This is a genomic window from Pseudomonas sp. MOIL14HWK12:I1 (assembly GCF_000510705.1).
In the GTDB taxonomy this organism is placed as follows: domain Bacteria; phylum Pseudomonadota; class Gammaproteobacteria; order Pseudomonadales; family Pseudomonadaceae; genus Chryseomonas; species Chryseomonas oryzihabitans.
Genome location: NZ_AZNY01000009.1, coordinates 153165 through 208449 on the forward strand (window position 1 = coordinate 153165; position 55285 = coordinate 208449).

Sequence of the window (55285 nt, forward strand, 5' to 3'; positions counted from 1 at the left end):
TTTGGAGCGGGAAACGAGACTCGAACTCGCGACCCCGACCTTGGCAAGGTCGTGCTCTACCAACTGAGCTATTCCCGCAATATGGCGTCCCCTAGGGGACTCGAACCCCTGTTACCGCCGTGAAAGGGCGGTGTCCTAGGCCACTAGACGAAGGGGACGAAACCTCTTTCCGCAAGGCCTTTCACCTTGCATCCGCCTGCCCTGAGGCAACCGGACTGTATTTGGAGCGGGAAACGAGACTCGAACTCGCGACCCCGACCTTGGCAAGGTCGTGCTCTACCAACTGAGCTATTCCCGCAATTTTTGGCGTCCCCTAGGGGACTCGAACCCCTGTTACCGCCGTGAAAGGGCGGTGTCCTAGGCCACTAGACGAAGGGGACCAGGTAGAATCCCTGAGGACTCCGGCCTACCACTCGGCTGACGCTTGCCGCCGTTGGGAGTGCGCGCATTCTAGGGAGCCTTACCCTGGGCGTCAATAGCTGATTAAATACTTTTCAAATCAACGACTTCGCTCGTACGACAAACGGCGGGCAAGCACCATGGAGAAGGTCATGTCCTCAACGATGATTGCAGCGGTAGTGGGGCTTGGCATCCTCCTGTTGATCATGATCGCCTTCGTCAACCAGAAGCTCGAAGCGGGACGCCTGGAAAAGCAGCGCCTGGTCGCCGACCTCACCGACCGCATCAAGCGCTGCGCCCAGCTGGGCGGCAGCCTGCCCGGGCAGCTGATGACCCCGGCGCTAAAGCAGCTGTTCCATCGCATCGAACTGGGGCTGATCGCGCGCCTCGCCGCCCTGCAGGCCCCTTCCGCCAGTCTCACCGCGCGCAAGACCGAACTGGAAGAAGTCCTGGCCAAGGGCGATGACATCGAAGTCGCCAACGCGGCCCGGCCGGTGCATACCGAGGCGCGGGTCAAGGAAGTCCGCGGCTACATGGAGATGCTCCATGCACTCGTCGCCCATGCCAACCAGATCGGCATTCTCGACGGCCAGGAGGCGCAGCGCTGGGTCGGCGAGATGCGCTATCTGCTCACGGCGACCTATGTGGAGTTCTTCCGCTACCAGGCCGAACAGCAGATCAAGAGCGAGCACTACATCCAGGCGCGTCAGTCCTACGAGCGGGCGATCATGCAAATTCGCAAGCAGCAGCAACCCGAGCGCTATACCGAGTTGCTAGCCCATCTGGAGGAGCAGATCGCCCAGGTGAAACGCCAGCAGAGCGAACTGGCCGAGCAGGCCAGCAGCAGCGCCAACGAGCTGTCGGACAGCGTGGATACGCTCAAGGACGACAGCTGGCGCAAGAAGAACGACTACGAGTGAGGGCTTCCCTGCCCTCCCCGTCGATCAGCAATCGGTCGCGGCCAGAAACGCCTCTACCAGGGCTTCGATACCGGCCTGATCCGCGGCGCTGAAGCGCGCCGGATGCGGACTGTCCAGATCCAGCACGCCGATCAGGCGACCGCCCTGGACCAGCGGCACCACCAGTTCGCTGCGCGACGCGGCGTCACAGGCGATATGCCCGGGAAAGGCATGGACGTCCTCGACGCGCTGGGTACGCCGCTCGCGGGCCGCCGCGCCGCACACGCCCTTGCTGAAGGGAATGCGCATGCAGGCCACCTTGCCCTGGAAGGGGCCGAGCAGCAGCTGGTCGTCACCCTCGACGAAATAGAAACCGGCCCAGTTCAGGTCCGGTACTTCCTGATAGATGAAGGCCGACAGCTGGGCGGCATTGGCCACCAGATTGCGCTCGCCGGCCAGCAGGGCTTCGACCTGGGCGGCCAGCATGGCATAGCCCTCGAGTCCGGCCCCTACGCCCGTCAGTTCTACGGTCATGCTTTCTCCAAGAGTTTAAGCCCGACCCACTGCCGGGCGAATTGATAGGCGCAGCGACCGTTGCGGTTGCCGCGACCGGACGCCCAGCGGATGGCCTCGCGATCCGCTTCTTCCGACCACTCCAGCTGCAGTCCGGACTTGCCGGCCAGGGCCGCGCACCAGTGGCGCACCACGGCCAGATAGTGATCCTGGGTAAAGGGATAGAAGGACAGCCAGAGGCCGAAACGATCCGACAGGGCGATCTTGTCTTCGGCCGCTTCGCTGGGGTGCAGTTCGCCGTCGACGTGCTCCCAGTTGGCATTGTCGCTCTGCCGCTCGGCCACCAGGTGGCGGCGATTGGAGGTGGCATAGAGCACCACGTTGTCCGGCGCCTGCTCCAGGGAGCCGTCCAGCACGCTCTTGAGCACCCGGTAGTCGTCGCTGCCGGAGTCGAAGGAGAGGTCATCGCAGAACACCACGAAGCGCTGCGGCTGACCGGCGAGTTGCTCAACGGCGCGCGGCAGATCGGCGAGATCGTCGCGTTCGATTTCGATCAGCCGCAGACCCTCGCCGGCATATTCCGCCAGCAGCGCCCGGATCAGCGACGACTTGCCGGTGCCCCGGGCGCCCCACAGCAGCGTGTGATTGGCCGGCAGTCCGGCCACGAACTGACGGGTGTTGCGGGCGAGTTGATCGCGTTGGCGATCGATACCCAGCAGATCGGCCAGGCGCAGTTCCAGATTGACCTCGAGCGGCTGCAGATAGCCGCCATGGCCTTCTCGACGCCAGCGCGCCGCATAGCAGTGCTGCCAGTCCAGCGGTTCGCGACGATGGGGCAACAGGGGTTCGAGGCGCTCCAGCACCTGCCGGGCGTGGAGCAGAAAGTCTTCTAGGGAGGCATTCACGGGGATGATCCTTGACGAAAAGAGAAAGCGGGTCAGCCGCCCTTCAGGCCGGGCATTATCGTATGACTTTTACCATCCAGACAAAGCCCGGCTGGAGGGCCCCCTAGGAGGCCAGCGCCTGGCGGACATGCTTTTCCAGCTGAGACGGACGGGTGATGGGCGCGAAGCGCTGCACACGCCCCTGCGCCGGCGTGACGAGAAACTTGGTGAAGTTCCAGCGGATCGCGCCACCCAACAGCCCTGGCGCTCTCTTTTTCAGCGCGACGAACAGCGGATGGGCACCGTCACCATTGACGTCGAGCTTGGCCATCACCGGAAAGCTGACGTTGAAGCGGGTCAGGCAGAAGGTCTGAATCTCGGCATTGCTGCCTGGCTCCTGGCCGCCGAACTGATTGCAGGGAAAGACGATCACTCGCAGTCCTTCGGCCAGATAGCGCTGCTGCAGCGCCTCGAGGCCGTCGTACTGGCGAGTGAAGCCACAACGGCTGGCGGTGTTGACCACCAGATAGGCCCGCGCCGGCCAGTCGGCCAGGCAGGCCCGTTGGCCATCGGCGGTCTCGAACGGCAGGCTGAGGAGGTCCCTGATCACGCGGATGCCCTGGCTTGCAGCTGCAGCGCCACCGAGTTGATGCAGTAGCGCAGGCCGGTCGGCGGCGGACCGTCGGGGAAGACGTGGCCCAGATGGGCGTCGCAGCGGGCGCAGAGCACCTCGACGCGGTGCATGCCGTGGCTGAAGTCTTCCTTTTCCCGCACCGCCTCGCCATCGATGGGTGCGTAATAGCTGGGCCAGCCGCAGCCGGAATCGAACTTGGTGCTGGAGTCGAACAGCGCCAGCTCGCAGCAGGCGCAGTGATAGACGCCGGGCGTCTTGGTGTTGCAGTAGGCACCGGTATAGGGTCTTTCGGTGGCGGCCAGGCGACAGACGCGAAACTGATCGTCGGTCAGGCGCTCACGCCAGTCTTCCGGGCTACGCTGTACTTTTTCCATGATGACCTCTCTGGATGCCGGCGCATCTTTTGTAACAGGCGATGCGGCCGTATGATTCCCGCTCAGTCTGGCATCCGCCCCCGGATGCTGCCAAGCGCCGGTCGGCGTCCGTCCCCGCCGAGTTTTTCTCGCCCTTTTCCAGGATTCATTTCCCCATGCAGGTCTCCAAGTCGAACAAGCTCGCCAATGTCTGCTACGACATCCGCGGCCCGGTCCTCAAGCATGCCAAGCGCCTTGAAGAAGAAGGCCACCGCATCCTGAAGCTCAACATCGGCAATCCGGCGCCCTTCGGCTTCGAGGCGCCCGAGGAGATCCTGCAGGACGTCATCCGCAATCTGCCGACCGCCCAGGGCTACAGCGACTCCAAGGGCCTGTTCAGCGCGCGCAAGGCGGTGATGCAGTATTGCCAGCAGAAGCGCATCGAGGGTGTCGGCATCGAAGACATCTACCTGGGCAATGGCGTCTCCGAGCTGATCGTCATGGCCATGCAGGCGCTGCTCAACAACAACGACGAGGTGCTGATCCCGGCGCCGGACTATCCGCTGTGGACCGCCGCGGTCAGCCTGGCCGGCGGCAAGCCGGTGCACTACCTGTGCGACGAACAGGCCGGCTGGTTCCCCGATCTGGCCGACATGGAAGCCAAGATCACCAGCAACACCAAGGCGCTGGTGCTGATCAATCCGAACAACCCCACCGGTGCGGTCTACTCCAAGGCGGTGCTGGAAGGCATCGTCGAGCTGGCGCGGCGGCACAACCTGGTGCTGTTCTCCGACGAGATCTACGACAAGATCCTCTACGACGAGGCCCAGCACATCTCCACCGCTTCCCTGGCGCCGGACGTGCTGTGCCTGACCTTCAACGGCCTGTCCAAGTCCTATCGCGTCGCCGGCTTCCGGTCGGGCTGGCTGATCGTCTCGGGGCCCAAGCACCGCGCCCACAGCTATATCGAAGGCCTCGACATCCTCGCCAACATGCGCCTGTGCGCCAACGTGCCGGCGCAGCACGCGATCCAGACCGCGCTGGGCGGCTACCAGAGCATCAACGACCTGGTCCTGCCGCCCGGGCGCCTGCTGGAACAGCGCAATCGCACCTGGGAGTTGCTCAACGACATCCCCGGGGTCAGCTGCGTGAAGCCGATGGGCGCTCTCTACGCCTTCCCGCGGATCGATCCCAAGGTCTGCCCCATCCACAACGACGAGAAATTCGTCCTCGACCTGCTGCTGTCGGAAAAGCTGCTGGTGGTCCAGGGCACCGCCTTCAACTGGCCCTGGCCCGACCACTTCCGTGTCGTCACCCTGCCCCGCGTCGATGACCTGGAGCAGGCGATCGGCCGCATCGGCAACTTCCTCGGCGGCTACGCCCAGTAGCGGCAAAGCATTTCCGGGTCTTTCACCGGTTGGCACCCCCAGCGGCGTCAACCGGCGCTGGCGCTCGCGCGCTGGCCGCCGCCAGCCCAACCGGCCGGCAGACGACACAGTTTGCAATAGTGGAAACGTTGAACGGACCGGGACGGAACCTTATATAGCCGGCAGATAAACCTGTGAGGAGCTGTACCCCACCATGATGCGCATTCTGTTGTTTCTGGCTACCAACCTGGCGGTGCTGATCGTTGCCAGCATCACCTTGAAGGTGCTTGGCGTGGATCGCTACACCGGTCAGAACTATGGCAGTCTGCTGGTGTTCTGTGCCGTGTTCGGTTTCGCCGGCTCGCTGGTCTCGCTGTTCATCTCCAAGTGGATGGCGAAGATGAGCACCCGCACCGAGGTCATCAGCCAGCCGCGTACCCGCCATGAGCAGTGGCTGCTGCAGACCGTCGAAGAGCTGGCCCGCGAAGCCGGCATCAAGACGCCCGAGGTCGGCATCTTCCCGGCCTACGAGGCCAACGCCTTCGCCACCGGCTGGAACCGCAACGACGCCCTCGTCGCGGTCAGCCAGGGCCTGCTCGAGCGTTTCTCGCCCGAAGAGGTGCGTGCGGTGCTGGCCCACGAGATCGGCCACGTCGCCAACGGCGACATGGTGACCCTGGCGCTGATCCAGGGCGTGGTGAACACCTTCGTGATGTTCTTCGCCCGGATCTTCGGCAACTTCGTCGACAAGGCCATCTTCAAGAACGAGGAAGGCCACGGTATCGCCTACTTCGTGACCACCATCGTCGCCGAACTGGTCCTGGGCATCCTGGCCAGCATCATCGTCATGTGGTTCTCGCGCAAACGCGAATTCCGCGCCGACGAAGCCGGTGCGCGCCTGGCCGGCCCCAACGCCATGATCGGCGCCCTGCAGCGCCTGCGTGCCGAACAGGGTATCCCGGTGCAGATGCCCGACACCCTGAACGCCTTCGGCATCAATGGCTCGCTGAAGAACGGCCTGGCCGGTCTGCTGATGAGCCACCCGCCGCTGGAAGACCGCATCGAAGCCCTGCGCCGCTACGGCCAGCGCTGAGTTCGAGCGATGAAAAAACCCGGCCAAGGCCGGGTTTTTTCATGGGCGGGTCAAGCTGCGGATGGCTTCGCCCAGGCCTTCGCCGGTCAGGGGGAACATGCGCTGCCCCATCAGCTCGCGCAACAGGCCGATGGAGGTGCTGAAATCCCAGCCATCGCGTGGATAGGGATTGAGCCAGGCAGCCCGCGGAAAGTGCTGGCACAGCCGCTGGATCCAGAGCGCGCCGGGCTCTTCGTTCCAGTGTTCGACGCTACCCCCCGGGTGGGTGAGCTCATAGGGCCCCATGCTGGCATCGCCGACGATCACCAGGCGGTAGTCCGCGCCATAGCGGCGCAGGAGCTCGCCGGTCGCCAGCCCCTCTTCGTGGCGCCGGGCATTGTCCCGCCAGACGCGTTCGTAGACGCAGTTGTGGAAGTAGTAGTACTCCAGGTGGCGGAACTCCAGGCGGCAGGCGCTGAACAGCTCGCTGCACAGCTGTACATGCAGGTCCATGGAGCCGCCGACATCGAGCAGCAGGAGCACCTTGGTCGCATTGTGCCGCTCCGGGCGATAGCGCACGTCCAGCAGCCCGCCCTCGCGCGCCGTGGCCGCGACGGTCTCCTCCAGATCGAATTCCGCTGCCGCACCCTGGCGAGCGAAGCGCCTGAGCCGGCGCAGGGCCAGTTGCAGGTTGCGGCGGTCCAGGGGCGCGCGGTCATCCAGATTGCGGAAGTCGCGCTGCTCCCAGACCTTGGCCGCCCGCCCCTGGCGGGTACCAGCTTCGCCCACGCGCACACCGAAGGGATTGTAGCCACCGCTGCCGAAGGGACTGGTACCGCCCGTGCCGATCCATTTGTTACCGCCGGCGTGCCGCTCGCGCTGTTCGGCAAGACGCTGCCGCAGGGTCTCGAGCAGCTCATCGAGGCCACCCAGGGCCTGCAGCCGCTGGCGATCCTCCTCCGACAGCCGCCGCTGCAGCTCCAGCCGCAGCCAATCCGCGGGAAGCGCCTGCGCATCCGGCGCACGCTCCGACCTGGCCAGCTCGCCGGCATAGACCTGGTCGAAACGGTCGAAGAAGCGCTCGTCCTTGACCAGCAGGGCGCGCGCCAGCAGATAAAAGGCCTCGGGATCGGCCACCGCCAGGCCGGCATCCAGGGCAGCGTGCAGATCCAGCAGTTCGCCCAGGGACACCGGGATGCCCGCGGCCCTGAGTCGAGTGAAGAAATCGAGGAACATGCCGCGCTCAGCTCCGCCGCCGGCGCATGAAGGCCTGGCGTTCGAGCAACTGCAGATCCTGTTCGTTCTTTACCAGGGCACCTGCCAGGGGCGGCAGACCGCCCTCGCCGTGCAGCGCCCGCTGCGCCGCCTCATCGCCCAGCAACAGCGCCAGCCAGTCCACCAGCTCCGAGGTGGACGGCTTCTTCTTCAGCCCCGGCACGCTGCGCAGGTCGAGGAAGAGATCCAGCGCCTCCTTGACCAGGCGCCCTTGGAGATCGGGATAGTGCACCTGGACGATACGTTCGAGGGTGTCGCGCTCGGGAAAGCGGATGAAGTGAAAGAAGCAGCGGCGCAGAAAGGCGTCCGGCAGTTCCTTTTCGTTGTTGGAGGTGATGATGATGACGGGTCGCCGCTGGGCACGAATGGTCTCGCCGGTCTCGTAGACATGGAACTCCATGCGATCGAGTTCCAGCAGCAGGTCGTTGGGAAACTCGATGTCGGCCTTGTCGATCTCGTCGATCAGCAGCACCACCGGATCCTCGGCGGTGAAGGCGTCCCACAGCTTGCCCGGCTTGATGTAGTTCGCCACCTCCTGCACCCGGGGATCCCCCAGCTGGGAATCGCGCAGGCGACTCACAGCGTCGTACTCATAGAGCCCTTGCTGCGCCTTGGTGGTGGACTTGACGTGCCAGGTGATCAGCCGCGCCCCCTGGCTCTCGGCCACCTGCTCGGCCAGCAGCGTCTTGCCGGTGCCCGGCTCGCCCTTCACCAGCAGCGGACGCCCCAGCTGGATGGCGGCATTGACCGCCAGACTGAGTTCGGCCGTGGCCACATAACGCTCGGTACCCTGAAAGGCCATCACTGATCCTCGGCAGCTGTTTCGCCTGACGATAGCACGCCGCACCTGGGCTGGACGCCATCGGACGCAAGGCCTAGGCTGCGAGTTTTCCGCGCCGTACAGGATCCGCCATGAGCCGCATCTTCGCTGACAACGCCCAGTCCATCGGCAACACGCCGCTGGTCTACATCAATCGCCTCGGCCCCAAGGGCGTCACCCTGCTCGCCAAGATCGAGGGACGCAATCCGGGCTATTCGGTCAAATGCCGTATCGGTGCCAACCTGATCTGGGACGCCGAAGCCAAGGGGCTGCTCAAGCCCGGAATGAGCCTGGTGGAGCCCACCTCGGGTAATACCGGCATCGGCCTGGCCTATGTCGCCGCCGCCCGTGGCTACCGCCTGGTGCTGACCATGCCGGCCTCCATGAGCCTGGAGCGGCGCAAGGTGCTCAAGGCGCTGGGCGCGGAGCTGGTGCTGACCGAGCCGGCCAAGGGCATGAAGGGCGCCATCGAGAAGGCGCGGGAGATCGCCGAGAGCGAGCCCGATCGCTATTTCATGCCGCAGCAATTCGACAACCCGGCCAACCCGGCCATCCATGAAAAAACCACCGGCCCCGAGATCTGGAACGACACCGATGGCGCCATCGATGTGCTGGTGGCCGGCGTCGGTACCGGCGGTACCCTGACCGGCATCTCGCGCTTCATCAAGAACACCAAGGGCAAGCCGATCCTCTCGGTCGCCGTGGAGCCGGAAACCTCGCCGGTCATCAGCCAGACCCTGGCCGGTGCCGAGGTGAAGCCCAACCCGCACAAGATCCAGGGCATCGGCGCCGGTTTCGTACCCGGCAACCTGGACCTCGCCATGGTCGATCGCGTCGAGCAGGTGAGCGATGAGCAGGCCAAGTTGATGGCCCAGCGCCTGATGCGCGAGGAAGGCATTCTCTGTGGCATCTCCTGCGGCGCCGCCATGGCGGCCGCGGTCCGGCTGGCCGAGACGCCGGAGATGCAGGGCAAGACCATCGTGGTCATCCTGCCGGATTCCGGTGAGCGCTATCTGTCGACGATGCTCTTCGATGGCCTGTTCGACGAGCAGGAACTGGTTCAGTAACGCCCGCAGCCCCGCTCTCCCCTGAGGGCGCCACCGGAGAGGCCTGGACCGCGTTACCACCGCCCAAGAAAAAGCCCGGTTTCCCGGGCTTTTTTCGTATCAGAGATGCTTGATCTCGGCCTTGGCATCCAGGGCCCGACGGTAGGCCGCGAAATCGACCTGGCCGGCGCGCGAGGCGAGGTAGCGACGATACAACGCCTTATCCTCGGCACTCAGGGCTTCCTTGGGCACCCCGACACCCTGCAGCCGGATCAGGACGAAGTCACCGTTCTGCAGGCTGACACCGGCATAGGACGGCTTGTCGCCTTCCGGCTTGGCCATGCGGAAGGCCGCCTGCAACACCTGAGGATCGATACCCTCCTGGTTGCGGGTGGCGGCTTCGACGGTACGCCAGTCGCCCGCCACGGCCTTGCCGCCGTCGCGCAGGGTCTTGAGCTGCTGCTCACCCGTCTGCTTGGCCACGGCTGCGGCCTTTTCCTGGGTCAGGCGGGTCACGATCTCATTTCTGACCGCATCCAGAGGTTGCAGCTGCGGCGTACGGTGCTCCTTGTCACGAATCACCACCAGGGTCTCCGGATCCAGTTGCAGCGCGGTGCTGTTGGCCCCGTTGCGCAGGACGTCTTCGCTGAAAGCCGCCTCGATCACCTGGCGGTTGGCGGTCAACCCCTCGCCGCCTTCACGACCGAAGGGCGCGCTGGTCTTGACCTGCAGGCCCAGCTCCTGGGCCGGCTGGCCCAGGTCGGAGGACTCATAGGCGGAGCTTTCCAGCTTGCGGCCCGCTTCCACGAACAGGCGATCGGCGTCTTCCGCCTTGAGCTGCTGTTCCAGACGCGGCCGGACGCTGGCCAGGGTGGGCACTTCCGGTGCCTGTACGCCCTGCAGCTTGATCAGGTGCCAGCCAAAGCTGGTGCGCACCGGAGCCGACACCTGCTGCGGTGCCAGCGCATAGAGCGCCTCTTCGAAGGCCGGATCATAGACGCCGCGACCGGCAAAGCCGAGGTCACCGCCATTGGCCGCCGAGCCCGGGTCCTGGGAGAACTCCTTGGCCAGCTTGGCGAAGTCCTCGCCCTTCTTCAGGCGTTCCTGGATCTGCTGGATCTTGGCCTTGGCCTGCTCGTCGTTCTGCTTGTCATTGACCTCGATGAGGATATGGGCGGCGTCACGCTGCTCCGACAGATTGGCGATCTCGGATTTGTAGGCGGCCTGCAGGCGGCTTTCGTCGACCTTGGCCTTGGCCAGGAAGGCATCCTTCTTCAGCTCGACGTACTCGATGACCACCTGCTCGGGGGTCATGAAGGCGTTCTTGTGGCTGTCGTAGTAGGCCTGGATCTCGTCCTGGGTCGGCGTGATGCCGGCCGGCGAGGCCTTGACGGTACGCAGGGCGAAGTCACGGGTCTGCCGTTCGAGGGCCGCAAAGGCCTCGATATCGGCATCGGTGACGAAGTTGCTGCCGACGATGCCGGCGCGCAGCTGACCGATCAGCATCTCGTCGCGCAGGAGATCGCGGAATTGCAGGCGGTTGTAGTTCATCTGGCGAACGGCCTGATCGAAGCGCTGCGGATCGAAACGCCCTTCGGTCTGGAATTCGGGGGTATTGAGGATCAGCTGATCCAGTGCCTGCTCGGAGAAGGCGAAGCGATCGGCCTTGGCGCTCTGCAGCAGCAGTTGCTTGTCGATCAGTGCCTTGAGCGCGGATTCGCGCAGCAGACGGTCATCCAGGGTGGACGGATCGAACCCCTGCCCCAGTTGCTGCTGCAGCTGGCGACGCTGCATTTCCACGGCCTGGGCCAGCTCCGTCTGCTTGATCTCGTCGCCATTGACCAGCGCGACGGCGCCCTGGTGACCCGTGGCGCGGATGATCGCTTCGAAGCCGGTCAGTGCCATCAGCAGGATGATGAATCCGATGATGACTTTGGCAATCCATCCCTGCGAACGGTCCCTGATGTTTTGTAGCATGTTCCCCCCACGAGCTGTGGCCGGACCGGCCATGGCGAAATCGTCGAATAGCAAATAGCGAAAAGGCGCATCTCGAGATGCGCCTTTTCGTCGATCAAGGACCTTGCATCCAGCAGGACGGCGGAACACCAGCAGCTTCAGCTGGGGGCCCGCCCATCAAGCCCAGGGGCGCCGTCAGTGGGTACTGACGCGCTCCTTGCCTTCCTGATCCCGCTTCTCGTCCTTGCTGACGAGCTCCGGACCATCGTCCGGAAGCGGCTCCGGCGTGTATTGCAGCGCAACCTCCAAGACCTCGTCAATCCATTTGACCGGCTTGATCTGCAAGTCGGCCTTGATGTTGTCCGGAATGTCCCGCAGATCCCGGACGTTTTCTTCCGGAATGATCACGGTACGGATGCCGCCGCGGTGGGCTGCGAGCAGCTTTTCCTTGAGGCCGCCGATGGCCAGCACCTGACCACGCAGGGTGATCTCGCCGGTCATGGCCACGTCGGCGCGTACCGGAATGCGGGTGGCCGCCGACACCAGCGCCGTGCACATGCCGATACCGGCACTCGGACCGTCCTTGGGCGTGGCGCCTTCGGGAACGTGGATATGGATGTCGTGCTTCTCGTGGAAGTCCCTGGGGATACCCAGACTGCGACCACGGCTGCGGACCACCGTCAGGGCCGCGGTGATGGACTCGGCCATCACGTCGCCCAGCGAACCGGTCTTGATCATCTGACCCTTGCCGGGGACCACGGCGGACTCGATGGTCAGCAATTCGCCACCCACCTGGGTCCAGGCCAGGCCGGTGACCTGACCGATCTGATCCTGCTGCTCGGCCAGACCGTAGCGGAACTTGCGGACGCCCAGCCAGTGCTCCAGGGTGTCCACGGTGACACTGGCGGTACGCTCCTTGTTCAGGGCGTGCTGCTTGACCACCTTGCGGCAGACCTTGGCCACCTGACGCTCCAGACTGCGCACGCCCGCTTCACGGGTGTAGTAGCGGATGATGTCGCGCAGGGCCGCTTCATCGAATTCCACCTCGCCCTTCTTCAGGCCGTTGGCCTTGACCTGCTTGGGAATCAGGTAGCGGGTGGCGATGTTGACCTTCTCGTCCTCGGTGTAGCCAGGCAGCCGAATGACTTCCATGCGGTCCAGCAGCGGCGCCGGAATGTTCATGGAGTTGGCGGTGCAGACGAACATCACGTCGGAGAGGTCGTAGTCCACCTCGAGGTAATGGTCGTTGAAGGTGTGGTTCTGCTCCGGATCCAGGACCTCGAGCAATGCGGAGGCGGGATCGCCGCGCATGTCGTTGCCCATCTTGTCGATTTCGTCGAGCAGGAACAACGGGTTGCGCACCCCGACCTTGGTCATCTTCTGGATCAGACGACCCGGCATGGAGCCGATGTAGGTGCGGCGGTGACCACGGATCTCGGCTTCGTCACGCACGCCACCCAGGGCCATGCGCACGAACTTTCGACCGGTGGAGCGGGCGATGGACTCGGCCAGCGAGGTCTTGCCCACGCCGGGCGGACCGACCAGGCACAGCACCGGGCCCCGCACCTTCTTCACGCGCTTCTGCACGGCGAGGTATTCGAGAATGCGCTCTTTCACTTCCTCGAGACCGTAGTGGTCCTTGTCGAGGACTTCCTCGGCGCGGCCCAGGTCCAGACGCACCTTGCTCTCGGCCTGCCACGGCACGTTCACCAGCCAGTCGATGTAGGAGCGCACCACGGTGGCTTCGGCCGACATGGGCGACATCTGCTTGAGCTTGTTCAGCTCGGCATTGGCCTTGGCGAGGGCATCCTTCGGCAGACCGGCGGCCTCGATGCGACGCTTGAGGTCGTCGACCTCGTTGTGTCCTTCATCGATGTCGCCCAATTCCTTCTGGATGGCCTTCATCTGTTCGTTGAGGTAGTACTCGCGCTGGCTGCGCTCCATCTGCTTCTTGACGCGGCCACGGATGCGTTTTTCCACCTGCAGCAGGTCGATTTCCGCATCCAGCAGGGCCAGCACGTGCTCGACGCGGGGGCCCAGCTCGGTGATCTCGAGGATCTCCTGCTTCTGCTCGATCTTCAGCGCCATGTGCGCGGCCATGGTATCGACCAGGCGGCTGGGATCTTCGATGCTGTTGAGGGAAGACAGCACCTCGGCGGGGACCTTCTTGCCGAGTTGCACGTATTGCTCGAACTGGCTCATCAGGCTGCGCGAGAACACCTCGGATTCGCGATCCGGGGCTTCGCTGTCCTCGATCAGGGTGACCAGGGCACGGGCATAGGCCTGGTTCTCGACGAAGGACTCGATACGGCCACGCTGCTCGCCCTCGACCAGGACCTTGACGGTGCCGTCGGGCAACTTGAGCAGCTGGAGAACGGTGGCGACCGTACCCATGTGATACATGTCATCCGCGGCGGGATCGTCGTCGCCGGGATTCTTCTGCGCGACCAGCAGGATCTGCTTGTCGCCAGCCATGGCGGCCTCGAGGGCCTCGACGGACTTTTCCCTTCCGACGAACAATGGGATGACCATGTGGGGATAGACCACTACGTCACGTAGGGGCAGCAGGGGAAGTTCTATCGTCGTAGTCATGGGATACGGGTCTCGGCAAATAATCGGCCGCAGATGCGGTTAAGGCCTCGGTTTTCTCTAACATGAGGTTGGGCGCCGCAAAATACAACCGTCGCTGAAATGAAAAAGGGGCCGAAGCCCCTTTTGTCACGCGTCCGGCGCCGCTTTGGCGGGCTCGCTGTTCTCGTAGATGAGCAGCGGCTGGGAACTCCCGTCGATGACGCTCTCGTCGATGACCACCTTGCTGACCTCCTTCTGCGAAGGAATCTCGTACATGGTCTCGAGCAGGATGCCTTCGAGGATGGATCTCAGACCCCGGGCACCGGTCTTGCGCTCCAGCGCCTTGCGGGCAACCGCCTTGAGCGCGTCGGGACGGAATTCCAGATCCACGTCTTCCATCTCGAACAGCTTGGCGTACTGCTTGGTCAGGGCGTTCTTCGGCTCGGTCAGGATCTGCATGAGTGCAGGTTCATCCAGCTCGTCCAGGGTCGCAATGACCGGCAGACGACCGACGAACTCGGGGATCAGACCGAACTTGACCAGATCCTCGGGCTCGGCGTCACGCAGGGATTCGCCGATCTTCTTGCCCAGTTCCTGGCTGCGCACCTCGGCATTGAAGCCGATGCCGCCGCCCTTGGTGGAACGGTTCTGGATGACCTTTTCCAGGCCGGCGAAGGCGCCGCCACAGATGAACAGGATGTTGCGCGTATCGACCTGCAGGAATTCCTGCTGGGGATGCTTGCGGCCACCCTGGGGCGGAACCGACGCCACGGTACCTTCGATCAGCTTCAGCAGCGCCTGCTGCACGCCCTCGCCCGAGACGTCACGGGTGATGGAGGGGTTGTCGGACTTGCGCGAGATCTTGTCGATCTCGTCGATATAGACGATGCCCATCTGGGCCTTTTCCACATCATAATCGCACTTCTGCAACAGCTTCTGAATGATGTTCTCGACGTCTTCACCCACGTAACCGGCTTCGGTCAGAGTGGTGGCATCGGCGATGGTGAAAGGTACGTTGAGCAGGCGCGCCAGCGTTTCCGCCAGCAGGGTCTTGCCCGAACCGGTCGGACCGATGAGCAGGATGTTGCTTTTGCCCAGTTCGACGTCGTCTTTCTTCTCGCGCTGATTCAGACGCTTGTAATGGTTGTAGACGGCAACGGCGAGGACCCGCTTGGCACGCTGCTGACCAATGACATACTGGTCGAGGATGGCGCTGATTTCCTTCGGCGCTGGCAGCTTGTGCGCATTGCTTTCGGCCTGAGCTTCCTGGACTTCCTCGCGGATGATGTCATTGCACAGGTCGACGCATTCGTCGCAGATGAAGACGGAGGGTCCAGCGATCAATTTACGTACTTCGTGCTGACTCTTGCCGCAGAAGGAGCAGTAAAGCAGCTTGCCGTTATCGTCGCTATTGCGCGTATCTGTCATTCGATCGATCCAATGGAATGTGCTTACATCAACAAGATGGAGCCTATTGCACGGTTTTTCAAGCCTACCTGCCCAAACGACCGGCGTCTGGGCAGGTGGTCGAGGCGGGGTCAGGCGGGGATGTTGCGCTTCTCGAGGACCTTGTCGATCAGGCCGTAGGCGACGGCTTCGGGGCCACTCATGAAGTTGTCACGGTCGGTATCGCGGGCGATCACGTCCATCGGCTGACCGGTGTGATGCGCCAGCACCTTATTCAGACGCTCGCGGATGGTCAGAATTTCACGGGCGTGAATTTCGATGTCCGAAGCCTGACCCTGGAAACCGCCCAGGGGCTGGTGAATCATCATCCGCGAGTGCGGCAGGCAGAAACGCTTCTCGGCGGCGCCGCCTGCCAGCAGCAGGGCGCCCATGCTGCAGGCCTGGCCGATGCAGATGGTGGAAACGTCGGGCTTGATGAACTGCATGGTGTCGTAGATCGACATGCCGGCGGTCACCGAACCACCCGGGCTGTTGATATAGAGGTGGATGTCCTTGTCAGGATTCTCCGCTTCCAGGAACAGCAGCTGGGCGACGACCAGGTTGGCCATGTAGTCCTCGACCTGGCCGACCAGGAAGATGACCCGCTCCTTGAGCAGCCGGGAGTAGATGTCGTAAGCGCGCTCGCCCCGGGCGGATTGCTCCACCACCATGGGTACCAGACCGCCAGCGGCTTGAATATCGGGCATGGATTGCATGTATGAATTGCGGGACATGTCCTGCACTAGCTCCCTATCTGGATGACCTGTCAAAAACACATAAGCCAGCACGAGGCTGGCTTAGGTGAACTAGCAACTGGAGGCAGATCAGGCTGCTTGCGGAGCCTCGGCCGGTTTGACCGCGTCCTCGTAGGAGACCTGCTTGTCGGTGACTTTTGCCTGCTTGAGGACAGTATCCACGACTTGTTCTTCCAGTACAACCGAACGCACTTCGTTCAGCTGCTGCTCGTTCTGGTAGTACCACTTCACTACCTGCTCGGGCTCCTGGTAGGCCGCCGCCATCTCTTCGATCAGCTCGCGAACGCGGGCGTCATCGGGCTTGAGCTCGAACTGCTTGACCATCTCGGCGATGATCAGACCCAGCAGCACGCGGCGCTTGGCCTGCTCGCTGAACAGCTCGGCCGGCAGCTGCTCGGGCTGGATGTTGCCGCCGAACTGCTGGACGGCCTGGACGCGCAGACGATCCACTTCGTTGCTGATCAGGGCAGCCGGGACGTCGATCTGGTTGGCAGCCAGCAGACCGTCCATGACCTGGTTCTTGACCTTGGTCTTGAGGGCCTGGCGCAGCTCGCGCTCCATGTTCTTGCGCACTTCGGCGCGGAAACCTTCGACGGTGGTCTCTTCCACACCGAACTGCTTGAAGAAGGCTTCGTTCAGCTCAGGCAGCTCGGGCGCGGCCACTTCCTTGACGGTGACCTTGAACTGGGCGGCCTTGCCGGCCAGATCCAGGTTCTGGTAGTCCTCGGGGAAGGTCAGGTCGAGCACGCGCTCGTCACCGGCCTTGGCGCCGATCAGACCGTCTTCGAAACCGGGGATCATGCGGCCCGAACCCAGCACCAGCTTGGTGCCTTCGGCGGAACCGCCAGCGAAGGCTTCGCCGTCCTGGGTGCCGACGAAGTCGATGGTGACCTGGTCGTCGTTGGCGGCAGCGCGGTCAACGGCTTCGTAGCGGGTGCCCTGCTTGCGCAGCACGTCGAGCATCTTGTCGATGTCGGCGTCTTCGACGCTTGCGTCCTGACGCTCGATCTCGATGCCGTCCAGGCCCTTCACTTCGAACTCGGGGAAGACTTCGAAGGTGGCGACGTATTCCAGGTCCTTGCCCTTTTCGAACACCTTGGGTTCGACGGCGGGTGCGCCGGCCGGGTTGAGCTTCTGCTCGACAACGGCTTCGTAGAAGGTTTCCTGAATGAGATCACCCAAGGCTTCCTGACGAGCCGAGGCTTCGTAGCGCTGGCGGATGACGCTCATGGGTACCTTGCCCGGGCGGAAACCGGGAACCTTGGCACGCCGTGCAGTCTGCTGCAGACGCTTGTTCACTTCGGTTTCAATACGCTCGGCCGGCACGCCAATGGTCATGCGACGCTCGAGAGCAGAGGTGTTTTCAACGGAAACTTGCATGGATATTCCTCGTGGCACAAGAACAGGCCGGCACTCCGACCCCCCAGAATCAAGGGCGACCATTCTAGAGACAGTCTCAGGCGAAGTCACCTGGCTTGATCCAGCGGTGCGTACGGGTGCCACCGAAGCGAGCCCGGCCGAGCCCGAGGAAGGCAACATTTTGTCGCCCGCTTAAAGTTGTACGACGTCGTATGTAGTGCTAAACCCAGAGGGCAAGCTAACGAAAATGCCGCCTGCGGCCCATTCACAACAACAACAATCGTTAGGAGAGCCGCCCCCATGGAGCGATCCGGTTCCGTCGAAAAATCCGTAACCCTGAACAAGGCGCAAGGCTCCGGCCTGCGCCGCCTGGCGAAGCTGCTGGGCCCCGGCATCATCGCGGTGCTGTCCTGGCTGGGCGCCGGGGACCTCATCACCTCCTCGGTGGCGGGCGCCAACTACGGCTACGCCATGATGTGGGTGCTGGCGGTGTCCCTGCTGCTGCGCTTTCTCATCGTCAACATCATTGCCCGCTTCCAGCTGTGCAATAACCGCGGCATGTCGATCCTGGAAGGCTATGCCCAGCTGCACCCGGCGTTCGCCTGGTTCATGCTCGGCTATGCGCTGATCATGGGGCACCTGACCAATGCCTATATGCTCAAGGGCGCGGGCGAAGCCCTGGCCACCCTGCTCCACCTCGACCAGCCGCTGCTCTGCTCGGCGGCGGTGGTGATCGCGGTCTGGCTGCTGGTGGGCCGCAATTTCTATGCGCTGATCGAGGGCGTGATGAAACTGCTGCTGGCGGTCATGACGCTGGCGTTCATCACCCTGGCGGTGATGTCGGGTCCGGACCTGGGCGGCATCCTGCGCGGCACCATTGGCTTCAGCATTCCGCCGGACGAAGGCGTGCACGGCGCCCTGCTGGTCGCCGTATCGGTGATCGGCGCCGTGGCCGGCTCCATCGCCAACTTCGTGCATCCCTATGTGATGAAGGAAAAGGGCTGGACCGGCCCGGAACACAAGCGCATCCAGCGCAACGACCTGCTCTTCGCGGTGGTGGTCGGCATCGTCATCAACCTGGCGATCTGGGTGGTCGGGGTGGAGATCCTCAGACCCAATGGGTTGCAGGTGAACACCCTGAGTGACCTGGGCGCGGCCCTGGAGCTGTTCTTTGGCGCCGGCGGCTGGCTGATCTTCTTCACCGGGGTCTTCGCCACCCTGTTCGCCAGCGTGGTGGGCAAGACCACCGCCTTTCCCATGCTGATCACCGATGCCCTGCAGCACATCCGTCCGGAGCGCCGCGAACGCTATGGCAAGACCTTTCACAAGGACCCGGCGCACAAGTGGTTCCTGCTCTTCATCCTGGTGACGCCGCTGGTGTGGTCGCTGCCGGGCATGCCCGACTTCGTGACCCTGACCATCGGCGTGAATGCCCTCAACATCGTCGGCCTGCCGGTGATCTCCCTGGGTCTGCTGATCATGTCCAACCAGAAGTCGCTGCTGGGCGACAAGTACCGCAACAACTGGTTCGAAAACCTGGCGCTGGGCTTTGCCACCCTGCTGGCGATCTGGGTCGCGATTCAGCTTGGCCTGCAGCTGCTGGGCTAGGTCCTCCCCCTTCAGGGGCGGATTCGCCGCCCCTGCCTCTTCAAGGAGTCTAGAGATGCCTGAACAGAACGAACGTCCGCTGCTGCTGCAGGTAGGTCCGCTGTTGCCTGCCCTGCAGGACGCCCTGAATTCACGCCATGAGGTGCTGCGACTCTGGGAGGCACCCGATCAGGCCGCCCTGCTCGCCGCGCGTGGCCAGGACGTGGTGGCCCTGGTCACTTCCGGTGTGCACGGTGCAACACGCGAGCTGATGAGCGCCCTGCCCGGTCTGCAGGCGGTGTTCAGCTTCGGGGTGGGCTACGACAGCATCGACATCGCCGCGGCACGGGATCTGGGCGTGGTGGTGAGCAACACGCCTGGCGTGCTGGACGACTGCGTCGCCGACACCGCCTTCGCCCTGCTGATCGACGTGGCGCGGGGCATCAGCGCCGCGGATCGTTTCGTGCGCCGCGGCGATTGGCGGCAGGGTAAGTTTCCGCTGACCTCGCGCCTGGCCGGCAAGACCTGCGGCATCGTCGGCCTGGGCAACATCGGCAAGAGCATCGCCCGGCGGGCAGAAGCTTTCGGCATGGAGGTGGCCTATCACGGACGCCAACCGCAGCCGGACGTCCCCTATCGTTATCATGCCGAGCTGGAAGACCTGGCGAAGACGGCGGATTTCCTCGTCCTGTCGCTGCCCGGCGGACCAGCCACCGACAAGCTGGTCGACGCCCGGATCCTCGCCGCCCTGGGACCGCACGGCTATCTCATCAATATCGCCCGCGGCAGCGTAGTCGACGAGCCCGCCCTGGTGGCCGCCTTGCAAGCGGGCAGCCTGGGTGGCGCCGGCCTGGATGTCTTCGCCGAGGAGCCCGAGGTACCCGCGGCCCTGCTGGCGCTGGACAACGTGGTGCTCACCCCGCACCTCGGCAGCGGCACCCACGAGACCCGCCAGGCCATGGCCGACCTGGTGCTGGCCAACGTGGAGCGCTATTTCGCCGAGGGGCGCCTGGTCACGCCGGTCTGACGGATGCGAACCGCGGGTTACTCGATGGCCGGCAGGGTCTTGCCGCGGATGCGGCGCGCCAGGGAGTCGTAGATCTCGCGGCAGCCTTCGGCCCAGAAGCGGTCGGGATCGTCCTGGGGTTCGAGGGCGACGGAGAATTCGCCCTCGCGCTCCTTCAGCACGAAGTGGTCATTGGTATAGAAGAAGGACAGGCCGATAGCGAAGGTCTGGGGCGTGCCGGCGAGGTCATCGACGATCACCGTGAGGTCATAGCGGGCATAGACCTCCAGTTCGCGCACGATATTGCCATCCACGCGCTTTTCCAGGCCCAGCCCGGCATCCACCTGATCGGCCGGGGTGAGGCCCAGGTAGCGGGTGAAGCAATCCGGCAATTCATGCAGGCGGCGCTCCAGTCCCTGCCAATAGGCTTCTTCCCGCTCGGCCGCCTTGCTCAGCGCCTGACTCAATGCCTGATATCGTTCCATTGCCGTTCCCATCTGTTCACTGGAGGCCGTCGACGGACGACCGACAGCTCTGAGACCCCAGCCGGGTCCCGGGGTGCCGCACCGATCGGCAACGGGCTTCAGGGCGTCGGCCAGCCCAGCACTGGCGTGCGGGTTTCACCCAGCAGGAAGTCGCGATTGGCGTCGGTGCAGGCGCGCAGGTAGTCGGTCACCAGGGTGATGCGCCGCAGGCGGCGCAGGTCTTCGCGGTAATAGAGCCAGAATTGCCGGGTGATCTGGATCTGCTCCGGCAGCAGCGCCACCAGCCGCGGATCGGGCTCGGCGACAAAGCACGGCAGGATCGCCAGGGCGTGCCCGCACAGGGCCGCCTGGTACTGGGCGATCACGCTGGTGCTGCGCAGGCCGCTGCTGGCCTCGGGCAGGATCCGCTCCAGATAGAGCAGCTCGGGGCTGAAGGCGAGATCGTCGACATAGGTGATGAATCTATGACGCTGCAGATCGGCCAGCTGCGCGATGGGCGGATGGCTGGCCAGGTAGTCGGCGGTGGCATAGAGCCGCAGGCGGTAGTCGCAGAGCTTGCGACAGACGTAGGGCCCGCGCTCGGGCCGCTCCAGGGTGATGGCGATGTCGGCTTCGCGGCGCGAGAGATTGACGAAGTGCGGCACCGGCAGCACCTCCAGGGTGATGCCCGGATAGCGATCCTGGAAGAAACTCAGCTGGGGCGCGACGAAGTAGCTGCCGAAGCCTTCGGTGGCGCCGATGCGCACCTGGCCGGAAGGCGCCAGCCGGGTATCGGAGATCTGCTCGCAGGCGGTCTGCAGGGTGCTCTCCAGGGTTTCCGCGTGCACCAGCAGGCGCTGGCCTTCCATGGTGAGGCTGAAGCCGGTGCTGCGCGACTTCTCGAACAGCAGCGCGCCCAGCGCCTTCTCCAGGGCGGCGATCCGCCGCGACACGGTGGTGTAGTCGACCCCCAGGCGCCGGGCGGCCGCGCTGGCCTTCTGGGTGCGCGCCACTTCGAGGAAGAATCTGAGGTCGTCCCAGTCGAGACGCGCAGCCGGGTTATTGGATTTTTGCATATCGGTCGGGCGTTTTTGTCGGAAGCCAGGAGACTTTTGCCGGAACTATACTGCTTACCAGGTCGCGTCACGAGCGGTGATGGCGCGAACCTCTGCTAGCCAACAACAATAACGAGCAGGCCACCATGACCCACCCTCACGCCCCATCCCGGCGCCAGGCCGGACGCTGCCCTTCCCTCCCGCCCCTGCAGGCCGCGGGGTATCGCCCATGACGGCCGGCGACGCCTTTCGCGAAGCGCGGGACTTCCTGCTGCGCCATCGCACCGACTACGCCACCGCCGTCCGCGATTTCCGCTGGCCGCAACTGGAACAGTTCAACTGGGCGCTGGACCATTTCGATCGCCTTGCAGAGGAGCATGCCGGTCCGGCGCTGTGGCGCCTCGACGCCGAGGGCCGGGAAGAGCGCTACAGCTTCGCCGAGTTGCGCCAGGCGTCGAATCGCACCGCCAATTTCCTGCGCGCCCAGGGTGTGCGCCGCGGCGAACGCATCCTGGTGATGCTGGGCAACGAGGTGGCGCTGTGGGAGACGCTGCTCGGCGCCTTCAAGCTGGGCGCCGTGGTGGTGCCCGCCACCACCCTGCTCAGCGACGCCGATCTGCAGGATCGGGTGCAGCGCGGGCGCATCGCCCACCTGGTGGTGGGCAGTGCGCACACGGAGCGTTGCGCCAGTCTGGATGCCGGCCTCACCCGCATCTGCGTCGGGGCGCCGGTGGCCGGCTGGCAACCCTATGCGCCGGCCGCCTGTGCCAGCGACTTCCTGCCGGATGGCCCGACCCTCGCCACGGATCCGCTGCTGCTCTACTTCACCTCGGGGACCACCTCGCGGCCCAAGCTGGTGCTGCACAGTCACAGCAGCTATCCGATCGGGCACCTGTCCACCCTGTATTGGATCGGTCTGCAACCGGGCGATGTGCACCTCAACATCTCGTCCCCCGGCTGGGCCAAGCATGCCTGGAGTTGCGTCTTCGCGCCCTGGAACGCCGGCGCCTGCGTGTTCATCCATGACGTGCCGCGCTTCAAGCCCCAGGCGCTGCTGGAGGTGCTGGCGCGCTATCCGGTCACCAGCCTCTGCGCGCCGCCCACGGTGTGGCGGATGCTGATCCAGGAGGATCTCGCCGCCTATCGCGAGCGCCTGCAGCTGCGCGAGCTGGTCGGCGCGGGCGAACCGCTCAATCCCGAGATCATCGACAGCCTGCAGGCGGCCTGGGGGCTGATCCTGAGAGACGGCTTCGGCCAGTCGGAAACCACCGCCCTGGTGGGCAACACCCCCGGACAGCCGCTCAAGCCGGGCTCCATGGGGCGCCCGCTGCCCGGGTGTCACATCGCGCTGCTGGATGCCGATGGCCGGCCGGGCGACGACGGCGAGGTGGCCCTGTCCCTGCAACCACGGCCGGCCGGGCTGATGCTGGGCTACGAAGACAGCCCGGAAAAGACCGCCGAGGTGATGCGCGACGGCCATTACCGCACCGGCGATACCGCGGTGCGCGACGCCGAGGGCTACATCACCTTCGTCGGCCGCGCCGATGACGTCTTCAAGTCGGCGGACTACCGCATCAGCCCCTTCGAACTGGAGAGCGCCTTGATCGAGCACCCGGCGGTGATGGAGGTGGCGGTGGTGCCCAGCCCCGACCCCCTGCGCCTCAATGTGCCCAAGGCCTTCGTCATCCTGGCCGCCGGCCATTCGCCTTCGCCTGAACTCGCGCAGGAGCTGCTCGGCTTCGCCCGCGGCTGCCTGTCGCCCTACAAGCGGGTACGCCGCCTGCAATTCGTCAGCGAATTGCCCAAGACGCTGTCCGGCAAGATCCGCCGCATCGAATTGCGCCTCGGCGAGGCCCAGCGCCGCGCCGGCGGCAGCGCCGACCTCCACGACTACGCCGAAGAAGACTTCGCCGCCCACCCTGCCCCGGCCACCCCGGCCACCCCGGCCACCGCTCAGGAATCCCTGTCATGACCCAGACCGCCATCAAAGACGTGCCGCTGCTGATCGACGGCCAGTTCGTCACCTCCACCAGCCGCGAAAGCCGCGAGGTGATCAATCCGGCGACCCAGGAGGTGCTGGCGCGGGTGCCCTTCGCCACCGCCGAGGAGGTGCAGCGCGCCGTAGCCAGTGCCAAGGCGGCCTTCGCCACCTGGCGCAAGACGCCCATCGGCGCCCGGGCGCGCATCTTCCTGCGCTATCAGCAGCTGATCCGCGAGCACATGAGCGAACTGGCCGCGCTGCTCACCGCCGAACAGGGCAAGACTCTGGCCGACGCCGAGGGCGATGTCTTCCGCGGCCTGGAGGTGGTGGAGCACGCGGCGGCCATCGGCAACTTGCAGCTGGGCGAGCTGGCCAACAATGTCGCCAGCGGGGTGGACACCTACACCCTGCTGCAACCCCTGGGCGTGTGCGCCGGCATCACCCCCTTCAACTTCCCGGCGATGATTCCGCTGTGGATGTTTCCCATGGCCATCGCCTGCGGCAACACCTTTGTCCTCAAGCCGTCGGAGCAGGATCCGCTGGTGACCATGCGCCTGGCCGAATTGGCACTGGAAGCCGGGGTGCCGCCCGGGGTGCTCAACGTGGTCCATGGCGGACCGGCGGTGGTGGACGCCCTCTGCGATCATCCGGACATCAAGGCGCTGTCCTTTGTCGGCTCCACCCGCGTGGGCACCCACGTCTATCGCCGCGCCAGCGAAGCCGGCAAGCGCGTCCAGTGCATGATGGGCGCCAAGAATCACGCGGTGGTGATGCCCGACGCGCCCCGCGAGCAGACGCTGGCCAACCTGGTGGGCGCCGCCTTCGGCGCGGCCGGTCAGCGCTGCATGGCGGTCTCGGTGGTGGTGCTGGTGGGCGAAGCCAACAGCTGGGTGCCGGACCTGGTGGCCAAGGCGCGCAGCCTCAAGGTGGGGGCAGGTCACGAGCACGGCACCGATGTCGGCCCGCTGATCTCCTGCCAGGCGCTGGACCGGGTCAGCGGCCTGATCGAGCGCGGCGTGAGCGAAGGCGCGACCCTGGAGCTGGACGGTCGCAACATCCAGGTCGAGCGCTACGAGAAGGGCAACTTCGTTGGCCCGACGCTGTTCTCCGGGGTGACCACCGACATGACCCTATATCGCGAAGAGCTGTTCGGACCGGTGCTCTGCGTGATGCACGCGGCCACCCTCGACGAGGCCATCGCCCTGATCAACGCCAACCCCAATGGCAACGGCGTCGCCCTTTTCACCCGCTCCGGCGCCGCGGCGCGACGCTTCCAGGAAGACATCGACGTCGGCCAGGTCGGCATCAACGTGCCCATCCCGGTGCCGGTGCCGCTGTTCTCCTTCAGCGGTTCGCGCGCCTCCAAGCTGGGCGACCTGGGGCCCTATGGCAAGCAGGCGGTGCTCTTCTATACCCAGACCAAGACCATCACCACGCGCTGGCCCGACGAGCAGGACGTCGGCAGCGCCGGGGTCGTCAACACCACCATCACCCTCAAGTAAGGGAGACGCCAGCATGCATCTGGGATTTCTGGGACTGGGCAACATGGGCGCGCCCATGGCCCGCAACCTGCTCAAGGCCGGCCATCAGCTGACCGTCTATGACCTTTCCACCGCCGCCCTGGACGCGTTGCGCGCCGAAGGCGCCGAGGTCGCCGCCTCGCCCACCGCCGTCGCCGAGAGCGGCGCGGAAGTGATCATCACCATGCTGCCCGCGGCTGCCCATGTGAAGACGGTCTACCTGGGCGACGACGGGCTGATCGCCCGGGCCCGGCCGGGCACCCTGCTGATCGATTCCTCCACCATCGATCCGCTCAGCGCCCGGGCGGTGGCCAGTGCCGCCGCCGAACGCGGCCTGGAACTGCTGGACGCACCGGTCTCCGGCGGCACCGGCGGCGCCGCGGCGGGCACCCTCACCTTCATGGTCGGCGGCAACGAAGCCGGCTTCCAGCGCGCCCAGCCACTATTGGCCGCCATGGGCCGCAACCTGGTGCACTGCGGCGCCAGCGGCAACGGCCAGGTGGCCAAGGTGGCCAACAACCTGCTGCTGGGCATCTCCATGATCGGGGTGGCCGAGGCCATGGCCCTGGGCACCCGCCTGGGCATGGACGCCAAGACCCTGGCCGGAGTGATCAATACCAGCAGCGGGCGCTGCTGGAGTTCGGAGGTCAACAACCCCTATCCGGACGTACTGCCCCAGGCGCCGGCCTCGCGCGGCTACCAGGGCGGCTTCGCCGCCGACCTCATGCTCAAGGACCTGGGCCTGGCCACCGAGGCAGCGCGCGCCGTGCAGCAGCCGGTGATCCTCGGCGCAGTGGCGCAACAGCTCTACCAGAGATTCAGCCGCGCGGGTGGCGGCGGGCTGGATTTCTCGGCCATCATCCAGGACTACCTGGACGAGGACGGTGCATGAGCGACGCCAAGGTACTGCTGGAAAGACGCGGCGGGGTCGGCTACCTGACCCTCGATCGCCCGGCCGGGCTCAATGCCCTGGATCTGGACATGGTGCGCGCCCTGCACGGGGCGCTGCGCGACTGGGAGCAGGACCCGGGCGTGCGGGTGATCGTGCTCCGCGGCAACGGGCCCAAGGCCTTCTGCGCCGGCGGCGATGTCCGGGCGCTGTACGACAGCTACCAGCGCGGCGATGACCTGCACCTGACCTTCTTCACCGAGGAATACGCCCTCGACCTGGCGCTGCACCGCTATCCCAAGCCGGTGCTGGCCCTGGCCCAGGGGCTGGTGCTGGGCGGCGGCATGGGCCTGGTCCAGGCGGCGCGGCTGCGGATCGTCAGCGAGCGCACCCGCATGGCCATGCCGGAAACCGCCATCGGCTATTTCCCCGACGTCGGCGCCAGCCATTTCCTGCCGCGCCTGCCCGACCACCTGGGTCTCTATCTGGGCCTGACCGGCGTGCAGATCGGTCCGGCCGATGCCCTGGCCGCCGGCCTGGCCGATGTCTTCATTCCCGAAGCGGCCAACGCCGACCTGCTGCAGCGCCTGGAGGCAGCCACTGCCCAGGGCCCCACCGACCTGGCCGCCCTGCTGCAGGAATTCGCCGCGGCGCCGGCCGAAGCCGCGCGCCTGACCGATCTGCGCCCGGCCATCGCCGAGCACTTTGCGGCGGCCACCGTCGAGGAGCTGCGCGCCAGCCTGGAGGCGGAGCAGCGCCCCGCCTATCGCGACTGGGCGCAGGAGACCCTCGCCACCCTGGACGCCCGTTCGCCGCTGGCGGTCGCCACTGCCCTGGAGTTGCTGCGCCAGGGCGGCGGGCTGTCGCTGGAACAGTGCTTCGCCCTGGAGCTGCACCTGGATCGCCGCTGGTTCGAAAAGGGCGAGATCGTCGAGGGGGTGCGCGCCATGCTGGTGGACAAGGACCGCACGCCGCACTGGAATCCGGCCCGCTGGCAGGACCTGGATCCACGCCGCGTCGCTGCCTTTTTCGCCGATTTTCGCCATTCCTGAGGGAGGCTCCCATGCACGACATCGAACTCACCGAAGAACAACGCATGATCCGCGACCTGGCGCGTGACTTCGCCCGCCGCGAGGTCGCGCCCCACGCCCGCGCCTGGGAAAAGGCCGAGTGGATCGACGACGCCGTGGTCGCCCAGCTGGGTGAGCTGGGCCTGCTGGGCATGGTGGTGCCCGAGCAATGGGGCGGCACCTACCTGGATTACGTCGCCTATGCCCTGGCGGTGGAAGAGATCTCCGCCGGCGACGGCAGCCTCGGCGCCCTGATGAGCATCCACAGCTCGGTGGGTTGCGGCCCGCTGCTGCGCTACGGCAGTGCCGCACAGCAGGACCGCTGGCTGCCTGACCTGGCCGCCGGCAAGGTCATAGGTTGCTTCTGCCTGACCGAACCCCAGGCCGGCTCCGAGGCGCACAACCTGCGCACCCGGGCGGTACTCGACGGTGACAGCTGGGTGCTCAATGGCAGCAAGCAATTCGTCAGCAACGGTCGCCGCGCGGGTCTGGCCATCGTCTTCGCGGTGACCGATCCGGAGCTGGGCAAGAAGGGCCTGTCGGCCTTTCTGGTGCCTACCGACACCCCCGGCTTTCGCGTCGAGCGCACCGAGCACAAGATGGGCCTGCGCGCCTCCGACACCTGCGCGGTCACCCTGGACAACTGCCGCATCCCGGCGGCCAACCTGCTGGGCGAGCGCGGCAAGGGGCTGGCCATCGCCCTGTCCAACCTGGAAGGCGGCCGCATCGGCATCGCCGCCCAGGCGCTGGGGATCGCCCGCGCGGCCTTCGAAGCGGCGCTCGGCTATGCCCGCGAGCGCATCCAGTTCGACAAGGCGATCATCCAGCACCAGAGCATCGCCAACATGCTGGCGGACATGCATACGCGCCTCAATGCCGCGCGGCTGCTGATCCTGCATGCGGCGCGACTGCGCACGGCGGGCCAGCCCTGTCTGAGCGAAGCCTCCCAGGCCAAGCTGTTCGCCACCGAGACGGGCGAATGGGTGTGCTCCAAGGCCATCCAGATTCATGGCGGCTACGGCTACCTGGAGGACTACCCGGTGGAGCAGTACTACCGCGACATCCGCATCACCCAGATCTACGAAGGCTCCAGTGAAATCCAGCGCCTGCTGATCACCCGGGAACTCGATCGCTACGAAATGTGAGGGCGTCCGGGATGACGGCCGTGACCTGCCCAGCAAAAGCCGAAGATGACACCCAGGCGTCATCTGGACAGCACTGGGCGGGTGCTACGCTCCTGACAGGGATCGTGTCTGGTCCCGGTCTTGCCAAGGAATACCGTTATGGCCTCCCTGCTCGCCTGCATCGATGGATCTCCCCACGCCGAAAGCGTCTGCGACCACACCGCCTGGTTGTCGCGACGACTGGACGCGCCCGTCACCCTGCTGCACGTGCAGGAGTCGGCCAGCAGCGGCAAGAAGGTCGCCAACGGCGCCCCGGTCTATCTGGACGATGACGTCGGCGCCGGCATGGCCAAGGCGCTGCTGCTCAATGCCCGCCAACGCCTGCTGCAGCAGGGCCTGACCTCGGCGCCGCAGATCCTGCGCCGCCCCGAGGGGCTGGTGGATACCCTCAAGACCCTGGAAGCCGACACCCGCCTGCTGGTGATCGGCAAGCGCGGCGAGCGCTCGGGGGACAGCGGCATTGGCAGCCAGCTGGAGGCCGTGGTCCGCGCCGTGCACCGGCCGATCCTGATCTGCTCCGGGCCGTTCAAGCCGCCGCGGCAATTCACCATCGCCTACGACGGCCGGGAAGCCACCCACCAGGGCATCCTGGCGCTGGCGCGCAGTCCGCTGCTGGCCGGCATGAGCGGCACCCTGCTACGCGTCGGCGAAGACGATCCGATCCTGCGCAAGCGCCTGGATGACCTGGCCCTGCTGCTGCGCAGCGCCGGATGCCGGGTCGACACCACCGTCGCCCATGGCGACGTGGAGCGCATCGTCCCCCGCCACCTCGACGAACGCCGGGCCGACCTGCTGATCATGGGCGCCTACAGTCACTCCTCGGTCTGGCGCTTCCTGCGCGGCAGTCGCACCACCCAGCTGCTGCACAAGACCGAAGTACCGATGCTGCTGCTGCGCTGAGACCGCGCCTTTACCGGGCACAGCCCATCCGGTCGGGACGCGTTTCGTCGGCCAGCCGACGCCAGCGCTCAAGCCCACCCGAAAATCGCCGAAGCAGAAGACATAGAGCCCTGCCCTCTGTCGGGCTCCCCGGCGCGTCGGTAGGCCCCATGAGCACCCATGTCATCCATTTCACCGGTCCCATCAATTCCACCAGCTGCGGCCAGCTGATCGCCCAGTGCTCCCAGGCCGTGCAGCAGGACGCCTCGCGCATCCTGCTCAAGATCGCCACCATGGGCGGCGATTGCAGCTACGGCTTCACGATGTACAACTTCCTGCTGTCCCTGCCGCTGCCGGTGCATACCCACAACCTGGGCACCGTCGAGTCCATGGGCAACATCCTCTTCCTGGCCGGCGAACACCGCACCGCCAGTCGTCACAGCAAATTCCTCTACCACTCCTTCTACTGGAATCTGAACAACTCGGTGGACCATGCGCGCATGGCCGAATACGCCATGTGCCTGGACTACGACCTGGATCTCTATGCCCGCATCGTCGCCGAGCGCACCGCCGGTGCCGCCGAGGCCCTGGACATCCACAGCTGCCTCAAGGCCAACGCCCGGCTGCTGAGTCCTGAAGCGGCCCTGATCACCGGGGTGATCCATGCCGTCGACGAATGCCGGGTGCAGCCGGGTGAGGTCACCACCTTCATCCATCTTTGAGCAGGCAATAAAAAAACCCGGTGACCTTTGGCCACCGGGTTTTTCTTGCCCGATCCGGGGGATCAGCGGCTGAAGGACACCAGGGTGTTGGGGTAGCCGACGCTGGCATCCAGGCGGCTGGCGTCGAAGAACACCCCCAGGTTGTTGGCGCCATCCTGCACATAGCTGATCTTGAGGATCTGGCCATTGACCAGGCGTACCGAGCCACCCAGCTTGAAGGCCGAGCGATTGGCCGCGGTGGCCGGGATGGAGATGGCCGCGGCGCGACGGTAGACCCCGCGATTCCAGTCGGCATTGGTGAAGTCGTTGATGGCGCTGCTGACGCTGGCGGCGCTGGTCACCCCGGTGGGCGACACGGTCACGGTCTTGGGATAGCCCACGGCGTTGCCGTTGAAGGGCGTGCCTTCGGTGAAGACCCCCAGGCTGTTGCCGGCCTGCACCGAGGAGATCCGCCGCACCTGGCCATCCGCGGTGGTCAGGTAGGCACCGGCCTTGAAGGCGGCGCGATTCACCGCGGTACCGGGTACCGAGACAGCGGCCTTCTTGAGGAACACCCCCTTGTGCCAGTCCGAGTTGGTGAAGTCGTTGATCACCGAGGTAACCGTGCCTGCGGTCGCGCCATTGCTCGGCGGCACCTGAACGCCTGCATTGCTGCCTGCGTTTCCGGTGTTGCCGGCGCTGCTGCCGCTGCCGGCATTGCCCACGGCGCCGGCGCTACCGCCAGCCGAACCGCTGTTGCCGGCCGTGCCACCACCGTTGGCCGGGGTGGTGCTGCCGCTGGCGACCGGGCCGATGGCGGTGCAGCTGCTGTCGTCCAGGTACTTGCGCAAGGTCGGCCACTGCGGCCGCTCCTGGCCATTGATCGGCTCCACCGACATGAAGTAGCTGCCCCAGCCCGGACCCGCGGCCCAGTAGGAGGCCGGGATGCAGTTCTGCTTGAGGTAGGCCAGCATGTTGTCCATCAGCAGGTTCCAGCGCGGATTGTTGTCCGGTACGCCGAATTCACCGATATAGCCGCGCTTGCCGTTCTTCTTCAGCCAGTCGACGAAGGGCTTCACCCGGGTCACGCCATAGTTGACGTCGAGCTTGTTGACGTCGGTCTTGTCGTAGCTGCCGCCAGCGTTCTCGTCGAAGTAGGAATGCGCCGAGAAGATGATGTTGTTGGCCGGATCCTTCAGCCCCAGCAGGGCATCGTTGAACTCGGCCCAGCGGGTGGCGCTCGACCAGCCGTTGCCTTCGACGATGACCGGACGGGTGCTGTCCACCGCGCGCACGCCATTGATGCCGTACTGGGCCGCGGTCGGCCAGTAGGCCATGGCATCGTGGGGCTCGTTCATGATGTCGTAGGCGTACAGCGAGGACTGGCCGCTCCACTGCCGCGCAATGTGGGTCATGATCTCCTGATAGCGGGCGTAGGGGACGCCACTGGTGCCGATCACCTGACCGCGATAGCGGGCATAGTTGTGCAGGTCGAGGATGATCTTGATGCCGTGCTTTTGCGCATAGCCGAAGGTCTGGTTCACCAGGGCGACGTAGGCACTGTCCAGTGGGCCGCCCAGCTTGGGTTGCAGGCGCTCCCAGATGATGGGGAAACGGATCAGTTTGACGCCCCGCGCGCTCCACTGCTGGAAGTAGGCCTCCACCGGGAAGATGTAGTTGGTGCCATTGATGCCGGGCAGCACCTGGGGCGCGAAGCCCGCACCCGACAGATTCAGACCGACCAGGCTGACAGGCTCGGCCTGGGCAACGCCAGCGGACAGCGCGAGAACGGTAGCGGCCGCGGCGAGCGGACGACGAAGGGCGGTAGCGAGGGAGCGGATAGGCGTCATGGACAGATACTGCTTTGGGAGGCGTGGCGTCGATGTCCTTTGTGTACGAGCAAAGCCTGGGTTTAGGTAAGGCCACTGGGACGTGACAAGAAAAGCACTCTGCGTCCTGCAGTTGCCTTACCCAATACAAGTCATATGCCAGGTCGCTGAAACCTTTCACCGCGGCGGTGGTCCTGCACGGCCGCAGGGTGTCGCAAAACACCGCTCTAGAGCCTTTGCAGGAAACGTAACCAAATATGCGTGGCATGGCGTCGCAGCGTGCGAAAGCTGCGCGCGACAAAATAATCACGGCACGAAGACAGAAATCTGACGCCAGATTTAGTGGCACATGGCCTGGGGAATTTTCCCGGGTCGCCGCTATCCAAGGCTCAGCAACGTCTTGTATATAAGGTCCAGTCATGCGCGCAGAACAGCCGGGAACCCCTGTCTTCCGACCCACCATCCTGGTGGTGGACGACGAGCCACTGGTCGCGGATTTCGTTACCGAGATCCTCGAACCCGAAGGCTTCAATATCATCGCCGCTGACTCCGCCGATGCTGCCTTGTCACTGTTGGAGAAAGAGGACGCCAATATCGACATCCTGTTGACGGACATCCGCATGCCCGGCTCCATGGATGGCGCTCAACTGGCCAATCTGGTGTGCCAACGCTGGGCAGATATGCCCATTATTGTCATGTCCGGCTACGAAACGCCGTCTACCGCCAGCATCAAGTGCAAGGTGCGCTTCCTGCCCAAGCCCTGGTCAATCGGTCAATTGATCGATGCCGTGAATGGCGTCGCCTATTCTGTTACGCCCAGTGCCTGAAGATCGAGGAACCCTGGCGATGTGAATGGTGTCACATCGCCACCTCGGTACTTCGGACAACAACAATGCTTGCCCTCACCCACCAGTTCGTCGCCCAGCTGCCCAACATCGACTGCCTGTTCGGCCCCCTGACCCCGGATGGCGGTCTGCCGGTGCAAGTCTGTCGTCCCGCCAGCGAACGTCGCCTGACCCTGATGCTGGATACCGCCCGCCTGCGCGACCGCGCCTATTGCGCAACCCAGGCGCAGCAGGTCCGCACTTCCCTCGGTATCCGCTAGTCGTTGCACGCGCCTCATAGCGGCGGCGCCGGTCGCAACAGCACGGCCTTCAGCGAAAAGGCCGAGGTCACGCTGGCCACCCCGGGAATGCAGGTCAGGGTCTCGGCGAGAAAGTGCTGATAGGCTGCGAGATCCTGCACCACCACCCGCAATACGTAGTCCGCATCCCCGGTCATCTGGAAACAGCTCATCACCTGGGGCGCCTTGACGATCTCCCGCTCGAAGGCGCGCAGGTAGTCGGTGGACTGCTTTTCCAGGCGCACCGACACGAAGACGCTGACACTGCCGGCCAGCCGGGTTTCATCGAGCTGGGCGTGATAGCCCTGGATGTAACGCTCCTCCTCCAGTCGCTTGACCCGCCGTAGCGTCGGGGTCAGCGACAGCCCGATCTTCTGCGCCAGATCGCGCCAGCTCAGGCGGCCATCGGCGGACAGGGCGTTGAGGATGCGCAGGTCGATACGGTCCAGACCAGCCATGGTGCAAAACCTCTACTGTTGTTCTTGTACGAAGTTCAATAGCACCAAAAGGCCGGACTGCCCACCCCGAAATTGCGGCAAAACGGCTAGCCATGCCGGCCTATACTCAGGCGACCAATAACAAGAATGCCGAGGCCTCCACCATGTGGCACCCTGCATCGCATCCGGACGGCCAACCCGTCCTGCGACCCACCCGCACCCTCTTCCACCAGGAGGGGCGGCCATGAGCGACCATCCACCCCTGCGCTTGCACGTTCCCGAACCCAGCGGCCGACCGGGACGTCCCACCGACTTCAGCTACCTGCAACTCTGCCCCGCCGGCCGTGCGGAAAAGCCGCCCATCGACGTGGCACCGGTGGATACCCGCGAGCTGGCGACCCAGCTGATCCGCATCCTCGACGAAGAGGGTCGCGCCGTCGGCCCCTGGGCCACCGAAGAAGCGCCCGAATTGCTGCTGCAGGGCCTCAGGGCCATGCTCAAGACCCGGCTGTTCGATGCGCGGATGCTCAAGGCCCAGCGGCAGAAGAAGCTGTCCTTCTATATGCAGTGCCTGGGCGAGGAAGCCATCGCCGTCGGCCAGACCCTGGCCTTGCGCCCGGACGACATGCATTTCCCCACCTATCGTCAACAGGGCATCCTCATCGCCCGCGAGGCGCCGCTGGACGAGATGATCTGCCAGCTGCTGTCCAACGCCCGGGATCCGCTCAAGGGTCGCCAGCTGCCGGTGATGTACTCCTACCGCGACCTCGGCTTCTTTTCCATCTCCGGCAACCTGGGCACCCAGTACATCCAGGCGGTGGGCTGGGCCATGGCCTCGGCGATCAAGGGTGACACCCGCATCGCCGCCGGCTGGATCGGCGACGGCGCCACCGCCGAAGGCGATTTCCACGCCGCCCTCACCTTCGCCCACGTCTACCGGGCGCCGGTGATCCTCAACATCGTCAATAACCAGTGGGCCATTTCCACCTTCCAGGCCATCGCCGGCGGTGAAGGCATCACCCTGGCCACCCGCGGCCTCGGCTATGGCATCGCCGCCCTACGGGTGGATGGCAATGACTTCCTCGCCGTGCTGGCCGCCTCGCGCTGGGCCGCCGAGCGCGCCCGGCGCAACCTGGGGCCGACCCTGATCGAGTGGGTGACCTATCGCGCCGGCCCCCACTCCACCTCGGACGACCCGTCCAAATACCGTCCCGCCGACGACTGGACGCACTTCCCCCTGGGCGATCCCATCGACCGGCTTAAAGCACACCTGATCGGTCGTGGCCTCTGGTCGGACGAACAGCACCAGGCGCTGAGCGCCGAGCTGGAAGCCGAGGTGGCCGCTGCCCAGAAGGCCGCCGAAGCCCACGGCACCTTTGCCAGCGATCTCGCCCCCAGCGCCGCCGACATGTTCGAGGAGGTCTACCAGGACCTGCCGCCGCACCTGCGCCGCCAACGCCAACAGCTCGGGAAGTGACGCCATGACCGTACAACAGGAAACCGACCTGCCGACCCAGGCCGGCAGCCGCAGCACCCTGACCATGATCCAGGCCATCCGCTCGGCCATGGACGTGATGCTCGAACGCGACAGCAACGTGGTGGTGTTCGGCGAGGACGTCGGCTATTTCGGCGGCGTCTTTCGCTGCACCGAGGGCCTGCAGGCCAAATATGGCGCCTCGCGGGTATTCGACGCGCCCATCTCGGAGAACGGTATCGCCGGCGCCGCGGTGGGCATGGGCGCCTACGGCCTGCGGCCGGTGGCGGAGATCCAGTTCGCCGACTACGTGTACCCGGCCATCGACCAGATCGTCTCCGAGGCGGCGCGGCTGCGCTATCGCTCGGTGGGGCAGTTCACCTCGCCGCTGGTGTTCCGCATGCCCTGCGGTGGCGGCATCTATGGCGGCCAGACTCACAGCCAGAGTCCCGAGGCCATGTTCACCCAGGTCTGCGGGCTGCGCACCGTGATGCCCTCCAATCCCTATGACGCCAAGGGCCTGCTGATCGCTTCCATCGAGAGCGACGATCCGGTGATCTTTCTCGAACCCAAGCGCCTCTACAACGGCCCCTTCGACGGCCATCACGACCGCCCGGTGACGCCCTGGTCCGGCCATCCGGCCAGCGCCGTGCCGGACGGCTACTACCGGGTCGAGCTGGAACGCGCCGCGGTGGTCCGTCCCGGCAAGCAGGTCACGGTGCTGACCTATGGCACCACCGTCTGGGTCGCCCTGGCGGCGGCCGCCGAGACCGGCATCGACGCCGAGGTGATCGACATTCGCAGCCTTTGGCCGCTGGACCTGCAGACCCTCACCGATTCGGTGAACAAGACCGGCCGCTGCGTGGTGGTCCACGAAGCCACCCGCACCTGCGGCTATGGCGCCGAGCTGGTGTCCCTCATGCAGGAGCACTGCTTCCATCGCCTGGAGGCGCCCATCGAGCGCGTGACCGGCTGGGATACCCCCTACCCCCACGCCCAGGAATGGGACTACTTCCCGGGTCCGTCCCGGGTCGGCGCCGCGCTCAAGCGCGTGATGGAGGTCTGAGATGGGTACCCATGTCATCAAGATGCCCGACATCGGCGAAGGCATCGCCGAGGTGGAACTGGTCAAGTGGTACGTGGCGGTGGGCGACGAGGTCGGCGAAGACCAGACCCTGGCCGACGTCATGACCGACAAGGCCATGGTGGAGATTCCTTCGCCGGTGGTGGGCCGGGTGGTCGCCCTGGGCGGCGAACCTGGCCAGGTAATGGCCGTAGGCGCCGAGCTGATCCGCCTGGAGGTGGCCGGCGACGGCAATCTGCGCGAGGCCAGCCGCCCCGCGCCGGTGGCAGCCACTGCGGCGCCAGCCCCCAAGGCGGAAGCGCCCACGCCCGCGGCGGCCCCAGCCCCGCGTCGCGCGGAGGCGGAGGTCCCGCGCGACGACGACCGACCAGCTTCCCGCCCGGCCCCCGGCAGTCCGCCGCTGGCATCTCCCGCGGTGCGCCAGCACGCCTGGGACCTGGGCATCGAACTCCGCTTCGTCACCGGCAGCGGTCACGGCGGGCGCATCCTGCATGGCGATCTGGAGGCCTATGTGCAGCAACGCGACGCCGGCTTGCCGCCCGCCACCGGCGGCGGTGGCCTGGCGAAACGCAGTGGCGAGGAGCGCATCCCGCTGATCGGCCTGAGACGCAAGATCGCCGAGAAGATGCAGGCCGCCAAACGGCATATCCCCCACTTCACCTATGTGGAAGAGGTGGATGTCACCGAGCTGGAAGCCCTGCGCGCCACCCTCAATCAGCGCTGGCAGGGTCGTCGTGCCCACCTCACCCTGCTGCCCTTCCTGGCGCGCGCCCTGGTGGTGGCGGTGCGGGACTTTCCGCAGATGAATGCGCGCTTCGACGAAGAGAGCAGCACCGTGACGCGCTATGGCGCGGTGCACCTGGGCATCGCCACCCAGGGCGAACAGGGGCTCGCGGTGCCGGTGGTCCGCCACGCCGAGGCGCTGGATCTCTGGGGCTGCGCCCAGGAGGTGGCGCGGCTGGCCACCGCGGTGCGCGGCGGCAAGGCCGGTCGCGACGAACTCTCCGGCTCGACCCTGACCATCAGCAGCCTGGGTCCGCTGGGGGGCATCGCCTCCACGCCCATCATCAACCATCCCGAGGTGGCCATCATCGGCGTCAATCGCATCGTCGAGCGCCCGGCCTTCCGCCATGGGCTGGTGGTACCGCGCAAGCTGATGAATCTCTCCGCTTCCTTCGACCACCGGCTGATCGATGGCCAGGACGCCGCCAGCTTCATCCAGGCCGTGCGCCAGCTGCTCGAACAACCCGCCACCCTCTTCCTGGAGTAGCCATGGACACCCGACTCCTCATCATCGGCGGCGGCCCCGGCGGTTATATCGCCGCCCTGCGCGCCGCTCAGCTGGGCATCGCCACCACCCTGGTGGAGGGCGCCGCCCTTGGCGGTACCTGCCTCAACGTCGGCTGCATCCCCTCCAAGGCGATGATCCATGTCGCCGAGGAATTCCATCGCGCCTGCGGTCGCGCCGACCAGGGCGCCCTTGGTATCCGCCATGGCCGCCCGGAACTGGACCTCGGCCAGGCCGTGGCCTGGAAGAACGGCATCGTCGATCGCCTCACCACCGGCGTCGCCGCCCTGCTCAAGAAGCAGGGGGTGACGGTGGTCGAGGGCTGGGCCGAGATCCTCGACGGCAAGACCGTGGAGGTGCAGCGCGCCGGTGGCGAACGGCTGCGCATCCGTACCGAACACCTGGTGCTGGCCATGGGCTCCACCTCGGTGGAATTGCCCAGCCTGCCCTTCGGCGGCCCGGTGATCTCGGCCACCGAGGCCTTGTCGCCTACAGAGATTCCCGAGGATCTGGTGGTGGTGGGCGCCGGCTATATCGGCCTGGAGCTGGGCATCGCCTATCGCAAGCTGGGCGCCCGGGTCGCGGTGGTGGAGGCTCAATCGCGCCTGCTGCCCGGCTACGATGCCGAACTCACGGCGCCGCTGCGCCAGCGACTGGAACGCCTGGGCATCGAGCTCCACCTGGGCTGCACCGTCGCCGGTCTGGCCGCGGACGGCGCTGGCCTGCGAATGACCCGCGGTGACGGCGAGGAGCAGATCCTGCCGGCCCAGCGCATCCTGGTGGCGGCCGGTCGCCGTCCCCGCACCGAAGGCCTGGATCGCCTGCCGCTGGACTACGACGGCCGCTATATCCGCGTCGACGACGGCTGCCGTACCAGCATGACCGACGTCTGGGCCATCGGTGATCTTACCGGCGAACCCCTGCTGGCCCATCGCGCCATGGCCCAGGGCGAGGTGGTCGCCGAGCTGATCGCCGGCAAGCGGCGGCGCTTCGCGCCGGTCGCCATCCCGGCGGTCTGCTACACCGATCCGGAAATCGTGGTGGTCGGCCTGACCCCGGAGCAGGCCAAGGCCCAGGGGCTGGAGACCAAGGTCGCCAGCTTCCCCTTCGCCGCCAATGGCCGTGCCCTCACCCTGGAGGCGCCGGAAGGCTTCGTGCGGGTGGTGGCTCGTGCGGACGACCATCGCATCCTTGGCTGGCAGGCCACCGGGCAGCAGGTGGCGGAACTGGCCACGGCCTTTTCCCACAGCCTGGAAATGGGCATGCAACTGGAAGACGTCGCCGCCACCCTGCACCCCCACCCCACCCTGGGCGAAGCGGTGCAGGAAGCGGCGCTGCGCGCCCTGGGCCGGGCCCTGCATCTGTGACCGGCCTGCCGCGCGACAGCCTGGCGCCGGGCATCCTCGACGAAGCCCTGGCCGGGCTGTGCCGGCGCAGTGGTCAGGCGCCGGAGGCCCTGCTCGCTGCCGAAGGCGTCCAGCCAGCCGAGCTGCTGCTTGACCGCGAGCGCCTCTCGGCGCCGCTGTTCGGCCAGCTGTGGTATCGCCTAGCGTGGCGTTTCGATGACGAGTTCTTCGCCCTTGGCCCACGCCCGCTCCCGGCTGGCAGCTTTGCCTTTCTCTGCCAGAGCACCCGCCTGCAACCGACCCTCGGTGACGCCCTGCGGCAGAGCGCCGACTTCCTGCGCCTGACCCTGGGCGTCGATCTGCGCCTGCAGCGCAATGGCGGGCAGGCGACCCTGCGGCTGGCCCCCGGCAGCCTGCCGGGCAGCTTTGCCGTCTTTACCCTCTGGCTGATCCTGCATGGCCTGGCCTGCTGGCTGGTAGGCCGCCGCTTGCCACTGGCGGAGATTCGCCTGACCGCCCAGGAGCCGCCGGCGGAACTGCTGGCCGACTATCGCCAGCGCTTCGGCACCCACCTCAGCTTCGCCCGCGGCGAAGACTGCCTGCTGCTGGACGCCGCCGTATTGGGCCTGCCGATCCGCCGCAGTGCCGCGGATGCGCGTCGCTTCATCGCCGCCGCACCGGGCAATCTGCTGGTGCACTATCGCGACGACGCCAGTCTGATCGCCCGCATCCGCGCCCTGCTGCGCAGTCGTGCCCCGGAAGACTGGCCGGACGCCGTCAGCCTGGCCGCGACCCTGGGTCTTTCGGCTGCGACCCTGAGACGCCAGCTGGCGGCGAGTGGCCAGACCTACCAGCGCCTCAAGGACGAACGTCGCTGCCGCCTGGCCTGCCGCCAGCTGGATCAGGGCGCTCTGCCCCTGGAGGAGCTGGCCCTGCGTCTGGGTTTCGCCGATCCCCGCTCCTTCCAGCGCGCCTTTCGCAAGTGGACGGGCTTGAGCCCCCTGGGCTATCGCCAGCGCCAGACCCGAGCGGGTTAGCCCTCGGCCAGCTGGGCAGCGATGGCGGCAGTGTCGATCACCGAGCGCACCTCCCGGATTCGCCCGTTCTCGAAGCGGTAGAAGACGTGCTCGCTGAAACGCACCCGCCGTCCGTTCACCGCCAGCCCGAACAGCTCGCCGCGTGGCGTGCAGTCGAAGTCCAGTTGCGCGGCCAGCCAGGGCGCTTCCACGACCAGCAAGCGCGCCGCGAAGTGCAGATCGGGAATGGCGGCATGATCGCCTTCCAGCATGGCCTGGTAGCCCGCCAATCCCAGGGGCCGGCCGTTGTGCTCGACGGCTTCGTCGACATAACGGCCCAGCTCCGTCCAGGCCTGGCGGTTGAGGCAGTCGAGGTAGGCCTGGTAGTGACTGCCGAGTTCGGTTGCGGCGAGGGGCATCACGAATTCTCCATGGGCATTGACTGCTACAGGGGACCACGCCAGGCCGGCAAGTCTCCCTTCACCCGAGGCGATTCTTTACCAGACGGCCGCCCTGCAGGATGACGTCCAACCGCTCGCCCTGCCCCACCAGGCAGGAAATATCGGTCAAGGGATCGCCATCCACGACCAGCAGATCCGCCAGGGCGCCAGCCGCGATGCAACCCAGCTCGCCCTCCCGTTCGAGGATGCGCGCCGCGACGCTGGTGGCGCTGCGCAAGGCTTCCAGATTGCCCAGCACCTCGGCGCGGATGCGCAGTTCCTGGGTCTGGTATTCGTGCATCTCGCCCAGCAGGTCGGAGCCGTAGCCCATGGGTACGCCCGCCTCGGCGAAAAATTCCAGGGCGCGACGGCCGGCCAGGCGGACGTCTTCGATCTTGGCCACGGAATCCGCTGGCAGCCCATAGCGGGCGCCGTGCTCGGCGAGCATCTCGTAGGTCACCTGGGTGGGCACGGCGAAGGCGCCCCGCTCGCGCATCAGCTGCGCCGTCTCCCGGTCGACCAGATTGCCGTGCTCGATGGTGCGCACCCCGCACGCCACGGCGCGGCGAATGGCGCGGGCGGTATAGGCATGGGCCATCACATAGGTATTGGCCGCTTCGGCTTCCTCGACGATGGCACGGATCTCGGCTTCGCAGTACTGGGTATTGGCGATGGGATCGGTGGGCGAGGACACCCCGCCGGAGGCCATGATCTTGATCTGGCTGGCGCCCTGCTGCAGTTCCTCGCGCACCGCCTTGCGCACGTTGTCCACCCCGTCCACCACCCGGGCGATGGCACCGGCGCGGAAGCAGCAACTGCACGGCTCGTTCAGCAGCAGCTCCCCACGCGCCCGCATGTCGCCATGGCCGCCGGTCTGCGACAGCGCCTTGCCGGAGGCGAAGATCCGCGGGCCCGGCACCAGTCCCAGGGCGATGGAGCGCGCCAGCGCCCAGTCCGCGCCGCCGGCATCGCGGACGGTGGTGAAGCCGCGCTCGAGCATGGCGCCCAGGATCGGCAGGGCGCGGTACATGATGATGGCGTTCGGCTGCAGGGCGTTGAAACCCAGGTTGGCGCTGGAGGCCAGAACATGCACATGGCAATCGATGAGGCCGGGCATCAGGGTGCGGCCGCCCAGATCGATGACGGTGACGCCTGCCGGCGGCGCAGCGCTCTGGTCGCGCACGGCGGTAATGCGCTCACCCTCCACCAGGACTTCCTTGCCGGTGATCAGGGTGCCGCTCGCCAGATCCAGCAGCTTGCCGTTGCGCAGCAGTAGAGAGGTGCCTTGAGTCATGCGGATTCTCCCGAAGGTTGCTCGCTGGCGGCGTCGCGAAACAGCGCCGCGCCCACGGCACTGATGGCCGCGGCGAACATGATGTAGAAGGCCGGCGCCAGCGGGCTGCCGGTGGCGGCGATCAGCCAGGTCACGGTAAAGGTGGCGAAGCCGCCGAACAGGGTCACGGCGAAGTTGTAGGCCACCGACAGTCCGGTGGAGAGCACCCGGGTCGGCAACAACTCGCCAAAGGCGGCCAGCAAGCCACCCAGATAGCCGGAGATCAGCAGCCCCAGCACGGCCTGGAACACCAGCAGGGAAGCCAGGCCCGGCCAGCGATTGAGCATCCAGAACAACGGCCAGGCGAGGCAGAAGATGGCGATGGCCGACCCCAGCAGCCAGGGTCGCTTGCCCTGGCGATCGGCCAGGCGCCCTACCAGCGGCGTTGCCACCAGCAATACCAGGCCACCGAGTACGCCGGCGGTGAAGCCCAGCCCACTGGGCAGACCGAGCACCCGGGTGGAGTAGGACGGCAGGTAGAACAGCACGGAGTAGGTGCAGACCGTCCAGAGCACGACCATGGAAAAGGTGATCGCGGTCTGGCGGGGATAGATGCGCACTACCTCCCGCAGCGGCGACTGGGCACGCTCGACGGTGGCATAGGCTGGGGTTTCGTCGATGCGGCTACGGATGTAGAAACCGACGGGGCCGATCAGGGAGCCGAACAGGAACGGCAGGCGCCAACCCCAGCTCTCGAGTTGCTCCGGGGTCAGCAATGCCGACAGCAGCGCGCCGGCGCCTGCACCCAGGGCGACCGCCACGCCGATGCTGGCCTGGATCCAGCTGGAGTAGTAGGCCTTTTGCCCAGCGGGCGCGTGTTCGGTGAGAAAGGCGGTCGCGCTGCCCATCTCGCCACCCGCGGAAAAGCCCTGCAGCAAGCGCGCGAAGACGATGAGTGCCGGGGCGAACAGCCCCCATTGGGCATAGCCCGGGGTCACGGCGATGATCAGGGTACCGGCGGCCATCAACAGGATGGTCAGCGACAGCGCCGCCTTGCGGCCGCGGCGATCAGAGTAGATGCCGAGCAGGATGCCCCCTACTGGCCGCATGAAGAAACCGACGCCAAAGGTGGCCAGGGCCAGGAGGTAGGAGGTGAGTTCGCTGGCGGTCGGAAAGAACACCTTGGCGATGATCACGGAGAAGAAGCTGTAGACGGTGAAGTCGAACCACTCCAGACCGTTGCCGATCACGGTGGCGACTACCGCCTTGTTGGCCTCGCGGCGGTGGGCGGTGGACGGCTGCGGGAAGGTCGTAGCGCTCTGCATTGTTGGCTCCCTGAATGCGAGTCGCGCAGGAAACTCGGGAGTCCCTGCACCGGCGACGGCAGTTTCGATAAAGGAAACAGGACGAGGATCTCCGCCCTCTGCCGCCGAGCTTAAGGGGCTACCCGGGACGCAGGAAAACGCTGATTGCAGGGGTTTGCATGCGCCAGGCGCATGCAAGAGGGGTCAAGGTGACGCGCTCAGGGCGTCGTTAAGCCAGGCTTCGAAACGGCGCGTCGCCAGGCCCGGCTGGCGATCGCCCGGCCACAGCAGGTAGTAACCCCCCTGCCCCTGCACGCATTCGCTACAGGCTTCGACCAGCGCGCCCGAGCGCAGGTGGGCATCGATCATGGGGCGCCAGCCCAGGACGATACCGTGACCGGCAATCGCCAGATCGACCAGGATGGGGTACTGACTCACGGTGAGCCGCTGGCGGATCCGCGGGGCTGGATAGCCTAGCCGCGCGAACCACTCCGTCCAGGACAGCCAGCGTCGCTGCCCGTCCTCGATCATCAGCAGGCGCCGGTCGAGCAGCTCCGGGGGAGACAGCTGCTGCCCGCCCAGGTAGTCCGGGGCGCAATAGGCGCCTACCCATTCGGGAAACAACTGGCGACCGGCCAATCCCGGCGGCGGCGGTTCCCGCAGGAAATAGAGCGCCAGATCGAATTCGGGCTTGAGCAGGGTATCGAGGTTGTCCAGCACCCGCAGGCGCACGTCGATGCCGGGAAAGGCACTGGCAAAATGGCCGATCAGCGGCCCCAGCCACAGGGCGGCGACGCCCGAGGAGCAGGCCAGGACCAGTTGCTGCTCGCCACTGAGATCCATGACCTCGGCGGTGGTTTCCGCTAGGCCCGCCAAGAGGTGCTGGACCCGCTCGGCATAGCGCTGCCCGGAGACGGTCAGGTGCAGCCGCTTGTGCTCTCGCCGAAACAGCGCGCGACCGAGAAAGGCCTCCAGCTGCGCCACCTGACGGCTGATGGCGCTTTGCGTGAGATTGAGCTCGAGCGCGGCACGGGTAAAGCTGCCAAGCCTGACCGTTGCCTCGAAGGCAATCAGATTGGTCAGGGGTGGCAAGGGGTCGATACGCATCCGAAGGCTCTGCGACGCTGGGCGGAAACGGCCAGTCTAGCGCCTCCGAGAGGCGCCGGGAGCGCTCAACGATGCTCGAACTTCGCCGGGCGCTTCTCGACGAAGGCGGCCATGCCTTCCTTCTGATCGGCGCTGGCGAACAGCGAATGGAAGACCCGGCGCTCGAAGCGGATACCCTCGGCCAGGCTGGTCTCGAAGGCGCGATTGACGCTCTCCTTGAGCAGCAGGGTCGCCGGCAGCGAGCGACTGGCGATGCCGCGGGCGGCTTCCAGGGTGCGCTCCAGCAATTCGTCGGCGGGAAACACCTGGGCGACCAGGCCGGCGCGCTCGGCTTCGGCGGCGGGCAGCTGGCGTCCGGTCAGGCACAGCTCCATGGCCTTGGCCTTGCCCAGGGCGCGGGTCAGGCGCTGGGTGCCGCCGATGCCGGGAATGACGCCCAGGGTGATCTCCGGCAGGCCGAAGCGCGCGGTGTCGGCGGCATAGATGAAGTCGCACAGCAGCGCCAGTTCGCAGCCACCGCCCAGGGCGTAGCCGGCCACGGCGGCGATCAGCGGCTTGCGCCGCTCGGCGATGCGATCGGCGACGCGGAAATAATCGTCCAGGTAGATCTGCGGATAGCCCTGCCCCGCCATTTCCTTGATGTCGGCGCCGGCGGCGAAGGCCTTGGCCGAGCCGGTAAGCACCACGCAACCGACCTCGGGATCGGCGTCCAGGCGCGCCAGCATGGCATCCAGCTCGTGCAGCAGCTGGGCATTGAGAGCGTTGAGCGCCTTGGGGCGGTTGAGGGTGATGAGGGCGACGCGCGCCTCGATCTCCAGCAGCAGGGTCGATTCGGCAGAGGGTTCGCTCATGGTCTTGTCCTTGTCTAGTCGTTGAGTTCCAGCGCCATGGCCGTGGCCTCGCCACCGCCGATGCAGATGGCGGCCACGCCCCGGCGCAGACCGCGCTGGCGCAGCGCCTGGATCAGGGTCACCAGGATCCGCGCACCGGAGGCGCCGATGGGATGGCCCAGGGCACAGGCGCCACCGTGCACGTTCAGGCGCTCCGGGTCCAGCCCCAGGGCATCCTGGGCGGCCAGTGCCACCACGGCGAAGGCTTCGTTGATCTCGAACAGATCGACGTCGTTCAGCTGCCAGTCGATGCGCGCGAGCAGGGTGCGGATGGCGGCGATGGGCGCGGTGGGAAAGTCGCCCGGGGCGCCGGCATGGGCGGCATGGCCACGGATCGTCGCCAGCGGCGTCAGGCCTTCGCGCGCCGCCGTGCTGGCGCGCATCAGCAGCAATGCCGCGGCGCCATCCGAGATGGAGCTGGCGTTGGCCGCGGTGACGGTACCGCCTTCGCGAAAAGCCGGCTTGAGGGTGGGAATGCGTGCCGGATCGGCGCGGCGCGGTTGTTCATCGGTGTCGATGCTCAGGGTTTCCTTGCGCCCCGCCACCTCCACCGCGACGATCTCGGCGACGAAGGCGCCACTGGCCTGCGCCTGGCGCGCCCGGGCGAGGGACTGCTGGGCATAGGCATCCTGGCGCTCGCGGCCGATACCCAGGCGCGCCGCGCAGTCCTCGGCGAAGGTGCCCATCAGGCGCCCGGGCTCGTAGGCGTCTTCCAGGCCGTCGAGAAACATGCTGTCGATCAGGGCGCCGTGGCCGAGGCGGTAGCCGCTACGGGCCTTTTCCAGCAGATAGGGCGCGCGACTCATGCTTTCCATGCCGCCCGCCACCACCACCTCGGCACTGCCGGCGCGCAGCAGGTCATGGCCGAGGATGGCCGCCTGCATGCCCGAACCGCACATCTTGTTCAGGGTGGTACAGCGCGTGCTCTGGTCCAGGCCGGCGCCAAGGGCCGCCTGGCGGGCCGGTGCCTGGCCGAGGCCGGCGGGCAGCACGCAGCCCATGAGCACCTCGTCGACCCGCTCCGGCGACCAACCGCTCCGCTCCAGCACGGCGCGGATCACGGCGCTGCCCAGCTGTGGCGCCGACAGCGCCGCCAGTTCGCCGCCCAGGGCGCCCATGGGGGTGCGAGCGGCGGCGACGATAACAATGGGATCGTTCATGACAACTCTCCTAGGCCCTTACGAAAAGTGCCTACACTCGGTGATGCTTCGTTGAAAAGCGCCTGGATGGCCAGCCCCGTCGCAATGCTCATTTACCACTCGTAAACTCGCTCGCGAGCCCGGTCCGCTTCCTCAGCGCTTTTCGCCTCGCCTGACCATCGCTCGGCGACTTTTCGTACAGGGCCTAGCGCGGGGCCATGCGCAGCGCACCGTCGAGACGGATCACCTCGCCGTTGAGCATGGGATTCTCGATGATGTGGCGGACCAGGGCGGCGAATTCCTCGCCGCGACCGAGGCGCGGCGGAAAGGGCACGTTGGCGGCCAGGGCCTCGCGTACCTCGGGGGTCATGCCGGCCATCATGGGCGTCTCGAAAACGCCCGGCGCTATGGTCATGACCCGGATGCCCTGCCCGGCCAGTTCGCGCGCCGCCGGCAGGGTGAGCGCGGCGACGCCGCCCTTGGAGGCGGCATAGGCGGCCTGGCCGATCTGGCCGTCGAAGGCGGCGATGGAGGCGGTGTTGATGATCACGCCGCGTTCGCCGCCGGCATCGGCCTCGCCCTGGGCCATGGCCGCGGCGGCCAGGCGCAGCACATTGAAGCTGCCCACCAGGTTGACGTTGATGATGCGCGCGAAGGCGGCGAGATCGTGGGGGCCGTTGCGCCCGAGGATGCGTGCGCCGCCAACGATGCCGGCGCAGTTGATCGCCCCCTGCAGACCGCCCCAGCGGGCCAGGAGGGTATCCATGGCAGCGCTCAGGGCCTCGGCATCGGTCACGTCCACGGCGAGCGCCAGGGCCCGGTCGCCGAGGCGTTCGGCCTGGGCCTGCACGGCCTCGGCCTGCAGATCCAGCAGCGCCACCCGGGCGCCTGCCGCGATCAGCGCCGCGGCGGTGGCGACGCCAAGGCCGGATCCGGCGCCGGTTACCAGAAAGGTGTGCTCGTCGATGCGCATGGGCGGGCTCTCCAGGATGATGGACTCATCTTCGATCCTCGACAGAGGTCGGACAAGGGCCGGATCGCTCAGCCGCACTGAGCGATCCGGCCCCCTGCTTACCAGGGCAGGGCCTGGCCTTGGTAGTCGAGAAAGACACAGCCGCGCTGGCCGGCCCGTGCCTCGATCGTCGCTACCAGACCGGCAACGCTAGCGGCCACCTCGACCGGCGCGCCTACCCCGCCCAAGGCGGTACGCACCCAACCTGGGTGCAGCGCAAGCACGGCGAAGGCCGGTTGCTGCCCGGCGACCCAGCTTTGCAGCAGGCTATTGAGCGCCGCCTTGCTGGCGCCATAGAGCGGCATGTCGGCGGCCCGTGCCAGGCTGACGCTACCCATCTGCGAACTCAGGCAGGCCGCCACTCCCGCCGCAGCCATCCGCGGCGCCAGGGCCTCCAGCAGCCGCAGCGGCGCCACGGCATTGGTCAGGAACAGCTCGCCCAGCTCCGCGGGGGTCGCCCGCTGCCCCTCCACCTCGTGCGGCCCCATGATGCCGGCATTGACGATCAGCCGATCCAGCGACTCATCGCGGCTTTCGCTCAGTAGTCGCGTGCCCAGCTCGGGATCGCAGAGATCGCCGGTCACCACCCGCAGCCGTCCCGCGGTGGTCGCCGCCAGGGCGTCCAGCGCCGCATTCGGTGTTCGTACCAGCGCCAGCACCTGGTCGCCACGACCCAGGTAGCGCTCGACCAGCCCCAGTCCTATGCCCCGCGAGGCGCCTATCACCCAGACCTTCATCGCCTTCTCCTCAGTCCACCGCTGTGATGCGCAGATGCCGCTTCTTGCCCAGACTTACCCGTCGACCGACGTCGCCCGCCGTGAGCCGCACATCGGGATCGGATACGGGCAGTTCGTCCAGGCGAAGGCCACCGCCTTCCGCCAGTCGGCGGACCGCACTGCGCGACGGCTGCACACCGGTCTGCACTAGCAGCTCGACCAGGCTGACACCCCCATCGAGCTGCCGGCGACTCAGAGCGAGCGTCGGCAAGCGACCACCGCCGTCCCGGTCGGCGAAAACCTCGGCGGCCGCCGCCTCGGCCGCACGCTGGGCCTGCTCGCCGTGGGCCAGGCGGGTCGCCTCGTTGGCCAGCACGGTCTTGGCCAGATTGATCTCCGCGCCGCCCAAGGCCGCCAGCCGCCGTACCTCGTCCAGCGGCAGCTCGGTAAACAGCGCCAGGAAACGCTCGACGTCGGCATCGTCGCAGTTGCGCCAGAATTGCCAGAAGTCGAAGGCCGACAGCCGCTCCTCGTTGAGCCAGACCGCGCCCTGGGCCGACTTGCCCATCTTGCGGCCGTCACGGGTGGCCAGCAACGGCATGGTCAGGCCATGGAGCTGAGGGCCACCCTGCCGGCGTGACAGCTCCACGCCATTGATGATGTTGGCCCACTGGTCCGCGCCGCCCAGTTGCAGGGTGCAGCCATAGCGCCGCGACAACTCGACGAAGTCGTAGGCCTGCAGCAGGGTGTAGCCGAATTCCTCGAAGGACAGCGAGTGCTCGCGATCAAGGCGATTCCTAATGGCATCGAAGGTCAGCAGTCGATTGATGGAAAAGTGCCGACCCACGGCGCCGAGGAAATTCAGATAGCCGAGGCCGTCGAGCCATTCGGCGTTGTCCACCACCTGAGCGCGACCGTGGCCATCGCCGACCTCCAGGTAGCGGTGGAAGGCCTTGGCGATACCGGCCATGTTCAGGGCGATCTGGCCGTCGGTGAGCACCGGACGGCTGCTGTCGCGAAAGCTGGGATCGCCGATGCGGGTGGTGGCGCCGCCGATCAGCAGCAGGATGGGATGGCCGGCGCGCTGCAGCCAGCGCATCAGCATCAGGCCCTGCAGATGGCCGACGTGGAGACTGTCGGCGGTGGCGTCGAAGCCGAGATAGCCGGTCACCGGGCCGCTGGCAAAGGCGCGGGCGAGGCCGTCACGGTCAGTGGTCTGATGGACGAAGCCGCGGGCTTCGAGGGTGGCGAGCAGGTCTTGCGTGGTGCTGTCCATGGGGTCTCCTGTGGCTGGACGGTGCCTGGGAGACCGGGAGAAGTTGCCTTGACCGAGCCGCCCTGGGCGGTTCGGTCATGCAGCGCAGTACCTACCACCCGATATTGGTCAGGTAGGAGTAATAGGCGCTGATGGGGCAAAGGAAGGTTCGCATGGGGCGCCACGCTACCCACTCGCCCGCCGCTTGGCAACTGCGAACCGCTCGCACTGCCGCTTCGACCAGATGTCGCACCTCCTCTGCCGGCGGCTGAACGAACGGCGACAGTGGCGTTCCGAGTCCTGTCCTTTGCCAGCAGTATCGAGACGCAGAGATGAACCTACCCGCTCCACCCCCCGAGATCCCCAGCACCGGCATGGCAGTCCCAGGCGTACCTGGACAAGGAATAGCCCTTGCGTGAGAGGATCTCCCCAATGAAAAGCATTACCCCGGCCAACCTGCTGTTGCTGCTGCTCTGCCTCACGGTGCTGGCCTACGCCACCGATCTGATCGGCTAGACGGCATCGGCCTGGCGGCTGGCTCTGCGGCCTGACGGTTGCTCTCCGCCGTCTCTTGGCCTAGCGTTCAGGCCCTGTCCGTAAGAGAACTACCGCGCCATGCCCAGCCAACCCTCCAGCACCGTCGAAAGCGTCGAGCTGCTGACGTCCCTGGATTCCGTCGCGGCGCTCCTGCGCGTGGTCTGCGACATCAGCGGCCTCGGGGTCGCCACCGTGGCCGAGGTCACCGAGCAGCGCTGGATCGCCTGCGCGGTGGAGGATCGCATCGCCTTCGGCCTGCAACCCGGCGCCGAACTGGATCTCGAATCCACCCTGTGCAATCAAGTGCGCTCCTCCCACGACGCCGTGATCATCAGCGATGTGACCCAGAACCCTACTTACTGCGACCATCCGGCGCCCGGCCTCTATGGCTGGAAGAGCTATCTGTCGGTCCCGGTGTTCCGGCCCAATGGCACCTTCTTCGGCACGCTGTGCGCCTTCGATCCCCAGCCCGCACCGCGGCTGGAGCAGCGCCCGGTGATCGACACCCTGGACGGCTTCGCCCGTCTGCTGGGGGAATTGCTCGCCCGGGAAGAACAGCGTCGCGAGGCGAGCCCCGGCGCGCGTGGCGACCTCGATCTCACACCGCTGCGCGAGCAACTGCTGGTGCTGCTGGAAGAAGACCTGCAGCGTCCGCTGCAGGCGCTGGCCAAGGAGGCGTCCGCGGACGCCGCCCAGGCGCAGCGCTTGCAAGCCGAGGCCCAGCGCCTGGCCGAACGCAGCGCTGCGGCCGCCGATTTCGTCCGTGTGCGTCTCGGCCACGGCCTGCCGCTGAAACTGACCTTGGTGGAGGGCGTCAACGAGCGTCTGACCAACCTGCTCGCCACGCTGCAGGCCCGTTTTCCCGACCAGACCCTAGGCAGCGAGCTGCCGGAGTTACCCGCCGCGGTGCGCCTCGACCTGCCGCGCCTGCTGCAGGCCATGGGCGCGCTGCTGGAGTGGGTCGCGTCCCGCAATCCTGCCGGCGGCACCCTGCTGCTGCGCGGCGAGCTCGACGAACGCTGCTATCGCCTCGCCGTGGAAAGCCGCACCGCCGTGGTGGATCCCGGCAGCCTCAGCCAGGTGTTCCAGCCGGCGCTGACCGAGGCCACGCCTGAACAGCCCGCCCGCCTGGAGTTGAGCCTCTACCTCGCCCAGGAAGTCGCCCGCGGCCATGGCGGCAGCCTGGTCGCGCGCCAGGAAAACGGCCGTCTGCGCTTCATCCTCACCCTACCCACTGCCCTGGACTGATGCCCTTGCCCTTCCCCGCTCCCTTGCTGGTGATCCGTCACGGCGAAACCGACTGGAATGCCAGCGGCCGCCTGCAGGGTCGCCAGGACATACCGCTCAACGCCCGTGGCCGGGCCCAGGCCGAGGCCGTGGGCCTGGCCCTGCGCGAACGCCTCGACGTCGCTCGCTTCACCTGCCTGAGCAGTCCGCTGCAACGCGCCAGCGAAACCCTCGATCTGATCCTGGCGCAGCTGCCCGGTGCTCCACTCAGCCTGGGCCGCGATGCGCGTCTGGCGGAAAAGGCCTTTGGCGACTGGGAAGGCCTGGACATGCCGACCATCGCCCAGCGCTATCCCGAGCAGCACGCCCAGCGCATGGCCGAGCCCTATACCTTTAGGGTGCCCGGTGGCGAAAGCTATGCCGATGCCGCCGAACGGGTGCGCCCCCTGCTGGAGGAACTCCAGGGTCCCACCCTGCTGGTGGCCCATGGCGCCCTGATCCGCAGCCTGGTGGTGGCCATCGGCCTGGCCAGCCCGGAGGTGGCGACCCGGATGGTCATCCACCAGGGCCGCTGGCTGGAGCTGGATGCGGCCGGTTATGCGTGGTACAGCGCCCCCGGCTGGGACGCCTAGCCTTAACTCAGCCGGCGGGCGAACTGGCTGACCGCGCCCACCACCTGGCGGGCGCCCTCCTGGATCTCGGTGATGCGCACCCCGGCGTTGCTGGCGAGGTGCAGCCCCTGCTCCGCCTGCTGGCGACTGGCGGCCATGTTGCTGACCGCCGTCTGCGCCAGTTGCTGGTTCTGCTGCACCACGCCGACGATCTCCTCGGTGGCCTTGCTGGTGCGCCCGGCCAGTTGCCGGACCTCGTCCGCCACCACCGCGAAGCCGCGCCCCTGCTCGCCGGCCCGGGCGGCTTCGATGGCGGCGTTGAGCGCCAGCAGATTGGTCTGCTCGGCGATGCCGCTGATGGTCTTGACGATGGCGCTGATCACCAGCGACTGCTTGCCGAGGTCCTCGATGCCATTGGCGGCGACCTGGATCTCGTCGGCGATGCGGGTCATCACCGCGACCGTGTCCTGCACCACCGCCGCGCCCTGGCGGGCGCTTTCGTCGGTGGTCTGGGAGATGTCGAAGGCGACCCGCGCGGCCTCGGCCACCGCCAGTTCCTGTTCCACCTGATCGGTGATGACGGTGGCGAACTTGATGACCTTGTACAGCTCGCCGCGGGTATTGAGCACTGGGTTGTAGGAAGCTTCCAGCCAGACGGTACGGCCATGGCTGTCGATGCGCTTGAAGCGGCTGGCCACGTAGTCGCCGCGATTGAGGCGCTCCCAGAAGGCGCGATAGTCGGCCGATTCGGCCTCTTCACGGGTGCAGAACATCCGGTGGTGCTTGCCGACGATCTGCGCCAGCGAATAGCCCATGCCCTGCAGGAAGCGCTCGTTGGCGGTCAGCACCTCGCCGGACAGGTTGAATTCGATCACCGCGGTGGATCTCAGCAGCGCATTGATGATGCCCGAGTGTTCGGTGGAGGTCTCCACCTGCTCGGTACGGTCATAGGCATAGCAGCGGATCTGCTTGACCTGGCCCTGGCTATCGCGCACTGGCGTCCAGATCGCATAGAGCCAGGCGACGCCGCCCGTTCCGCGCAGCAGCCGATAGATGCCACTGGCCTGGCGGCCTTCGCTGAAGCTGCGTTTCAGGTCGCCGTAGCAGACCAGCTTCTTCACGTAGTCCGGAATGATGTCGTCCAGATTGCGCCCGGTCAGACTGCCGGGGGCGTAGCCCAGGCAGAGCGCGAAGTTCTCGTTGAAATCCTCGATCCGGCCCTGGGCGTCCAGCAGCAGATGCAGCGAATCCTGATGGAAGGCCGCGCTCACCTGGCGGTGCTCGGACAGTTCGGCTTCGAGATCGGCGATGCGACGTTTGAGTGCGACGTTGAACATGGGATCACCCAGGAAAGTTGTGTCTTTCTCTGGTTCGACGCGCCGCGGGATTTCTTGACCGGGTGCTGATGAACGCCTGGCTCCCGAGCCGGCAACAACAGCGCCGATCGCGCGCCCAGCCTGACATTGGAGGGAAAACCCGAGCGGCTCTAGCCTGCCGCTGCCGCTTCGATGATGGCGCCCGGCAGCGCCGTACCAGAGGGCCGGCGATCCGTTACCCGACCGCTCGGCGAAGCGACAGGCGGTAGGTCAGATCGCCGCGGCCAAGGGCTCCGGCAGGGTCTGGCGTGGCTGGCCTTCCAGGCGCCGCGCCAGGGCGCCGAGGTCGATCAGGGTCGCCTGGCGACTGTTGCCCGGAGCCCCTACCCCTACCCAGCTCTGCGCCCGCTGCGCCGGCACCGCGCCGCCCTCCCCGGGCAGTTGCCAGCTGCGCGTCAGGGCATCGGCGCGCAATTCGGTAAAGGCCTCGATAGCTTCCACCCGCTGCACCACGAAGCCCAGGCGCTGGTGCTGCCCTTCCACCACGATCACCTGATCGCCGGGGCCGGGAGCGACCGCCACCGCGCCGGCGAGGGTGCGCAGGCACACCAGGGTGATCTGCTGGCCGCGGACCTCCATCACCCCCAGCAGCCGCGGATCCCGCTGACCGAGGCGCAGGAAGTGCGCCGGCAGCGGCAGGACCTCGGCCACCTGCTCCAGCGGTACGGCGAACAGCAGTTCGGCGAGAAAGGTCAGGCACGGCTGACGTCGCACCTGGCGGCGCTCTTCGCGCAACAGGTCGCGATCGGTGCGATAGATCCGCGCATAGGCGACCGCCGCCTCCTGGCACCCCAGGGCCAGATGATCGATCACGATCGCCGCCTCGCCGTCCGCGGCGCTGAATACCCCACGCAACAGCGCCGGCTGCTCCAGGCCAAAGCCCAGCAGTGGCGCGCATTGCGCCGGATCCCGGCGCCACATGCCAAGCAGCCGCTGGAAGCCGAAGGCGACCCGATACTGACCCTGGTCGCCCGCCGCCAGCACCAGCAGCTGCTCATGGTGACCGTTCGCCGGCGTGGCCAGGCCGAGCAGCTCGGACAGCTCCAGCACCGGCAGGGCCTGGCCCCGCAGCTGCACCTGATAGCGACAGCTGTCGCTGGCGAATTCGCTGGGGGTCAGTTGCGGTCGATCCACCAGCTCCTGCACCACCGCCGCGTCCAGGCACAGGCGGCGCCCGTCGCACTCGAACAGCAGATAGAGGCGCTCCCCTTCCTTGCCGCTGGCCACCTGCTGCCGCGTCGACGGCACGTCGGCACTGACCTCGAAGCCCGGCAAGGCGGCCAGGGCGTCCAGGTCCAGCAGATGCACCAGCCGACCGCTGTCCGGGCGCAGGTACACCCGCCCCAGCAGGCGTCCAGGCGCCCCTTGCAACCGTACGATGACGTCATCCGCCAGACCGAGGAGATCCACCACGCCATCAATGGCCAGGCCGAAGCGTCCACCGCCCTGGCGGATCACGGCGATCCGCCGCTCGCCCGCGACCGCCGGCAGCCCCAGCAGGCGATGACCGTCCACCAGCGGCAGCGGCTGGCCGCCCAGCTCGAAGAGGCCGAGCAGCCAGGGCACCTGACTCGGATGAGGGGCCAGGCGCTCCGGCCAGGGCACCACGCGTTCCAGGGCCTGGACGGACAGGGCGACTTCCAGTTCGCCGATCCGCACGACGCCCTGGGTCGCGGTCACGATCGCGCTCCCCCGGTCACCGGCGTGAGGGTGGTGGCCGCGTCCAGCTCCTGGATCAGTTGATTGACCCGCGCCGCATCCTCGAGCTGGGCCGCGGTGGAGCCGTTGATGGCCTCGATGGACTGCTGAGTCTTGCCCACCCCTTCGGCGATCAGGCCAAAGGCCTCGCCCACGCTGCGCGAGATCTCGCTGCCCTGGGCGATACTCTTGACCGACTCCAGGATCAGCTTGTTGATCTCCTTGGTCGCCTGGGACGACTTCTCGGCCAGCTTGCGCACCTCGTCGGCCACCACCGAGAAGCCCAGTCCGTGTTCGCCGGCGCGGGCCGCCTCGATGGCGGCGTTGAAGGCCAGCATGTTGGTCTGGTTGGCGATGTCGCTGATCACCTGAACGATGTCCTGGATGCCTCCGGCGGTGGTGCCTATGGCCTCCATGGCGTCCAGCGAGCGGCCCAGGGTCAGGGAGCCGCGTTCGGCTTCCTCCAGGGTGCGTCGGGCCATGCGGTTGGCGTCGTCGGTGGTCTCGGCGATCTGGTTGATGGAGCGGGTCAGGGCATGCAGCGAGAGATTCATCTGCTCGATCTTCTGCCGCAGGTGCTGCTCCAGCTCCACCTGGCGGGTGATATCGGTGGCGAACTTCACCACCTTGTGCACCTGACCGTCGGCGTCGAAGATGGGGTTGTAGGTGGCCTGGATCCAGATGCGCTGGCCGAACTTGCTCAGCCGCATGAAGCGTCCGCCAAACACCTCGCCCTGGGCCAGCCGCGCCCAGAACTCGCGGTATTCGCCGGAGGCGACGTGTTCCGCCTCGCAGAAGATGCGGTGATGCTGCCCGCGGATCTCTTCCAGGCGATAACCCAGGGTCGCCAGGAAGTTGCGATTGGCTTCGAGGATCTTGCCGGTCAGGTCGAATTCGATCACCGCCTGGCCACGGTCGATGGCCGCCACCTTGCCCGCATAGTCGCTATTGCGAATCTGGCTTTCGGTGATGTCCACGGCGAACTTCACCACCTTGCACGGCTTGCCGTCGGCGTCGAAGATCGGGTTGTAGGTGGCCTGGATCCAGATCTCCTCGCCCCGGCTGTTGCGTCTCTTGTACACCCCGGCGTCGAATTCGCCCCGCGCCAATTTATCCCAGAACAACCGGTACTCCGCGGAACGGGCATAGTCGTCGGGACAGAAGATGCGGTGGTGCTTGCCCACCACTTCATCGGCCTGGTAACCCAGGGCCAGCAGGAAGTTGCGGTTGGCGGTGAGCACCGTGCCGTCGAGGGAGAACTCGGCGATGGCCTGGGAGCGGTCGATGGCCGCCACCTTGCCTTCGTAGTCGCTGTTGCGCAGCTGACTCTCGGTGACGTCGCTGGCGAACTTGACCACCTTGTACGGCTTGCCCTCGGCATCGAGGATGGGGTTGTAGGTGGCCTGGATCCACACCTG

General features: G+C 66.4%; 49 protein-coding genes, 4 tRNA genes and 2 pseudogenes (1 of these 55 running past the window's edge). 22 read left to right on the forward strand and 33 right to left on the reverse strand.

The genetic code is table 11. From position 1 onward, the window contains the following. Positions 1 to 2: 2 nt before the first annotated feature. The 4 genes from PSEK12I1_RS0108000 to PSEK12I1_RS0108015 all read right to left on the reverse strand — a co-directional run bounded on the left by PSEK12I1_RS0108000 (position 3) and on the right by PSEK12I1_RS0108015 (position 380). Positions 3 to 78 (reverse strand) — tRNA-Gly (locus PSEK12I1_RS0108000). A 4-nt stretch (positions 79 to 82) separates the two neighbouring features. Continuing rightward, positions 83 to 158 (reverse strand) — tRNA-Glu (locus PSEK12I1_RS0108005). 64 nt (positions 159 to 222) lie between these two features. Then, positions 223 to 298: transfer RNA gene (locus PSEK12I1_RS0108010), tRNA-Gly, on the reverse strand. A gap of 6 nt (positions 299 to 304) precedes the next feature. After that, positions 305 to 380 (reverse strand) — tRNA-Glu (locus PSEK12I1_RS0108015). 171 nt (positions 381 to 551) lie between these two features. Here PSEK12I1_RS0108015 and PSEK12I1_RS0108020 point away from each other — a divergent pair. Next, entirely contained in the window at positions 552 to 1319 is a 768-nt protein-coding gene (locus tag PSEK12I1_RS0108020) for a hypothetical protein (RefSeq protein WP_231501052.1), read from the forward strand. Between the two features lie 24 nt (positions 1320 to 1343). Here the strand turns inward: PSEK12I1_RS0108020 and PSEK12I1_RS0108025 are convergent, their stop codons facing one another. The 4 genes from PSEK12I1_RS0108025 to msrB form a co-directional block, all read right to left on the reverse strand. Continuing rightward, complete coding sequence (locus PSEK12I1_RS0108025; protein ID WP_027601224.1) at positions 1344 to 1832, reverse strand: GAF domain-containing protein; 489 nt, start codon at positions 1830 to 1832, stop codon at positions 1344 to 1346. Then, positions 1829 to 2716: an ATP-binding protein gene (locus tag PSEK12I1_RS0108030; RefSeq protein ID WP_007162233.1), complete on the reverse strand. Its 888-nt coding sequence runs from the start codon at positions 2714 to 2716 to the stop codon at positions 1829 to 1831. The genes PSEK12I1_RS0108025 and PSEK12I1_RS0108030 overlap by 4 nt, the downstream gene beginning before the upstream one ends. 103 nt (positions 2717 to 2819) lie before the next feature. After that, the gene (locus tag PSEK12I1_RS0108035) at positions 2820 to 3305 is read right to left on the reverse strand and encodes a glutathione peroxidase (protein ID WP_027601225.1); all 486 of its coding nucleotides are present in this window, start codon (positions 3303 to 3305) and stop codon (positions 2820 to 2822) included. After that, complete coding sequence (gene msrB, locus PSEK12I1_RS0108040) at positions 3302 to 3703, reverse strand: peptide-methionine (R)-S-oxide reductase MsrB (RefSeq protein WP_027601226.1); 402 nt, start codon at positions 3701 to 3703, stop codon at positions 3302 to 3304. Before msrB ends, PSEK12I1_RS0108035 begins: the two co-directional genes overlap by 4 nt. Before the next feature lie 155 nt (positions 3704 to 3858). Between msrB and PSEK12I1_RS0108045 the strand changes: the two genes are divergently transcribed. Together PSEK12I1_RS0108045 and htpX are read left to right on the forward strand one after the other, a co-directional pair. After that, on the forward strand, positions 3859 to 5070 hold the full coding sequence (locus PSEK12I1_RS0108045; RefSeq protein WP_027601227.1) for a pyridoxal phosphate-dependent aminotransferase: 1212 nt from the start codon (positions 3859 to 3861) through the stop codon (positions 5068 to 5070). Between the two features lie 193 nt (positions 5071 to 5263). Continuing rightward, positions 5264 to 6142: a protease HtpX gene (htpX, locus tag PSEK12I1_RS0108050; RefSeq protein WP_007162229.1), complete on the forward strand. Its 879-nt coding sequence runs from the start codon at positions 5264 to 5266 to the stop codon at positions 6140 to 6142. Between the two features lie 39 nt (positions 6143 to 6181). Here htpX and PSEK12I1_RS0108055 read toward each other — a convergent pair whose 3' ends face one another. Further along, a complete protein-coding gene (locus tag PSEK12I1_RS0108055; RefSeq protein ID WP_027601228.1) occupies positions 6182 to 7357 on the reverse strand; it encodes a VWA domain-containing protein in 1176 nt (391 codons plus the stop codon). Positions 7358 to 7364: 7 nt separating this feature from the next. Next, positions 7365 to 8198, reverse strand: a complete 834-nt coding sequence (locus PSEK12I1_RS0108060) for a MoxR family ATPase (RefSeq protein WP_027597705.1) — start codon at positions 8196 to 8198, stop codon at positions 7365 to 7367. 110 nt (positions 8199 to 8308) lie between these two features. On the opposite strand from PSEK12I1_RS0108060, the gene cysK reads away from it, so the two are divergent. Then, the gene (cysK, locus tag PSEK12I1_RS0108065; protein WP_007162226.1) at positions 8309 to 9283 is read left to right on the forward strand and encodes a cysteine synthase A; all 975 of its coding nucleotides are present in this window, start codon (positions 8309 to 8311) and stop codon (positions 9281 to 9283) included. Positions 9284 to 9382: 99 nt separating this feature from the next. Here the strand turns inward: cysK and PSEK12I1_RS0108070 are convergent, their stop codons facing one another. From PSEK12I1_RS0108070 to tig, 5 genes are all read right to left on the reverse strand, one after another. Beyond that, positions 9383 to 11239 (reverse strand): SurA N-terminal domain-containing protein, encoded by a 1857-nt coding sequence (locus tag PSEK12I1_RS0108070; RefSeq protein ID WP_027597704.1) that lies wholly within the window; start codon positions 11237 to 11239, stop codon positions 9383 to 9385. Between the two features lie 174 nt (positions 11240 to 11413). Beyond that, complete coding sequence (lon, locus tag PSEK12I1_RS0108075; RefSeq protein WP_027601229.1) at positions 11414 to 13810, reverse strand: endopeptidase La; 2397 nt, start codon at positions 13808 to 13810, stop codon at positions 11414 to 11416. Positions 13811 to 13936: 126 nt separating this feature from the next. Continuing rightward, positions 13937 to 15217 carry an ATP-dependent Clp protease ATP-binding subunit ClpX gene (gene clpX, locus PSEK12I1_RS0108080; RefSeq protein WP_007162223.1) on the reverse strand — a complete coding sequence of 427 codons (1281 nt, stop codon included), beginning with the start codon at positions 15215 to 15217 and terminating at the stop codon, positions 13937 to 13939. A gap of 110 nt (positions 15218 to 15327) precedes the next feature. Continuing rightward, a complete protein-coding gene (gene clpP / locus PSEK12I1_RS0108085; protein ID WP_007162222.1) occupies positions 15328 to 15969 on the reverse strand; it encodes an ATP-dependent Clp endopeptidase proteolytic subunit ClpP in 642 nt (213 codons plus the stop codon). A 90-nt stretch (positions 15970 to 16059) separates the two neighbouring features. Continuing rightward, positions 16060 to 17370 (reverse strand): trigger factor, encoded by a 1311-nt coding sequence (tig, locus tag PSEK12I1_RS0108090; RefSeq protein ID WP_027601230.1) that lies wholly within the window; start codon positions 17368 to 17370, stop codon positions 16060 to 16062. A 279-nt stretch (positions 17371 to 17649) separates the two neighbouring features. On the opposite strand from tig, the gene PSEK12I1_RS0108095 reads away from it, so the two are divergent. Both PSEK12I1_RS0108095 and PSEK12I1_RS0108100 read left to right on the forward strand, forming a co-directional pair. Then, positions 17650 to 18957: an Nramp family divalent metal transporter gene (locus tag PSEK12I1_RS0108095; RefSeq protein ID WP_007162220.1), complete on the forward strand. Its 1308-nt coding sequence runs from the start codon at positions 17650 to 17652 to the stop codon at positions 18955 to 18957. A gap of 55 nt (positions 18958 to 19012) precedes the next feature. Beyond that, the gene (locus tag PSEK12I1_RS0108100) at positions 19013 to 19963 is read left to right on the forward strand and encodes a 2-hydroxyacid dehydrogenase (protein ID WP_027601231.1); all 951 of its coding nucleotides are present in this window, start codon (positions 19013 to 19015) and stop codon (positions 19961 to 19963) included. Positions 19964 to 19980: 17 nt separating this feature from the next. Here PSEK12I1_RS0108100 and PSEK12I1_RS0108105 read toward each other — a convergent pair whose 3' ends face one another. Together PSEK12I1_RS0108105 and PSEK12I1_RS0108110 are read right to left on the reverse strand one after the other, a co-directional pair. Further along, positions 19981 to 20427: a hypothetical protein gene (locus PSEK12I1_RS0108105; protein ID WP_169742432.1), complete on the reverse strand. Its 447-nt coding sequence runs from the start codon at positions 20425 to 20427 to the stop codon at positions 19981 to 19983. Between the two features lie 98 nt (positions 20428 to 20525). Then, positions 20526 to 21482: a LysR family transcriptional regulator gene (locus tag PSEK12I1_RS0108110; protein ID WP_027601232.1), complete on the reverse strand. Its 957-nt coding sequence runs from the start codon at positions 21480 to 21482 to the stop codon at positions 20526 to 20528. A 208-nt stretch (positions 21483 to 21690) separates the two neighbouring features. Between PSEK12I1_RS0108110 and PSEK12I1_RS0108115 the strand changes: the two genes are divergently transcribed. From PSEK12I1_RS0108115 to PSEK12I1_RS0108145, 7 genes are all read left to right on the forward strand, one after another. Then, positions 21691 to 23433, forward strand: a complete 1743-nt coding sequence (locus PSEK12I1_RS0108115) for an AMP-binding protein (protein WP_027601233.1) — start codon at positions 21691 to 21693, stop codon at positions 23431 to 23433. After that, the gene (locus PSEK12I1_RS0108120; protein ID WP_027601234.1) at positions 23430 to 24944 is read left to right on the forward strand and encodes a CoA-acylating methylmalonate-semialdehyde dehydrogenase; all 1515 of its coding nucleotides are present in this window, start codon (positions 23430 to 23432) and stop codon (positions 24942 to 24944) included. The genes PSEK12I1_RS0108115 and PSEK12I1_RS0108120 overlap by 4 nt, the downstream gene beginning before the upstream one ends. A 13-nt stretch (positions 24945 to 24957) precedes the next feature. Continuing rightward, the gene (gene mmsB, locus PSEK12I1_RS0108125) at positions 24958 to 25854 is read left to right on the forward strand and encodes a 3-hydroxyisobutyrate dehydrogenase (RefSeq protein ID WP_027601235.1); all 897 of its coding nucleotides are present in this window, start codon (positions 24958 to 24960) and stop codon (positions 25852 to 25854) included. Then, complete coding sequence (locus PSEK12I1_RS0108130) at positions 25851 to 26903, forward strand: enoyl-CoA hydratase/isomerase family protein (protein ID WP_027597699.1); 1053 nt, start codon at positions 25851 to 25853, stop codon at positions 26901 to 26903. The genes mmsB and PSEK12I1_RS0108130 overlap by 4 nt, the downstream gene beginning before the upstream one ends. A gap of 11 nt (positions 26904 to 26914) precedes the next feature. Then, entirely contained in the window at positions 26915 to 28066 is a 1152-nt protein-coding gene (locus PSEK12I1_RS0108135) for an acyl-CoA dehydrogenase family protein (RefSeq protein WP_007162212.1), read from the forward strand. 138 nt (positions 28067 to 28204) lie between these two features. Continuing rightward, positions 28205 to 29005, forward strand: coding sequence for a universal stress protein (locus tag PSEK12I1_RS0108140; protein ID WP_007162211.1), 801 nt, complete (start codon positions 28205 to 28207; stop codon positions 29003 to 29005). A 149-nt stretch (positions 29006 to 29154) separates the two neighbouring features. Next, positions 29155 to 29706 (forward strand): ATP-dependent Clp protease proteolytic subunit, encoded by a 552-nt coding sequence (locus PSEK12I1_RS0108145; protein ID WP_027601236.1) that lies wholly within the window; start codon positions 29155 to 29157, stop codon positions 29704 to 29706. A 62-nt stretch (positions 29707 to 29768) separates the two neighbouring features. Here PSEK12I1_RS0108145 and PSEK12I1_RS0108150 read toward each other — a convergent pair whose 3' ends face one another. After that, positions 29769 to 31535, reverse strand: a complete 1767-nt coding sequence (locus tag PSEK12I1_RS0108150) for a glycoside hydrolase family 5 protein (protein ID WP_027601237.1) — start codon at positions 31533 to 31535, stop codon at positions 29769 to 29771. Between the two features lie 398 nt (positions 31536 to 31933). Here PSEK12I1_RS0108150 and PSEK12I1_RS0108155 point away from each other — a divergent pair, with 398 nt between their 5' ends. Next, complete coding sequence (locus tag PSEK12I1_RS0108155) at positions 31934 to 32341, forward strand: response regulator (RefSeq protein WP_007162208.1); 408 nt, start codon at positions 31934 to 31936, stop codon at positions 32339 to 32341. Between the two features lie 65 nt (positions 32342 to 32406). Next, positions 32407 to 32619, forward strand: a complete 213-nt coding sequence (locus PSEK12I1_RS0108160) for a hypothetical protein (RefSeq protein ID WP_007162207.1) — start codon at positions 32407 to 32409, stop codon at positions 32617 to 32619. Between the two features lie 14 nt (positions 32620 to 32633). On the opposite strand, the gene PSEK12I1_RS0108165 is transcribed toward PSEK12I1_RS0108160, so the two are convergent. Next, on the reverse strand, positions 32634 to 33095 hold the full coding sequence (locus tag PSEK12I1_RS0108165; RefSeq protein ID WP_027597697.1) for an Lrp/AsnC family transcriptional regulator: 462 nt from the start codon (positions 33093 to 33095) through the stop codon (positions 32634 to 32636). Between the two features lie 223 nt (positions 33096 to 33318). On the opposite strand from PSEK12I1_RS0108165, the gene PSEK12I1_RS0108170 reads away from it, so the two are divergent. Genes PSEK12I1_RS0108170 through PSEK12I1_RS0108190 form a run of 5 tightly spaced genes read left to right on the forward strand, consistent with a single transcriptional unit; the run spans position 33319 to position 39303 of the window. Beyond that, on the forward strand, positions 33319 to 34551 hold the full coding sequence (locus tag PSEK12I1_RS0108170) for a thiamine pyrophosphate-dependent enzyme (RefSeq protein ID WP_027601238.1): 1233 nt from the start codon (positions 33319 to 33321) through the stop codon (positions 34549 to 34551). A 4-nt stretch (positions 34552 to 34555) separates the two neighbouring features. Continuing rightward, the gene (locus tag PSEK12I1_RS0108175) at positions 34556 to 35614 is read left to right on the forward strand and encodes an alpha-ketoacid dehydrogenase subunit beta (protein ID WP_007162204.1); all 1059 of its coding nucleotides are present in this window, start codon (positions 34556 to 34558) and stop codon (positions 35612 to 35614) included. A gap of 1 nt (position 35615) precedes the next feature. Beyond that, on the forward strand, positions 35616 to 36902 hold the full coding sequence (locus PSEK12I1_RS0108180; RefSeq protein ID WP_027601239.1) for a dihydrolipoamide acetyltransferase family protein: 1287 nt from the start codon (positions 35616 to 35618) through the stop codon (positions 36900 to 36902). Positions 36903 to 36904: 2 nt separating this feature from the next. Beyond that, entirely contained in the window at positions 36905 to 38287 is a 1383-nt protein-coding gene (lpdA, locus tag PSEK12I1_RS0108185; RefSeq protein WP_027601240.1) for a dihydrolipoyl dehydrogenase, read from the forward strand. Continuing rightward, complete coding sequence (locus tag PSEK12I1_RS0108190) at positions 38284 to 39303, forward strand: AraC family transcriptional regulator (protein WP_027601241.1); 1020 nt, start codon at positions 38284 to 38286, stop codon at positions 39301 to 39303. The genes lpdA and PSEK12I1_RS0108190 overlap by 4 nt, the downstream gene beginning before the upstream one ends. Here the strand turns inward: PSEK12I1_RS0108190 and PSEK12I1_RS0108195 are convergent. The 9 genes from PSEK12I1_RS0108195 to tyrS form a co-directional block, all read right to left on the reverse strand. Next, positions 39300 to 39701: an ester cyclase gene (locus tag PSEK12I1_RS0108195; RefSeq protein WP_027597692.1), complete on the reverse strand. Its 402-nt coding sequence runs from the start codon at positions 39699 to 39701 to the stop codon at positions 39300 to 39302. The two genes, PSEK12I1_RS0108190 and PSEK12I1_RS0108195, sit on opposite strands and share 4 nt — an antisense overlap. A gap of 61 nt (positions 39702 to 39762) precedes the next feature. Continuing rightward, positions 39763 to 41016: an amidohydrolase family protein gene (locus PSEK12I1_RS0108200; protein WP_027601242.1), complete on the reverse strand. Its 1254-nt coding sequence runs from the start codon at positions 41014 to 41016 to the stop codon at positions 39763 to 39765. Beyond that, positions 41013 to 42320 (reverse strand): MFS transporter, encoded by a 1308-nt coding sequence (locus tag PSEK12I1_RS0108205; protein WP_051399191.1) that lies wholly within the window; start codon positions 42318 to 42320, stop codon positions 41013 to 41015. Before PSEK12I1_RS0108205 ends, PSEK12I1_RS0108200 begins: the two co-directional genes overlap by 4 nt. Positions 42321 to 42503: 183 nt before the next feature. Then, the gene (locus PSEK12I1_RS0108210; RefSeq protein WP_027601243.1) at positions 42504 to 43406 is read right to left on the reverse strand and encodes a LysR substrate-binding domain-containing protein; all 903 of its coding nucleotides are present in this window, start codon (positions 43404 to 43406) and stop codon (positions 42504 to 42506) included. 65 nt (positions 43407 to 43471) lie between these two features. After that, positions 43472 to 44257 carry an enoyl-CoA hydratase gene (locus tag PSEK12I1_RS0108215; protein WP_007162199.1) on the reverse strand — a complete coding sequence of 262 codons (786 nt, stop codon included), beginning with the start codon at positions 44255 to 44257 and terminating at the stop codon, positions 43472 to 43474. A 14-nt stretch (positions 44258 to 44271) separates the two neighbouring features. Beyond that, positions 44272 to 45456 carry an acetyl-CoA C-acyltransferase gene (locus PSEK12I1_RS0108220; protein ID WP_027601244.1) on the reverse strand — a complete coding sequence of 395 codons (1185 nt, stop codon included), beginning with the start codon at positions 45454 to 45456 and terminating at the stop codon, positions 44272 to 44274. A 184-nt stretch (positions 45457 to 45640) separates the two neighbouring features. Next, positions 45641 to 46408, reverse strand: a complete 768-nt coding sequence (locus tag PSEK12I1_RS0108225; protein WP_027601245.1) for an SDR family NAD(P)-dependent oxidoreductase — start codon at positions 46406 to 46408, stop codon at positions 45641 to 45643. 98 nt (positions 46409 to 46506) lie between these two features. Then, complete coding sequence (locus PSEK12I1_RS0108230; protein ID WP_027601246.1) at positions 46507 to 47184, reverse strand: SDR family NAD(P)-dependent oxidoreductase; 678 nt, start codon at positions 47182 to 47184, stop codon at positions 46507 to 46509. Between the two features lie 10 nt (positions 47185 to 47194). Continuing rightward, positions 47195 to 48439 carry a tyrosine--tRNA ligase gene (gene tyrS, locus PSEK12I1_RS0108235; protein WP_027601247.1) on the reverse strand — a complete coding sequence of 415 codons (1245 nt, stop codon included), beginning with the start codon at positions 48437 to 48439 and terminating at the stop codon, positions 47195 to 47197. Positions 48440 to 49033: 594 nt separating this feature from the next. Between tyrS and PSEK12I1_RS0108245 the strand changes: the two genes are divergently transcribed. Then, complete coding sequence (locus PSEK12I1_RS0108245; RefSeq protein ID WP_027601248.1) at positions 49034 to 50203, forward strand: GAF domain-containing protein; 1170 nt, start codon at positions 49034 to 49036, stop codon at positions 50201 to 50203. Between the two features lie 5 nt (positions 50204 to 50208). Then, entirely contained in the window at positions 50209 to 50814 is a 606-nt protein-coding gene (locus PSEK12I1_RS0108250) for a histidine phosphatase family protein (protein ID WP_177323742.1), read from the forward strand. A 2-nt stretch (positions 50815 to 50816) separates the two neighbouring features. On the opposite strand, the gene PSEK12I1_RS25275 is transcribed toward PSEK12I1_RS0108250, so the two are convergent. The 5 genes and pseudogenes from PSEK12I1_RS25275 to PSEK12I1_RS0108265 all read right to left on the reverse strand — a co-directional run. After that, complete coding sequence (locus PSEK12I1_RS25275) at positions 50817 to 51359, reverse strand: methyl-accepting chemotaxis protein (RefSeq protein ID WP_371099719.1); 543 nt, start codon at positions 51357 to 51359, stop codon at positions 50817 to 50819. Beyond that, positions 51360 to 52130: pseudogene (locus tag PSEK12I1_RS25280) on the reverse strand (PAS domain-containing protein); the annotation flags it as partial. Between the two features lie 249 nt (positions 52131 to 52379). Beyond that, the gene (locus tag PSEK12I1_RS0108260; protein ID WP_027601251.1) at positions 52380 to 53849 is read right to left on the reverse strand and encodes a chemotaxis protein CheW; all 1470 of its coding nucleotides are present in this window, start codon (positions 53847 to 53849) and stop codon (positions 52380 to 52382) included. Next, on the reverse strand, positions 53846 to 54421 hold the full coding sequence (locus PSEK12I1_RS25285) for a methyl-accepting chemotaxis protein (RefSeq protein WP_371099720.1): 576 nt from the start codon (positions 54419 to 54421) through the stop codon (positions 53846 to 53848). Before PSEK12I1_RS25285 ends, PSEK12I1_RS0108260 begins: the two co-directional genes overlap by 4 nt. A gap of 30 nt (positions 54422 to 54451) precedes the next feature. Then, positions 54452 to 55285: pseudogene (locus tag PSEK12I1_RS0108265) on the reverse strand (PAS domain S-box protein); its annotated part runs 1035 nt beyond the window's last position; the annotation flags it as partial.

What these genes read in the sequence shown, in the direction of transcription:
- PSEK12I1_RS0108245 (WP_027601248.1), top strand. Translation starts at nt 49,034, where the DNA reads ATGCCCAGCCAACCCTCCAGCACCGTCGAAAGCGTCGAGCTGCTGACG.
- PSEK12I1_RS0108135 (WP_007162212.1), top strand. Translation starts at nt 26,915, where the DNA reads ATGCACGACATCGAACTCACCGAAGAACAACGCATGATCCGCGACCTG.
- PSEK12I1_RS0108180 (WP_027601239.1), top strand. Translation starts at nt 35,616, where the DNA reads ATGGGTACCCATGTCATCAAGATGCCCGACATCGGCGAAGGCATCGCC.
- cysK (WP_007162226.1), top strand. Translation starts at nt 8,309, where the DNA reads ATGAGCCGCATCTTCGCTGACAACGCCCAGTCCATCGGCAACACGCCG.
- PSEK12I1_RS0108120 (WP_027601234.1), top strand. Translation starts at nt 23,430, where the DNA reads ATGACCCAGACCGCCATCAAAGACGTGCCGCTGCTGATCGACGGCCAG.
- PSEK12I1_RS0108020 (WP_231501052.1), top strand. Translation starts at nt 552, where the DNA reads ATGTCCTCAACGATGATTGCAGCGGTAGTGGGGCTTGGCATCCTCCTG.
- tig (WP_027601230.1), bottom strand. Translation starts at nt 17,370, where the DNA reads ATGCAAGTTTCCGTTGAAAACACCTCTGCTCTCGAGCGTCGCATGACC.
- lpdA (WP_027601240.1), top strand. Translation starts at nt 36,905, where the DNA reads ATGGACACCCGACTCCTCATCATCGGCGGCGGCCCCGGCGGTTATATC.
- PSEK12I1_RS0108145 (WP_027601236.1), top strand. Translation starts at nt 29,155, where the DNA reads ATGAGCACCCATGTCATCCATTTCACCGGTCCCATCAATTCCACCAGC.
- PSEK12I1_RS0108210 (WP_027601243.1), bottom strand. Translation starts at nt 43,406, where the DNA reads ATGCGTATCGACCCCTTGCCACCCCTGACCAATCTGATTGCCTTCGAG.
- PSEK12I1_RS0108150 (WP_027601237.1), bottom strand. Translation starts at nt 31,535, where the DNA reads ATGACGCCTATCCGCTCCCTCGCTACCGCCCTTCGTCGTCCGCTCGCC.
- PSEK12I1_RS0108205 (WP_051399191.1), bottom strand. Translation starts at nt 42,320, where the DNA reads ATGCAGAGCGCTACGACCTTCCCGCAGCCGTCCACCGCCCACCGCCGC.
- PSEK12I1_RS0108215 (WP_007162199.1), bottom strand. Translation starts at nt 44,257, where the DNA reads ATGAGCGAACCCTCTGCCGAATCGACCCTGCTGCTGGAGATCGAGGCG.
- tyrS (WP_027601247.1), bottom strand. Translation starts at nt 48,439, where the DNA reads ATGGACAGCACCACGCAAGACCTGCTCGCCACCCTCGAAGCCCGCGGC.
- PSEK12I1_RS0108200 (WP_027601242.1), bottom strand. Translation starts at nt 41,016, where the DNA reads ATGACTCAAGGCACCTCTCTACTGCTGCGCAACGGCAAGCTGCTGGAT.
- PSEK12I1_RS0108195 (WP_027597692.1), bottom strand. Translation starts at nt 39,701, where the DNA reads ATGCCCCTCGCCGCAACCGAACTCGGCAGTCACTACCAGGCCTACCTC.
- PSEK12I1_RS0108170 (WP_027601238.1), top strand. Translation starts at nt 33,319, where the DNA reads ATGAGCGACCATCCACCCCTGCGCTTGCACGTTCCCGAACCCAGCGGC.
- lon (WP_027601229.1), bottom strand. Translation starts at nt 13,810, where the DNA reads ATGACTACGACGATAGAACTTCCCCTGCTGCCCCTACGTGACGTAGTG.
- msrB (WP_027601226.1), bottom strand. Translation starts at nt 3,703, where the DNA reads ATGGAAAAAGTACAGCGTAGCCCGGAAGACTGGCGTGAGCGCCTGACC.
- mmsB (WP_027601235.1), top strand. Translation starts at nt 24,958, where the DNA reads ATGCATCTGGGATTTCTGGGACTGGGCAACATGGGCGCGCCCATGGCC.
- PSEK12I1_RS25285 (WP_371099720.1), bottom strand. Translation starts at nt 54,421, where the DNA reads ATGAATCTCTCGCTGCATGCCCTGACCCGCTCCATCAACCAGATCGCC.
- PSEK12I1_RS0108055 (WP_027601228.1), bottom strand. Translation starts at nt 7,357, where the DNA reads ATGTTCCTCGATTTCTTCACTCGACTCAGGGCCGCGGGCATCCCGGTG.
- PSEK12I1_RS0108230 (WP_027601246.1), bottom strand. Translation starts at nt 47,184, where the DNA reads ATGAAGGTCTGGGTGATAGGCGCCTCGCGGGGCATAGGACTGGGGCTG.
- PSEK12I1_RS0108155 (WP_007162208.1), top strand. Translation starts at nt 31,934, where the DNA reads ATGCGCGCAGAACAGCCGGGAACCCCTGTCTTCCGACCCACCATCCTG.
- PSEK12I1_RS0108130 (WP_027597699.1), top strand. Translation starts at nt 25,851, where the DNA reads ATGAGCGACGCCAAGGTACTGCTGGAAAGACGCGGCGGGGTCGGCTAC.
- PSEK12I1_RS0108160 (WP_007162207.1), top strand. Translation starts at nt 32,407, where the DNA reads ATGCTTGCCCTCACCCACCAGTTCGTCGCCCAGCTGCCCAACATCGAC.
- PSEK12I1_RS0108115 (WP_027601233.1), top strand. Translation starts at nt 21,691, where the DNA reads ATGACGGCCGGCGACGCCTTTCGCGAAGCGCGGGACTTCCTGCTGCGC.
- PSEK12I1_RS0108060 (WP_027597705.1), bottom strand. Translation starts at nt 8,198, where the DNA reads ATGGCCTTTCAGGGTACCGAGCGTTATGTGGCCACGGCCGAACTCAGT.
- PSEK12I1_RS0108140 (WP_007162211.1), top strand. Translation starts at nt 28,205, where the DNA reads ATGGCCTCCCTGCTCGCCTGCATCGATGGATCTCCCCACGCCGAAAGC.
- PSEK12I1_RS0108220 (WP_027601244.1), bottom strand. Translation starts at nt 45,456, where the DNA reads ATGAACGATCCCATTGTTATCGTCGCCGCCGCTCGCACCCCCATGGGC.
- PSEK12I1_RS0108025 (WP_027601224.1), bottom strand. Translation starts at nt 1,832, where the DNA reads ATGACCGTAGAACTGACGGGCGTAGGGGCCGGACTCGAGGGCTATGCC.
- PSEK12I1_RS0108105 (WP_169742432.1), bottom strand. Translation starts at nt 20,427, where the DNA reads ATGGAACGATATCAGGCATTGAGTCAGGCGCTGAGCAAGGCGGCCGAG.
- PSEK12I1_RS0108045 (WP_027601227.1), top strand. Translation starts at nt 3,859, where the DNA reads ATGCAGGTCTCCAAGTCGAACAAGCTCGCCAATGTCTGCTACGACATC.
- htpX (WP_007162229.1), top strand. Translation starts at nt 5,264, where the DNA reads ATGATGCGCATTCTGTTGTTTCTGGCTACCAACCTGGCGGTGCTGATC.
- PSEK12I1_RS0108095 (WP_007162220.1), top strand. Translation starts at nt 17,650, where the DNA reads ATGGAGCGATCCGGTTCCGTCGAAAAATCCGTAACCCTGAACAAGGCG.
- PSEK12I1_RS0108175 (WP_007162204.1), top strand. Translation starts at nt 34,556, where the DNA reads ATGACCGTACAACAGGAAACCGACCTGCCGACCCAGGCCGGCAGCCGC.
- PSEK12I1_RS0108070 (WP_027597704.1), bottom strand. Translation starts at nt 11,239, where the DNA reads ATGCTACAAAACATCAGGGACCGTTCGCAGGGATGGATTGCCAAAGTC.
- PSEK12I1_RS0108225 (WP_027601245.1), bottom strand. Translation starts at nt 46,408, where the DNA reads ATGCGCATCGACGAGCACACCTTTCTGGTAACCGGCGCCGGATCCGGC.
- PSEK12I1_RS0108110 (WP_027601232.1), bottom strand. Translation starts at nt 21,482, where the DNA reads ATGCAAAAATCCAATAACCCGGCTGCGCGTCTCGACTGGGACGACCTC.
- clpP (WP_007162222.1), bottom strand. Translation starts at nt 15,969, where the DNA reads ATGTCCCGCAATTCATACATGCAATCCATGCCCGATATTCAAGCCGCT.
- clpX (WP_007162223.1), bottom strand. Translation starts at nt 15,217, where the DNA reads ATGACAGATACGCGCAATAGCGACGATAACGGCAAGCTGCTTTACTGC.
- PSEK12I1_RS0108100 (WP_027601231.1), top strand. Translation starts at nt 19,013, where the DNA reads ATGCCTGAACAGAACGAACGTCCGCTGCTGCTGCAGGTAGGTCCGCTG.
- PSEK12I1_RS0108165 (WP_027597697.1), bottom strand. Translation starts at nt 33,095, where the DNA reads ATGGCTGGTCTGGACCGTATCGACCTGCGCATCCTCAACGCCCTGTCC.